The 57,042-nt window shown below is 68.3% G+C and carries 51 protein-coding genes and 3 pseudogenes (2 of these 54 only partly in view); 30 read left to right on the top strand and 24 right to left on the bottom strand.

Annotated features, from left to right (window positions below; translation table 11 throughout):
- Positions 1-244 carry the 5' portion of an IS200/IS605 family transposase gene (gene tnpA, locus OG456_RS39300; protein ID WP_266569878.1) on the bottom strand. 185 nt of this gene lie to the left of the window's left edge, so only the first 244 of its 429 coding nucleotides appear in the window; its start codon is at positions 242-244; its stop codon lies off the left edge, out of view.
- A gap of 23 nt (positions 245-267) precedes the next feature.
- On the opposite strand from tnpA (OG456_RS39300), the gene OG456_RS39295 reads away from it, so the two are divergent.
- The 6 genes from OG456_RS39295 (at position 268) to OG456_RS39270 (ending at position 8,811) form a co-directional block, all read left to right on the top strand.
- Complete coding sequence (locus tag OG456_RS39295; RefSeq protein WP_266569877.1) at positions 268-1,425, top strand: transposase; 1,158 nt, start codon at positions 268-270, stop codon at positions 1,423-1,425.
- A 433-nt stretch (positions 1,426-1,858) separates the two neighbouring features.
- On the top strand, positions 1,859-2,584 hold the full coding sequence (locus OG456_RS39290) for a nucleotidyltransferase domain-containing protein (protein ID WP_266569876.1): 726 nt from the start codon (positions 1,859-1,861) through the stop codon (positions 2,582-2,584).
- A gap of 787 nt (positions 2,585-3,371) precedes the next feature.
- Complete coding sequence (locus OG456_RS39285; RefSeq protein ID WP_266569875.1) at positions 3,372-5,123, top strand: ABC transporter ATP-binding protein; 1,752 nt, start codon at positions 3,372-3,374, stop codon at positions 5,121-5,123.
- Complete coding sequence (locus OG456_RS39280; RefSeq protein ID WP_266569874.1) at positions 5,120-6,904, top strand: ABC transporter ATP-binding protein; 1,785 nt, start codon at positions 5,120-5,122, stop codon at positions 6,902-6,904. Before OG456_RS39285 ends, OG456_RS39280 begins: the two co-directional genes overlap by 4 nt.
- A gap of 516 nt (positions 6,905-7,420) precedes the next feature.
- Positions 7,421-7,729, top strand: coding sequence for a WhiB family transcriptional regulator (locus tag OG456_RS39275; protein WP_266569873.1), 309 nt, complete (start codon positions 7,421-7,423; stop codon positions 7,727-7,729).
- 128 nt (positions 7,730-7,857) lie between these two features.
- Positions 7,858-8,811, top strand: a complete 954-nt coding sequence (locus tag OG456_RS39270) for an IS481 family transposase (RefSeq protein WP_266569872.1) — start codon at positions 7,858-7,860, stop codon at positions 8,809-8,811.
- Between the two features lie 44 nt (positions 8,812-8,855).
- On the opposite strand, the gene OG456_RS39265 is transcribed toward OG456_RS39270, so the two are convergent.
- Positions 8,856-8,993 carry a hypothetical protein gene (locus OG456_RS39265; protein WP_266569871.1) on the bottom strand — a complete coding sequence of 46 codons (138 nt, stop codon included), beginning with the start codon at positions 8,991-8,993 and terminating at the stop codon, positions 8,856-8,858.
- 564 nt (positions 8,994-9,557) lie between these two features.
- Here OG456_RS39265 and OG456_RS39260 point away from each other — a divergent pair.
- On the top strand, positions 9,558-11,135 hold the full coding sequence (locus tag OG456_RS39260; protein ID WP_266570736.1) for an amino acid permease: 1,578 nt from the start codon (positions 9,558-9,560) through the stop codon (positions 11,133-11,135).
- 33 nt (positions 11,136-11,168) lie between these two features.
- Here OG456_RS39260 and OG456_RS39255 read toward each other — a convergent pair whose 3' ends face one another.
- Positions 11,169-11,849, bottom strand: a complete 681-nt coding sequence (locus OG456_RS39255) for a TetR/AcrR family transcriptional regulator (protein WP_266569870.1) — start codon at positions 11,847-11,849, stop codon at positions 11,169-11,171.
- 155 nt (positions 11,850-12,004) lie between these two features.
- On the opposite strand from OG456_RS39255, the gene OG456_RS39250 reads away from it, so the two are divergent.
- From OG456_RS39250 to OG456_RS39230, 5 genes are all read left to right on the top strand, one after another.
- The gene (locus tag OG456_RS39250; RefSeq protein ID WP_323136435.1) at positions 12,005-12,847 is read left to right on the top strand and encodes an urea amidolyase associated protein UAAP1; all 843 of its coding nucleotides are present in this window, start codon (positions 12,005-12,007) and stop codon (positions 12,845-12,847) included.
- Positions 12,844-13,491 (top strand): urea amidolyase associated protein UAAP2, encoded by a 648-nt coding sequence (locus tag OG456_RS39245; RefSeq protein ID WP_266569869.1) that lies wholly within the window; start codon positions 12,844-12,846, stop codon positions 13,489-13,491. Before OG456_RS39250 ends, OG456_RS39245 begins: the two co-directional genes overlap by 4 nt.
- A gap of 6 nt (positions 13,492-13,497) precedes the next feature.
- Entirely contained in the window at positions 13,498-17,085 is a 3,588-nt protein-coding gene (uca, locus tag OG456_RS39240; RefSeq protein ID WP_266569868.1) for an urea carboxylase, read from the top strand.
- Complete coding sequence (gene atzF, locus OG456_RS39235; RefSeq protein ID WP_266569867.1) at positions 17,082-18,752, top strand: allophanate hydrolase; 1,671 nt, start codon at positions 17,082-17,084, stop codon at positions 18,750-18,752. Before uca ends, atzF begins: the two co-directional genes overlap by 4 nt.
- A 610-nt stretch (positions 18,753-19,362) precedes the next feature.
- On the top strand, positions 19,363-19,965 hold the full coding sequence (locus OG456_RS39230) for a lamin tail domain-containing protein (RefSeq protein ID WP_266569866.1): 603 nt from the start codon (positions 19,363-19,365) through the stop codon (positions 19,963-19,965).
- Between the two features lie 110 nt (positions 19,966-20,075).
- On the opposite strand, the gene OG456_RS39225 is transcribed toward OG456_RS39230, so the two are convergent.
- The 4 genes from OG456_RS39225 to OG456_RS39210 are packed head-to-tail and all read right to left on the bottom strand — an operon-like array spanning position 20,076 to position 24,158.
- Positions 20,076-21,539, bottom strand: a complete 1,464-nt coding sequence (locus OG456_RS39225; protein ID WP_266569865.1) for an MFS transporter — start codon at positions 21,537-21,539, stop codon at positions 20,076-20,078.
- 30 nt (positions 21,540-21,569) lie between these two features.
- A complete protein-coding gene (locus OG456_RS39220) occupies positions 21,570-22,244 on the bottom strand; it encodes a carboxymuconolactone decarboxylase family protein (protein WP_266569864.1) in 675 nt (224 codons plus the stop codon).
- A gap of 25 nt (positions 22,245-22,269) precedes the next feature.
- On the bottom strand, positions 22,270-23,103 hold the full coding sequence (locus OG456_RS39215; RefSeq protein WP_266569863.1) for an SDR family NAD(P)-dependent oxidoreductase: 834 nt from the start codon (positions 23,101-23,103) through the stop codon (positions 22,270-22,272).
- Positions 23,103-24,158 (bottom strand): 3-keto-5-aminohexanoate cleavage protein, encoded by a 1,056-nt coding sequence (locus OG456_RS39210; protein ID WP_266569862.1) that lies wholly within the window; start codon positions 24,156-24,158, stop codon positions 23,103-23,105. Before OG456_RS39210 ends, OG456_RS39215 begins: the two co-directional genes overlap by 1 nt.
- Before the next feature lie 194 nt (positions 24,159-24,352).
- Here OG456_RS39210 and OG456_RS39205 point away from each other — a divergent pair, with 194 nt between their 5' ends.
- On the top strand, positions 24,353-25,405 hold the full coding sequence (locus OG456_RS39205; RefSeq protein WP_266569861.1) for an AraC family transcriptional regulator: 1,053 nt from the start codon (positions 24,353-24,355) through the stop codon (positions 25,403-25,405).
- Between the two features lie 268 nt (positions 25,406-25,673).
- On the opposite strand, the pseudogene OG456_RS39200 reads toward OG456_RS39205, so the two are convergent.
- From OG456_RS39200 to OG456_RS39185, 4 genes and pseudogenes are all read right to left on the bottom strand, one after another.
- Positions 25,674-26,149 (bottom strand): annotated as a pseudogene (locus OG456_RS39200) (IS5 family transposase); the annotation flags it as partial.
- Positions 26,150-26,249: 100 nt separating this feature from the next.
- The gene (locus OG456_RS39195) at positions 26,250-27,152 is read right to left on the bottom strand and encodes a geranyl diphosphate 2-C-methyltransferase (protein WP_266569860.1); all 903 of its coding nucleotides are present in this window, start codon (positions 27,150-27,152) and stop codon (positions 26,250-26,252) included.
- 5 nt (positions 27,153-27,157) lie between these two features.
- Entirely contained in the window at positions 27,158-28,465 is a 1,308-nt protein-coding gene (locus tag OG456_RS39190) for a family 2 encapsulin nanocompartment cargo protein terpene cyclase (RefSeq protein ID WP_266569859.1), read from the bottom strand.
- Positions 28,466-28,569: 104 nt separating this feature from the next.
- Entirely contained in the window at positions 28,570-29,982 is a 1,413-nt protein-coding gene (locus OG456_RS39185; protein ID WP_266569858.1) for a family 2B encapsulin nanocompartment shell protein, read from the bottom strand.
- Positions 29,983-30,881: 899 nt separating this feature from the next.
- On the opposite strand from OG456_RS39185, the pseudogene OG456_RS39180 reads away from it, so the two are divergent.
- Positions 30,882-31,124: pseudogene (locus OG456_RS39180) on the top strand (hypothetical protein); the annotation flags it as partial.
- Between the two features lie 458 nt (positions 31,125-31,582).
- On the opposite strand, the gene OG456_RS39175 reads toward OG456_RS39180, so the two are convergent.
- Complete coding sequence (locus tag OG456_RS39175; RefSeq protein ID WP_266569857.1) at positions 31,583-33,196, bottom strand: FAD-binding oxidoreductase; 1,614 nt, start codon at positions 33,194-33,196, stop codon at positions 31,583-31,585.
- A 66-nt stretch (positions 33,197-33,262) separates the two neighbouring features.
- On the opposite strand from OG456_RS39175, the gene OG456_RS39170 reads away from it, so the two are divergent.
- Complete coding sequence (locus tag OG456_RS39170; protein WP_266569856.1) at positions 33,263-33,901, top strand: TetR/AcrR family transcriptional regulator; 639 nt, start codon at positions 33,263-33,265, stop codon at positions 33,899-33,901.
- Positions 33,902-34,341: 440 nt separating this feature from the next.
- On the opposite strand, the gene OG456_RS39165 is transcribed toward OG456_RS39170, so the two are convergent.
- Positions 34,342-34,590 carry a hypothetical protein gene (locus OG456_RS39165; protein WP_266569855.1) on the bottom strand — a complete coding sequence of 83 codons (249 nt, stop codon included), beginning with the start codon at positions 34,588-34,590 and terminating at the stop codon, positions 34,342-34,344.
- 160 nt (positions 34,591-34,750) lie between these two features.
- Here OG456_RS39165 and OG456_RS39160 point away from each other — a divergent pair, with 160 nt between their 5' ends.
- From OG456_RS39160 to OG456_RS50920, 6 genes are all read left to right on the top strand, one after another.
- Positions 34,751-35,092, top strand: coding sequence for a DoxX-like family protein (locus tag OG456_RS39160; RefSeq protein ID WP_266569854.1), 342 nt, complete (start codon positions 34,751-34,753; stop codon positions 35,090-35,092).
- Entirely contained in the window at positions 35,089-36,009 is a 921-nt protein-coding gene (locus OG456_RS39155; protein WP_266569853.1) for a DUF3419 family protein, read from the top strand. The genes OG456_RS39160 and OG456_RS39155 overlap by 4 nt, the downstream gene beginning before the upstream one ends.
- Positions 36,006-36,797 (top strand): DUF2071 domain-containing protein, encoded by a 792-nt coding sequence (locus OG456_RS39150; RefSeq protein ID WP_266569852.1) that lies wholly within the window; start codon positions 36,006-36,008, stop codon positions 36,795-36,797. The genes OG456_RS39155 and OG456_RS39150 overlap by 4 nt, the downstream gene beginning before the upstream one ends.
- Positions 36,794-37,537 (top strand): methyltransferase domain-containing protein, encoded by a 744-nt coding sequence (locus OG456_RS39145; protein ID WP_266569851.1) that lies wholly within the window; start codon positions 36,794-36,796, stop codon positions 37,535-37,537. Before OG456_RS39150 ends, OG456_RS39145 begins: the two co-directional genes overlap by 4 nt.
- Positions 37,538-37,539: 2 nt before the next feature.
- Entirely contained in the window at positions 37,540-37,965 is a 426-nt protein-coding gene (locus tag OG456_RS39140) for a hypothetical protein (RefSeq protein ID WP_266569850.1), read from the top strand.
- Positions 37,966-38,082: 117 nt separating this feature from the next.
- The gene (locus OG456_RS50920; RefSeq protein WP_354006144.1) at positions 38,083-38,679 is read left to right on the top strand and encodes a transposase; all 597 of its coding nucleotides are present in this window, start codon (positions 38,083-38,085) and stop codon (positions 38,677-38,679) included.
- Positions 38,680-39,109: 430 nt separating this feature from the next.
- On the opposite strand, the gene OG456_RS39135 is transcribed toward OG456_RS50920, so the two are convergent.
- Entirely contained in the window at positions 39,110-39,496 is a 387-nt protein-coding gene (locus OG456_RS39135; RefSeq protein WP_266569849.1) for a hypothetical protein, read from the bottom strand.
- 513 nt (positions 39,497-40,009) lie between these two features.
- Between OG456_RS39135 and OG456_RS39130 the strand changes: the two genes are divergently transcribed.
- Entirely contained in the window at positions 40,010-40,273 is a 264-nt protein-coding gene (locus tag OG456_RS39130) for a hypothetical protein (protein ID WP_266569848.1), read from the top strand.
- Positions 40,274-40,485: 212 nt separating this feature from the next.
- On the opposite strand, the gene OG456_RS39125 is transcribed toward OG456_RS39130, so the two are convergent.
- The gene (locus OG456_RS39125) at positions 40,486-41,259 is read right to left on the bottom strand and encodes a uracil-DNA glycosylase (protein ID WP_266569847.1); all 774 of its coding nucleotides are present in this window, start codon (positions 41,257-41,259) and stop codon (positions 40,486-40,488) included.
- Between the two features lie 314 nt (positions 41,260-41,573).
- On the opposite strand from OG456_RS39125, the gene OG456_RS39120 reads away from it, so the two are divergent.
- Entirely contained in the window at positions 41,574-41,699 is a 126-nt protein-coding gene (locus OG456_RS39120) for a hypothetical protein (RefSeq protein WP_266569846.1), read from the top strand.
- A 459-nt stretch (positions 41,700-42,158) separates the two neighbouring features.
- On the top strand, positions 42,159-42,347 hold the full coding sequence (locus OG456_RS39115) for a DUF6381 family protein (RefSeq protein WP_266569845.1): 189 nt from the start codon (positions 42,159-42,161) through the stop codon (positions 42,345-42,347).
- A 155-nt stretch (positions 42,348-42,502) separates the two neighbouring features.
- On the opposite strand, the gene OG456_RS39110 is transcribed toward OG456_RS39115, so the two are convergent.
- From OG456_RS39110 to OG456_RS39100, 3 genes are all read right to left on the bottom strand, one after another.
- Positions 42,503-43,711 carry a transposase gene (locus OG456_RS39110; RefSeq protein WP_266569844.1) on the bottom strand — a complete coding sequence of 403 codons (1,209 nt, stop codon included), beginning with the start codon at positions 43,709-43,711 and terminating at the stop codon, positions 42,503-42,505.
- Positions 43,708-44,145, bottom strand: a complete 438-nt coding sequence (gene tnpA, locus OG456_RS39105; protein ID WP_266569843.1) for an IS200/IS605 family transposase — start codon at positions 44,143-44,145, stop codon at positions 43,708-43,710. Before tnpA (OG456_RS39105) ends, OG456_RS39110 begins: the two co-directional genes overlap by 4 nt.
- Positions 44,146-44,285: 140 nt before the next feature.
- Entirely contained in the window at positions 44,286-45,707 is a 1,422-nt protein-coding gene (locus OG456_RS39100; RefSeq protein WP_323136434.1) for an NF041680 family putative transposase, read from the bottom strand.
- A 713-nt stretch (positions 45,708-46,420) separates the two neighbouring features.
- Between OG456_RS39100 and OG456_RS39095 the strand changes: the two genes are divergently transcribed.
- From OG456_RS39095 to OG456_RS39085, 3 genes are all read left to right on the top strand, one after another.
- Complete coding sequence (locus OG456_RS39095; protein WP_266569841.1) at positions 46,421-47,179, top strand: PIG-L deacetylase family protein; 759 nt, start codon at positions 46,421-46,423, stop codon at positions 47,177-47,179.
- A 563-nt stretch (positions 47,180-47,742) separates the two neighbouring features.
- Complete coding sequence (locus OG456_RS39090; RefSeq protein WP_266569840.1) at positions 47,743-47,940, top strand: hypothetical protein; 198 nt, start codon at positions 47,743-47,745, stop codon at positions 47,938-47,940.
- 539 nt (positions 47,941-48,479) lie between these two features.
- Entirely contained in the window at positions 48,480-48,656 is a 177-nt protein-coding gene (locus tag OG456_RS39085; protein WP_266569839.1) for a hypothetical protein, read from the top strand.
- A gap of 145 nt (positions 48,657-48,801) precedes the next feature.
- On the opposite strand, the gene OG456_RS39080 is transcribed toward OG456_RS39085, so the two are convergent.
- Together OG456_RS39080 and OG456_RS39075 are read right to left on the bottom strand one after the other, a co-directional pair.
- Positions 48,802-49,455: a hypothetical protein gene (locus OG456_RS39080; protein WP_266569838.1), complete on the bottom strand. Its 654-nt coding sequence runs from the start codon at positions 49,453-49,455 to the stop codon at positions 48,802-48,804.
- 228 nt (positions 49,456-49,683) lie between these two features.
- Positions 49,684-50,259, bottom strand: coding sequence for a CGNR zinc finger domain-containing protein (locus tag OG456_RS39075; protein ID WP_266569837.1), 576 nt, complete (start codon positions 50,257-50,259; stop codon positions 49,684-49,686).
- Between the two features lie 103 nt (positions 50,260-50,362).
- On the opposite strand from OG456_RS39075, the gene OG456_RS39070 reads away from it, so the two are divergent.
- Both OG456_RS39070 and OG456_RS39065 read left to right on the top strand, forming a co-directional pair.
- Positions 50,363-51,535: an epoxide hydrolase family protein gene (locus OG456_RS39070; protein ID WP_266569836.1), complete on the top strand. Its 1,173-nt coding sequence runs from the start codon at positions 50,363-50,365 to the stop codon at positions 51,533-51,535.
- Positions 51,536-51,679: 144 nt separating this feature from the next.
- Complete coding sequence (locus OG456_RS39065; protein ID WP_266569835.1) at positions 51,680-52,894, top strand: ISAs1 family transposase; 1,215 nt, start codon at positions 51,680-51,682, stop codon at positions 52,892-52,894.
- A gap of 182 nt (positions 52,895-53,076) precedes the next feature.
- Here the strand turns inward: OG456_RS39065 and OG456_RS39060 are convergent, their stop codons facing one another.
- Positions 53,077-53,649, bottom strand: a complete 573-nt coding sequence (locus OG456_RS39060; protein WP_266569834.1) for a GNAT family N-acetyltransferase — start codon at positions 53,647-53,649, stop codon at positions 53,077-53,079.
- 265 nt (positions 53,650-53,914) lie between these two features.
- Between OG456_RS39060 and OG456_RS39055 the strand changes: the two are divergent.
- Positions 53,915-54,598, top strand: a pseudogene (locus OG456_RS39055) (IS5 family transposase).
- 66 nt (positions 54,599-54,664) lie between these two features.
- On the opposite strand, the gene OG456_RS39050 reads toward OG456_RS39055, so the two are convergent.
- The 3 genes from OG456_RS39050 to OG456_RS39040 form a co-directional block, all read right to left on the bottom strand.
- Entirely contained in the window at positions 54,665-55,444 is a 780-nt protein-coding gene (locus tag OG456_RS39050) for an aminoglycoside phosphotransferase family protein (RefSeq protein ID WP_266569833.1), read from the bottom strand.
- A gap of 355 nt (positions 55,445-55,799) precedes the next feature.
- Positions 55,800-56,453, bottom strand: coding sequence for a trans-aconitate 2-methyltransferase (locus OG456_RS39045; protein ID WP_266569832.1), 654 nt, complete (start codon positions 56,451-56,453; stop codon positions 55,800-55,802).
- Positions 56,454-56,821: 368 nt separating this feature from the next.
- Positions 56,822-57,042: the 3' portion of a hypothetical protein gene (locus OG456_RS39040; RefSeq protein WP_266569831.1), read on the bottom strand. 202 nt of this gene lie beyond the right edge of the window; the window shows 221 of its 423 coding nt (coding positions 203-423); its start codon lies beyond the right edge, outside the window — the gene reads right to left on this strand; the stop codon is at positions 56,822-56,824.

Raw genomic sequence — 57,042 nt, 5'->3', positions numbered from 1 at the left:
ACACGGCCACCTTCGGTGGGTAGCGCACGAGTAGGTGTACGTGATCGCGTTCGCCGTTGAACTCGACCAGTTCGGTTTCGAAGTCGGCGCAGACGGCGCGCATGACCTCTTCGCAGCGCGTGAGGATCTCGTCTGTGAAGGGTCCGCGCCTGTACTTGGGGGTGAAGACCAAGTGGGCGTGAAGGGTATGAACGACGCTTCGGCCCCTGCGGATGTTGGGGTTTGGTTCCCATCGAGGTGACATAGATCAATGCTACGATCCGTCTTGTGAAGATCGTGACGCAGGTGAAGCTGATACCGGAGGCCGACCAGGCCGCCGCGCTGTCGGCGACCCTGCGCACCGTTAACGAGGCCGCGTGCTGGGTGTCGCGGGTGGCGTTCAAGCGCGGCATTCCGCGTGAGTACGAGCTGCGCAAGCACACCTATGCGCAGCTCAAGGAACTCGGGCTCGGCGCTCAGGCGGCACAACACGTGATCAAGAAAACGCGTGACGCCTACACCACGTTGAAGGCGAACATCCGCGCCGGGAACCTCGGCAAGACCGGCAGTAAGCGCCGGATCAAGGCCGAGTCGAAGCCGATCACGTTCCGGCCGAACGCGGCTCAGCCGTACGACGACCGGTGCCTTTCGTGGCAGTACGACGCCCAGACCGTGAGCATCTGGACGACGGCCGGTCGGCTCAAAGGTGTGCGGTTCCTGTGCTCGGCCAAGTCGCTCAAGACACTCCGCGAGTTCCGCAAGGGCGAAGCCGACCTGATCGAACGTGACGGCGTGTTCTACCTGATCGCCACGTGCGAGGTACCCGAGCCCGACGTGTACGAGCCGGACGGTTTCGTCGGCGTAGATCTCGGCATCGCCAACATCGCCACCACGTCCACCGGCTACCAGGCCGCCGGGCGCGGCCTCAACCGGTACCGCAAGCGGCAGCTAACGCTGCGGGCCAAACTCCAGAAGAAGCGAACCAAGTCCGCCAAGCGCAGGCTCAAGGAACGCTCGCGCCGCGAGCAGCGGCACGCCAAGAACACCAACCACGTCATCGCGAAGACGATTGTGACCGAGGCTGAACGCACCTCGGCCGGTATCGCCCTGGAAGAACTCACAGGCATCCGGCAGAGGGTACGGCTCCGCAAGCCGCAACGGGTCACGCTCCATTCCTGGGCCTTCTCCCAGCTCGGAGACTTCATCGTCTACAAGGCCCGGCGCGCCGGTGTGCCGCTGGTGTACGTCGATCCCGCGTACACCTCGCAGATGTGCTGCGAGTGCGGCCACACCGACAAGCGCAACCGTGTCGGTCAAGGTCTCTTCATCTGCCGGAACTGCGGGATCGTTGCCCACGCAGACCGGAACGCTTCCCACAACATCGCCGCACGCGGCGCTGCTGTGTGGACTGCGGGGCGTGAGTCACGCGTCCCTGCCACCCCATAGCGGGTGTCTGGACGGAGGAGCCAACCCAGCAGCCAGCCGGGCACTACCTCCAAGCCCGGTCCTTTAGGGCCAGGTCAAGTGACAACCCCTGAGACCCTGCTCATCCACGAAGCCAGCCAGGCAGACGAGAGCGAACGGTTATTCATGAGAGTGGATCATGGCACGCGCCACGGACATCCACGAGGTGAGCAACCCTGCCCTTCACGGTCCGCGCAATGCCCTGATCTCTCGAGGCAGCAGGCAAGTTTCAGAAAGTCTCCAACTGCGCATCCGGCCAAAGCTCTGCCAGCATCCGATAGGAAACCGCGCCATAGGCACCGCCCTTGGCCTCTCGCCGGACACCGGGAGGGATCCAAAGTCCCTGAGCTGTCCGGCACATAGAGATCAACCAAGCCCTGGATGCCGTGCACCGTGCCTGGCACGATGAGCATCCATGAGTGATCAAGAAGCTGCAATGGCCCAGGCCGGTCGGCTGGTGGAGGAATTGTTCCCGCATGCGCTCGGAGCCGTTCTTGGCGGCTCGGTCGCCCAGGGACGCGCCACGTCGGCCAGTGACCTGGACATTGGTGTCCTTCTCCCGGACTCGGCCGGAAGCGGCCGGCAGGTCATCCGCCACGAGGGGAGACTGGTGGAGTTGTTCCTCAATGCCGTAGGGGACATCTCCAGGTTCTTCGAGTGGGATCGTGCTCGTCGCCGGGCAACAGTGGTATTCGTGTACGCCCAGGGTTTGACCTTGGATGATGTTGATGGCCATGTAGCCCACACTCGCCGGCTAGCAGAGGAAGTTGTTGCTTTGGGCCCGCCTTCCTTGACGGCGGATCAGTGGCGCCATGGCCGCTACGTGCTGACGTGCTACCTAGACGACTTGATGGATACACCCGCGGCAAGCCGCCACGAGCAACTTGTCATTGCGGACCACGTGCTGCGGGAAGCGGCCGAGCTCACCACTGCCCACCATGGTGCGTGGACGGGTATCGGCAAGTGGCTACCTCGTCGACTACTTGAGGCGGACCCAGAGCTGGGCAAGGCACTGTTGGACGGGTATCAAACTGTCGCAGAACAAGCTGACGCAGCCCCTCTGGCAGCCGCTGTGAAGCAGCTCCTGGATCTGATCGGCGGACCGCTGCGAGAGGGGTACTCGAACTCCTGGCAGGCATGACAGGAGCCGTCCAAGCTTGGGTGGCGCTCCGCCTGGGCCGCTCTCGGGCATGTCAGCCGCGGGCGTGGGATCGGCCGGACAAGCCATATGCGCGATTGAACTCGTACTTGCGGCTGCCCGAACGCCAGGGGAGGCACCCGGGTTCCGGCTCCAGTGGGTCCGAGAGTCTCGGAACCCGCGCGCTTCCGCGATCGGCTGCCTGATGCTCCCCGGACGCGACCTACGAGCCCGCCTGTACGGAACGCCGCGTTGCCCTTCTCACCGTGCTGGAGCCCTTCGGTCCGCCCCTGCAGGCGGTCCCGCGCTACCGACGCCAACGATGTCGCCCGCACCTGGTACGACGCCCTCGCCGACCAGGGGGTTGAGGGCATCTCGTAGGCAGGGTTTGGTGTTTGACCGATTGACCGAAGCATTGCGGCCCCGAATATCGGCGCCCCGACCGCCCGCCCGATCAAGCTGAACGACTGCCCCTCGCGCCGGCGTCTCCCGATCCCATCTTACTGAGCTGACGAAAACCCGTGGGGGTGTGATCACGACTCAGATGCGCGTCAAAGGGGCAATGAGTTGATCTTGAAGCCGTGGGGGCGATCGAGCTCACTCGGTGCTGTTGGTGTCCTTGGCGAGGATGCGAAGACAGTGGCGACGGAGGGGCGTTCGCCTTTGTTCTTGCCCGAGGGGATGCCGAGATTGCGGGTGATCTCGGAGACGGGGCAGGATGCCGGGGCCCTGCAAGTTGGAGCGACCGGCACCCTGGAGAGGGTGTTGGATGCCCCGTAGTGTGCGGTAGATGACCGATGCATTCATTGCCCCGGGAATTCCGGATCGGCGCGGCCCTGGCTGGTATCTGTGGTGGCTGATCGCCTGTCAGCGTGGCCGGTGTGCGGCCGGGGCGGCATTGGGCAGCGCTTGGATGGTCGGTCTGACGCTGCCTCCCTTTGTGCTCTCCCGCGCGGTCGATGACGGGCTGGAGCCGGGGCATGCGGGTGAGCTGGCGGGTTGGTGTGTGGTGCTGCTGGGGGTGGGGGTGGTGAACGCCTGGCTGGCCATCATGCGGCATCGTACGATGACCCGGGTCCGGTTGGATGCCGCCTTTCGTACGGCGCAGGTCGTGGTGGCGCACGCGACGCGGCTGGGGGCCGCGCTGCCGCGACGGGTAGAGGCCGGAGAGGTGGTCACGATCGGGTTCGGTGATGCCGCGGTGATGGCGAACACGCTGACCATCACCGGTCCCGGGGTCGGCGCTGTGGTCGCCTACGCTGTCGTGGCCGTGTTCTTGCTCTCCGTCTCCTGGTTGCTCGCCGTGGTCGTGCTGCTGGGTGTGCCTCTGTTCGCGCTGTCGGTCGGGCCGTTGCTGGGCCGGTTGCAGGGGGTGCAGATGGCGTACCGGGAGCAGCAGGGTGGGCTCGCGGCCCGGTTCGGGGACATCGTCGGGGGGTTGCGTGTCCTGGGTGGTCTTGGCGGCAAGCAGGTGTACGCCGAGCGTTACCGCCGCGATTCGCAAGCGCTGCAGGCTCAGGGGTACCGGGTTGCGGCGGTGACCAGTTGGATTGGTGCCCTCGGCGTCGGCCTACCCATGCTGTTCCTTGCCGTGGTCACCTGGCTTGCTGCCCGGATGGCTGCTCAAGGGGCCATCACGGTGGGGGAGTTGGTGGCCGTCTACGGATATGTCGCGGTTCTCGTGGTGCCGGTGTCGTTCTTCGTCGAGGGCGGCTCCGATCTCAGCCGCGGACTGGTCGCCGCACGGCGTCTGCTGAGCTTCCTCGCCCTGGAGCCCTATGCGGCCGATCCTATGGCGGGCGCCGACGCACCCGGGCCGCCGTCCGTACTGCGCGATCCGGTCTCCGGCGTCGAGGTGGCGCCCGGGAAGCTGACCGCGCTGGTCAGCGCCCGGCCGTCGCAGGCCGCTGCAGTGATCGACCGCCTCGGCCGGTTCACCGACACGGCGGCGACCTGGGGCGCGGTACGGCTCGACAGCATCGCCCTTGAGCAGGTCCGCGACCGCATCCTGGTCGCGGACAGCGAGGCCGAACTGTTCGCCGGCACACTGCGCGAGGTGGTCGCGGGTCGTCGGGAACGGAGCAAGGAGGCCCTCAGCTGGGCCGTCCGCGCGGCCATGGCGGACGACATCACGCTAGGCCTGCGCGACGGGCTCGACTCGCCCGTCGATGCGCAGGGCCGCAACCTCTCCGGCGGCCAGCGGCAGCGCATCCGCTTGGTGCGGGCACTGCTGGCCGATCCTGAGGTACTGCTGGCGACCGAGCCCACCTCGGCGCTGGATGCGCACACCGAAGCGGCCGTCGCGGCCCGGCTGCGTGCCGTGCGCGAGGGTCGTACCACCGTCGTCACCAGTACCTCACCGCTCCTGCTGGACCAGGCGGATGTCGTGTACTACCTCGTCGACGGCGAGGTAGTCGCCGCCGGAAGCCACCAGGAACTCCTTCAAGGCCAGCCCGGCTACCGCAGGCTGGTCTCGCGCGGCGCGGAGGGCGAGACGGACCCGGACGGCCCTGGACAAGAGACCCGGCAGGCCGTCCGGTGACCGCCGGCTCACAGCAGGCGGCCGGGCAGCTACCCATCGCCGAGCCGTCCCATCTACGCCGTGCGGCGCTTGAGTTGATCTGCCGTGACGCACGCGCCTTCGCCGGTTTGATCGCCCTCAACGCGCTGGCAGTCGGCGCCGGTCTCGCCGGCCCGTGGCTGCTGGGCCGGATCATCGACGCGGTCAAGGCGGGCGGTGGTGCGACGGCCGTGGACCGCTTCACGCTCGCCATCGTCGGGTGCGCGGCTGTCCAGTTGGTGCTCACGCGTTACGCCCGGTTGGTGGGAGACCGTTTCGGCGAGCGGACCTCGGCGCGGGTGCGAGAGCGGTTCGTCGACCGCGTGCTCGCGCTGCCGGTATCCGTCGTGGAGCGGGCCGGAACGGGTGATGTGACCACCCGTGGCAGTACCGACGTCGCGTCTGTCGCCGTCACCCTGCGCGACATCGGGCCGGACGTGCTCATCGCCGTGGTGCAGGCGCTGTTCATCCTCGGCGCGGTCTTCGCCCTTGACCCGCTGTTCGGCGCCTGCGCGGTGGTGGGTCTGAGCGGCATCTACTTCGCCGGCCGCTGGTATCTGCGCCGGGCGCGCCGCGCTTATCTCGCTGAGGGAGCCGCCAATTCGGTGCTCGCGGAGCTCATGGCGACCACGGCCTCCGGTGCGCGCACCATCGAGGCCTTCGGACTGCAGCAGCGACGCATCTCCGCATGCCAGGCGGCGATCGAGAGGTGCCGACGCACCCGGATGCGAACACTGTTCCTGCGCAGCGTGCTCCTCCCGTCCGTGGACGTCTCCTACGTCATTCCGGTGGTCGGTGTGCTGCTCATCGGCGGCGTACTGCATGACCACGGCGCTATGAGCCTGGGTGGAGTGGTTGCCTCCGCGATGTATCTGCGGCAACTGTCTGCGCCGCTGGACACGATCTTGCAGCGTCTGGAGCAGCTGCAGAGCAGCAGCGCCTCCTTCGCCCGGGTCGAAGGGCTGGGACACGCGCCCCAGGCACCCCAGGCACCCCAGGCACCCGCGGGCACCGACTGTGCCCCCGCTGATGACCGCATCGAGTTGACCGGCGTGCGCTATGCCTACGACGGTGGTGGCGATGTGCTGCACGGCATCGACCTGAGCGTGAAGGAGGGCGAACGGCTGGCGATCGTCGGCCCTTCCGGCGCGGGCAAATCCACCCTGAGCAGATTGCTCGCGGGCATCGACGCGCCCCGCACCGGAACGGTGACGGTCGGTGGGGCCCCGATCCGCGACCTCGGCCCCGACCTGCTGCGCCGGCAGGTCGTCCTGATCACCCAGGAACACCACGTCTTCCTCGGCACGGTCCGCGACAATCTGCTGATCGCGGCACAGACCGCCACTGATACCGAACTCCACGCCGCCCTGGCGGCCGTCGGTGCCGAGTGGCCCGATGAGCTGCCGGACGGCCTGGACACCGAGCTGGGCGCTGCAGGACAGCGACTCGACGGCTCGCAGGCACAGCAACTTGCCCTGGCGCGCGTGGTGTTGGCCGATCCGCACACGCTGATACTCGACGAGGCCACCGCACTCCTCGACCCGAGCACTGCACGCCACACCGAACGCGCGCTGGCCGCCGTACTCAAAGGACGCACTGTCATCGCCATCGCGCACCGCCTGCACACCGCCCATGACGCTGACCGGATTGCCGTGATGGAAGGCGGCCGCATCACCGAACACGGCACCCACGACGACCTCGTGACCTCCGACGGCGCCTACGCCGCGCTGTGGCGGTCATGGCACGGCGAGCGGCCGTCGTAGCGCCTCGTGATTCCACGACGTAGGGCAGAGGGAGACCGTCGTGGTCGATCGTTCCAGCATCGTGGACGGTGACGACTCCGCCGTGGGGCAGCGCGGCGAGGGTTCGGGCTTGGCGGGCGAAGCGGTGACAAGTGGTGTCTCGGCGGCGGAGGCAGTCGGCGCAGACCCGAGGAGGCCACTGCCGGCGAGTGCGGCGGGGGCGCCGAGGACGGCAGCGGGAGACGGGTCACTCGGCTCGCGGATGGGGTTCCGGGCAGCGGCTCGTACTCGTTGGTCCGGCATCTCCCCGAGCGGAGCGGCCTCACTCTGTCGTCCTGTGTGAAAGGCCTGCCGCCTGAAGGGAACGTGGAGGGACACGCGCTCGTTAGCTGAGTGGTGGCTAGCTTTTCCTGCTGGTGTGGGGTGGGTTCGTAACTCGCTGTTCAACCACTGGTGATGGGGTGTGCGCCGTCGGTGTGTGCCGTACAGTCACCCGCCAACTGCGAAGAGAGACCCAGTAATCGAGGGGGCGGGGTAGTGGCAGGCAGTCAGGAGACGTGGTGGGACCGTGCGGCATGCCGGGCGACGGACCCGGAGGAGCTGTTCGTCGAGGGGGTGGCACAGTCCGGCGCCAAGCGCGTCTGCACCACGTGCCCAGTGAAGACCGAGTGTCTGGCTCACGCCTTGGACCAGCGCATCGCGCACGGTGTCTGGGGAGGAATGACGGAGCGTGAGCGCCGTGCGCTGCTGCGCCGGCGCCCGACCGTCACCTCCTGGCGCCGGCTCCTGGAGACCGCACGGCTTGAGCACGGACAGGCACACGGCAGGCGCGATCGGGTTTCCTGACCGCGCTAGGTGTTCTGTCCCGGGAGGTTGTGGACGGGTGAGGCAGGTCTCGGCTGAGGGATCTTGAACAGGTGAGGGCCTTCCGGTTCGGTGTGGATTGCGACGTCTACACCAACAGAAAGGCCCTCGTGCCCCACCGTAATGCACCCCTGACCGAGACCGGCCGCCTGCGTCTGGCCCGCTGCGTCGTGGAAGACGGCTGGTCCCTGCGCAGGGCCGCGGAACGCTTCCAGGTCTCGCCCACGACGGCTCAGCGGTGGGCTGGCCGCTATCGCGAGCTGGGCGAGGCGGGCATGACCGACCGGACCTCGCGCCCGCATCGCAGCCCGCGCCGGACTCCGACCCGTACCGAGCGGCGGATCATCAAGGTCCGCGTGCTGCGCCGGTGGGGGCCGGCCCGCATCGCCTACCTCCTCGGGCTGAACCCCGCGACCGTTCACCGGGGCCTGACCCGCTACCGTCTCGCCCGCCTGACGCACCTGGACCGTGTCACCGGCCGCGTCATACGCCGCTACGAACGCGAGAGGCCCGGCGAACTGGTGCACGTCGACATCAAGAAGCTCGGCAACATCCCCGACGGCGGAGGCCACAAGACCCTCGGACGTCAGGCAGGCCGCAAGACGCGCTCCGGCGCCGGCTACAGCTACCTCCACAACGCCGTCGACGACCACTCCCGCCTCGCCTACAGCGAAATCCTCGCCGACGAGAAGAAGGAGACCGCCGTCGGCTTCTGGCAGCGGGCCCACGCGTTCTTCGCCCAGGCCGGGATCACCGTCGAACGGGTCCTGACCGACAACGGCGCCTGCTACAAATCCCACCTCTGGCGCAACTCCCTTGCAGAACAAGGGATTTCACACAAGCGGACCCGCCCCTACCGGCCCCAGACCAACGGGAAGGTGGAGAGGTTCAACCGCACCCTCCTCGACGAATGGGCCTACGCACAGCCCTACCGGAGCGAGGCCGAGCGACGCGACGCATACCCCGCCTGGCTGCACACCTACAATCACCACCGCGGACACACCGCGCTCAAGGGCCAGCCACCCGCCACGCGCGTCCCCAACCTCACGGGTCAGTACAGCTAGGGCTCGGCGGCCGTCCGGAGCGATGCCGCGTGGCGGGCGTGTGCTCAGGTCAGCGGCAGCCCGTGGTCGGCGAGCCATGCGGTTCGCATGCGGTTCGAGGCCTGGGCCGGCCAGGCGTCCTGGACTGTCTGCGTCAGCTGCTGCCGGGTGAGTTCGTCGATGTGGCTCGCACGCAACCGCACGGACGGGTGGGCGGCCGTCGGAGTGCGATGTGGTGAAGAACGGCAGTGACGGGTCTTGAAGCAGCGCTTGTTTGTCGACCTCGGGCGGCGCCCAGAACGTGATCACGTCTGGATAGGGTTTGCCGGTCTCGGGATCGACCGCGTCCGGCCGGGGGCGGAAGAAGACGAACGACTTGCCGCCGACTTGGTACATGTTGTTGCCCCGCGGCCCGTGTTGGAGCGTGACGTGAGGCATGCCCGCGGCAAGCGGGTGCACATCCTCAACGGTCGCGTGATGCGCTTTCGCCGACATGCCACCAGCGTATGGCGGTAGCTGCTCGCCATCCGGCGTGTCCGGCAGGAGGCGCGGCTGCCGCTCTCTCCGCCTGGTGGTCACGGTGCTCGCCGGTATGCGCGCCGGGCCCCGCAGGAGCGCCGCGGAGCGCGTCGCGGTGAGGACTTCGGCCCCTGGGTGACATGGCCGGGATACGGAGCGGAAACAGAGTGGCCCTCTAATTCCTGTCGATCGACAGGAATCAGAGACCCGCTTCGCGACAGGGGATCGCCATGCCCGTGACCACTGACATGACTCCACCCGCGCCCGCCCCGCCCGGTGGCGTGAGCGACGGCAGTTCGCTCGCCGCCTTCGGATACCCCCAGGAGCTGCGGCGGCAGATGGGGCGGTACGCGTCCTTCGCCGCCGGGTTCTCCTTCATCTCCGTCCTGACGACGGTCTTCCAGTTCTTCTCTCTCGGCTTTTCCTTCGGCGGCCCGCTCTTCTTCTGGGCCTGGCCGGTCGTGCTCGCGGGGCAGCTGCTCGTCGCCGCCTGCTTCGCTGAACTCGCCGCGCGCTACCCGATCTCCGGTGCCGTCTACCAGTGGTCGACCCGGCTGAGCAGCCCGGCCTTCGGCTGGTTCACGGGCTGGATCATGGTGATCGGGCAGATGGTCGTGGTCGCCGCCGCGGCGCTCGCGCTGCAGGTCGTCATGCCTGCGATCTGGTCCGGATTCCAGGTCGTGGGCGGCGATCCCTCACCCACCACGGCGACCGGGGCGGCCAACGCCGCGGTGCTGGCCGTCGTCCTGCTGGTCCTGACCACGGTCGTGAACGTCCTCGACAACCGCGTCATGTCGGCCGTCAACCGGGTCGGAGTCACTGCCGAGATCATCGGCGCGGTCCTCATCGTCGTGCTGCTGTTCACCCATGTCGAGCGCGGCGCGGGCGTCACGCTCGAGACCGGCGGCCGCGGCGGCCCGATCGCCGCGCTGCTGGTGGGCTCGTTCACGGCGGCGTACGTCCTCATCGGCTTCGACAGCGCGGGCGAAATGAGCGAGGAGACACACCATCCGCGCCGGACCGCGCCGCGCACGATCATCAGTGCCCTTGCCGCGGCCGGTGTCCTGGGTGGCCTGCTGGTGCTCGGCGGCGTGTTCGCCGCACCGAGCCTTTCGGACGGCCGTCTCGCCACCGAGGGCCTGAGCTACGTGCTCACGAGCAGCTTGGGAGACGGAGTGGGCAAGGCGCTCCTCGCGGATGTGGCGGTGGCCATCGCCGTCGCCACGCTCGCCATCCAGACCGCCGGGACGCGGATGCTGTTCTCGATGGCGCGTGACGGTGTTCTGCCCTGCTCGTCATGGCTGGCGAAGGTCTCGCCGCGTACGGGTATGCCCTTCGGCCCGGCCCTGGTGGTCGGCGTCGCGGCGGCGGCACTCGCACTGCTCAACTTCGCTTCTCCGGAAGCGTTCCTGGCCGTCGGGACGACGTGCATCGCGATGCTGTATCTCGCGTACGCAGGGGTCACCGGTCCGATGCTGGTGCGGCGGCTGCGCGGCGACTGGGACTGGCGGAGGCCGGGCGGGACCGACGAAACCGGCCGCCCGCTGGTCTCGCTCGGCCGGTGGGGCCTGCCGGTCAACGTCCTCGCGCTCGCGTACGGCCTGTTCATGACAGTCAATCTGGCGTGGCCGCGTGCCGACGTGTACGACCCGGCGGGCGGTCACTGGTACTTCCAGTGGTTCACCGTGCTGTTCGTCGGCGCCACCGTCGCCATGGGCGCGGCCTACCGCTGGTCCCGTCGCCGTAGGGGCGCCGTTTCGGACACATTGGGCCGGGGTGGGCAGGCCGCTCGTCCCGAGGCTGAAGCCGAGGTCGTACAGGCCTGACGTCGCCGCCCGGGCCTTCGCACGGCAGGCCGCTTACGCCGCGAGGAGCTGCTGCCCCTCGCGGCGCAGCCGTGCCAGGGAGCGCTGCGGCACGCCCACGACCCGCAGCGCCGCGTCCGCCGTTGCCTCCGCCAGGGCCTGAGGCGCGCGGCCGGGGTCTGCGCGCCGGATGAGGATCACGCTCTCGGTGAGGCCGAAGACGAGGTCCGTGCGCAGCGACAGCTCCTCCGCGCCGAGTGGTGAACCCGCCTGCGTCGCCGACAGCAACTCGCCGTAGGCCGCCCTGAGTTCCGTTCGGAGCGTCTGGAAGACGCCAAAGTGCTCCGTCTGCACCTCGGGCAGCAGGTACAGCGCCCCCAGGTTGTGCGGACCGCTGCACAGGAGCATCACGTCGGAGCGGCACAGGGCCCACAGCCGCGCCTCCGGCGGAGCCTCGGTGCGGGCCACCAGCTCGCGCGCGATCTCCAGGGAGGGGCGGACCGTCCCTTCCAGGAGTGTCGCGAGGATCGCTTCCTTCCCGTCGAAGTAGTGGTAGAGGGAGGCCTGGCGCAGGCCGGCCCGCTCGGCGACAGCCCGTGTGGAGGTCGCGGTGTAGCCGCGGGTGGTGAACAGTTCGGCCGCAGCGGAGAGGACCTCGTCGCGCGGCTCCAGCCCGCTGGTGGGACGCTCCTGGGCGCGCGGGCGGCCGACTCTGCGACTGGTGGGCGGGCTCATCCCGCGATCTTCGCACAGGCCCGGAAGGCGTCTGCGGGCCCGGCTGTGAGTGAGTTTGCGGTTACCGCCCCGAAACGCACGGGCAACGGCTGCGACTCTCCCGAACTCTAATTTCTGTCGCACGACAGAAATGACGTCGAGTCGGAGGTTCAGCCGTGGCGACAGATTCAGCGACAGCGTCGGCCTATGGCGCCCGCGACCATGCGCGCGCCCAGGAGGGCACGAAGGTCGACACCATGCCCGTACTCCCCGCGAGCAGCTGGCCCACACCCCCCGAGGCCGTCGCCGCCGAGGACCTCGTTTGGGCCGAGACCGTGGCGGGCGGCAACTACACCCACAAGGTCCTCGGCCGTGGCCACGAACTGCGGCTGACCGACCTCACGGGCGACGCCTGCGCACACCTCCTGCTGTACAGCGCCGACCGCCCCTGGGAACGACTGAACACTGCCGACACCGTCAAGGTCCTCTGGAACGCCTACCTCGGTGAGGGGCACCTGCTCCTGTCCGACCAGGGCCGCGTTCTCGCCTCGATCACCGAGGACACCTCAGGGCGGCACGACGCCCTCACCGGCACCTCCACCCTCGCGCACAACACCGCGCGCTACGGCGACGGAACTCCTCAGTCGGACTCCCCGGCCGGGCGGGAGCTGTTCAAGCTCGCTGCCCTCAAGAACGGCCTCGCGGCGCGCGACATCCCGCCGTCCCTCTCCTTCTTCCAGGGCGTCCGGATCGCCGGGGACGGCAGCACCGAGTTCACCGGCTCCGCCGGCGCCGGCACGTCCGTCACCCTGCGCGCCGAACAGGACGTCACGGTCCTCGTCGCCAACGTCGCGCACCCGCTCGATCCGCGCCCCACTTACACCTGCGGACCCCTCGAAGTCCTCGCCTACCGGGCGCGGCCCACCGCCCCCGCCGACGCGCTCTGGAACGCCAACCCCGAGAGCAGCCGCGCCTTTCATAACACCGCCGACCACCTCACCGCCCGGGGGATCGCATGACCACCACCACCGGCAGCCCGTACGCCCCGGGCCGCGTCATCCACGACGAGACCGTCCCCGCCCGCGCCGCCTGGTCGGCCGTCGTGCCCAAGGGCCGGCTGCTGACCATCACCGACCTGCAGGGCAAACAGGCCGCGGACTTCCTCCTCTACGACGCGCACGACACCTCCGTGCGCTACAGCGCCCCCGACACCATCCAGGCCCAGGCCAACATCTTCCTGACCACCGGATCCGTGCTGATGTCGAACGAGCACACCTCGCTGATGACCGTCGTCGAGGACACCTGCAAGCGCCACGACACCATCGGCGGCGCCTGCTCCAAGGAGTCCAACACCCTCCGCTACGGCCACCACACCTGGTCCCAGCACGCTTGCGTGGAGAACTTCCTCGCCGAGGGCAGCAAGCACGGCCTCGGCAAACGGGACCTGGTGTCCAACATCAACTGGTACATGAACGTGCCCGTCGAGAAGGACGGCACCCTCGGCATCGTCGACGGCCTGTCCGCCCCAGGGCTGAAGGTCGTGCTGCGCGCGGAGACCGACGTCATCGCGCTGCTGTCCAACTGCCCCCAGATCAATAACCCTTGCAACGGATTCGCCCCGACCGCCCTGCAGATGACGATCACCGAGCCGGACGAGGGCTGAGCCACCATGACGTTCGACACCCTGCTGGTCGCCAACCGTGGCGAGATCGCGGCCCGCATCATCCGCACCGCCCGCACACTCGGCCTGCGCACCGTCGCGGTCTACTCCGACCCTGACCGAGGCGCCGAACACGTTCGGCTGGCCGACGAGGCCGTTCGCCTCGGCCCCGCCCCCGCCAAGGAGTCCTACCTCGACGCCGACCTGATCCTGAAGGCAGCCAAGGACACCGGCGCCGGCGCCGTCCACCCCGGCTACGGATTCCTGTCCGAGGACGCCGGCTTCGCCCGCCGCTGCGCCGACGCGGGGATCGTCTTCGTCGGCCCCACCCCCGAACAACTGGAGCTGTTCGGCGCCAAGCACACCGCGCGCGCCGCCGCCCGGACGGCGGGAGTCCCGCTCGCCCCCGGCACCGGACTGCTGCCCGACGCGCAGGCGGCCGTGGCGGCGGCGCAGGAGATCGGCTTCCCGGTGATGCTGAAAGCGACCGGAGGCGGCGGGGGCATCGGCATGCAGGCCTGCAGCGACGCCGACGACCTCGCCGACGCGTGGGAGCGGGTACAGCGCGTCGCCGCGGCCTCCTTCTCCTCCGCGGGCGTCTTCCTGGAACGCCTCGTCGAGCGCGCCCGCCACGTCGAGGTGCAGGTCTTCGGCGACGGCGAAGGACGCATCGTCACCTTCGGCGACCGCGACTGCTCACTGCAGCGCCGCAACCAGAAGGTCCTGGAGGAGGCCCCGGCCCCCGGCCTCCCGGACCACGTCCGCCGACAACTGACTGCCGCAGCACGAGACTTGTGCGCCTCGGTGAACTACCGCTCCGTCGGCACGGTCGAGTTCGTCTACGACGCCGCCCGCGAAGAGGCGTACTTCCTCGAGGTCAACACCCGCCTCCAGGTCGAGCACCCGGTCACCGAGGAGATCTACGGCGTCGACCTCGTCGCCTGGATGCTGCGCCTCGCGCAAGGCGACACCGCCGTCGTCACCGAGCCCCCCGCCCCGAACGGCCACGCCGTCGAGGCACGCCTCTACGCCGAGGACCCCTCCCGCGACCACCGCCCAAGCGGAGGCCTGCTGACCCGCGTCGCCTTCCCCGACGGTGTCCGCGTGGACACATGGGTGGAGACCGGAACCGAGGTCACCACCTCCTACGACCCGATGCTCGCCAAAGTCATCGCACACGGCGCCGACCGCGCCGAGGCGCTCGACAAGCTGGACGCGGCGCTCGCCGCCACCCGAGTCGACGGCATCGAGACCAACCTCGGCCTGGTGCGCGCCGCGCTCGCGGACGCCGACGTGCGCTCCGCGGTCCACTCCACCGCCTCGCTCGCGGCCGTCAGCGACCCGACCCCGCGTATCGAGGTGGTCGCACCCGGCACCTTGACCACGGTGCAGGACTGGCCCGGCCGTACCGGGTACTGGCAGGTCGGGGTCCCTCCGTGCGGTCCGATGGACGACCTGTCCTTCCGGCTCGGCAACACCGCGCTCGGCAACGACGAGGGCGCGCCCGGCCTCGAGTGCACCCTTCAGGGGCCCTCTCTCCGGTTCACCCACCCGACGACGATCTGCGTCACCGGCGCCCCCGCCCAGGTGACCGTCGACGGCACGGCCGTACCCCAGTGGGAGCCGGTCACCGTCGAGGCCGGCCAGACCCTCGCCGTCGCGGCGCCCCACGAGCAGGGCCTGCGCACCTACGTCCTGTTCGCCGGCGGCCTGGACGTACCCGAGCTCCTGGGCAGCGCCGCCACCTTCACCCTCGGCCGGTTCGGCGGCCACGGCGGCCGCGCCCTGCGTGCCGGGGATGTCCTGCACGGCGGGGAACAGCGTCACGAGACGTCCGTCGTCCCGCTCGACGGGCGTCCCGTCTTCGACAGCGAGTGGAGGGTCGGTGCGGTCGAAGGACCGCACGCCGCCCCCGAGTTCTTCACCGAGGACGACATCCGCGACTTCTACGCCGCCGACTGGAGGGTCCACTTCAACTCGGCGCGCACCGGTGTCCGACTGATCGGCCCCAAACCGCGCTGGGCCCGTACGGACGGCGGCGAGGCGGGCCTGCACCCGTCCAACATCCACGACACGCCGTACTCGGTCGGCGCCGTCGACTACACCGGCGACATGCCCGTTCTCCTCGGCCCCGACGGACCCTCCCTCGGCGGCTTCGTGTGCCCCGCGACGATCGCCACCGGACAGCGCTGGAAGATGGGCCAGTTCCGGCCCGGCGACACCGTCCGCTTCGTGCCCGTCACCACGGAAGCCGCCGCAGAGCTGCGGCGAAACCCGGCCGCGACCCTGCGCGCCGACCGCGAGGCCATCGTCGACGGCGGCATCCTCGTCCGTTCGGCGGAGACCGGCACCCGGCCATCGGTCACGTACCGGCGAAGCGGCGACGACAACCTCCTCATCGAGTACGGGCCGATGCAGCTCGACCTGGCGCTGCGGATGCGCGTCCACGCGCTCGCGGAGGCGCTGGCCGCCCGGCAGCTCGACGGCATCGTCGACCTGACCCCGGGCATCAGGTCCCTCCAGGTCCGGATCGACCCCGACGTGCTGCCGCAGGACAAGCTCCTCGAAGCCGTGCTGCTGCTCGAGGCCGAACTCCCCACCACCGACGAGCTGGTGGTGCCCAGCCGGATCGTGCATCTGCCGCTGTCCTGGGACGACCCGGCCACCCGCGAGGCCATCGCCCGGTACATGGCGGGCGTGCGCGACGACGCCCCGTGGTGCCCCTGGAACATCGAGTTCATCCGCCGGGTCAACGGCCTGGAGACGGTCGACGAGGTGTACCGCACGGTCTTCGACGCCGAGTACCTGGTCTTGGGCCTCGGGGACGTGTACCTCGGCGCCCCGGTCGCGACCCCGCTGGACCCGCGCCACCGCCTGGTCACCACCAAGTACAACCCGGCCCGCACCTGGACCGCGGAGAACTCCGTCGGCATCGGTGGCGCGTACTTGTGCATCTACGGCATGGAGGGCCCCGGCGGCTACCAGTTCGTCGGCCGTACCACCCAGGTGTGGTCCGGCTGGCAGCAGCGCGGCGCCTTCGAACACGGCAAGCCCTGGCTGCTGCGCTTCTTCGACCGCATCAAGTGGTACCCGGTCGAGGCGGACGAACTCCTTGAGCTGCGCGCCGACATCACGTCCGGCCGTTTCGTGCCCAGGACCGAGGAAGGAACCTTCTCGCTCGCCGAGTACCAGGGGTTCCTCGCAGAGAACGCAGCGTCGATCTCCGGCTTCCGGGCCCGCCAGGGCGAGGCGTTCCGTGCCGAGCGCGACGCCTGGGAGGCGGCGGGCGAGTTCACTCACGCCGAGGCGGCCGCCGAGGCCGTCCCACCGGCCGCCGACATCGAGGTCCCTGAGGGCGGCCACCTGATCGAGGCGGAATTCGCCGCCTCCGTCTGGCAGGTCAACGTCGAGGTCGGCGACCGGGTCGCGGCAGGACAGCACCTTCTCGCGCTCGAAGCGATGAAAATGGAGTCACGGGTCCCGGCCCCCGCCGACGGCATCGTCACGGAGATCCTGACCAAACCGGGCAGCCAGGTCGAGGCGGGCACCGCGCTCGTCGTCCTCGCGCCCCTCGGAACCACGGAGGCAGCCGCGTGATCACCGCAGTGGAACGGGTGCGGGCCGCCTACGCGCGCATCGCGCAGGTGGACCGCACCGAGGTATGGATCTGCCTGCGCCCGCAGGCAGACGCGGAGGCGGACGCCGCCGCGATCGACGCGAAGGTCGCCGCCGGTGGGCGGCTGCCGCTCGCGGGGACCGTGTTCTCGGTCAAGGGCAACATTGATGTGGCCGGGCTCGCGACCTCCGCAGGCTGCCCCTCGTACGCGTACGAGCCGGACGCCGACGCCCCAGTGGTGGCCCGCCTGAAGGCGGCGGGCGCTGTGGTCCTCGGCACCACGAACCTCGACCAGTTCGCGACCGGCCTGGTCGGCACCCGTAGCCCCTACGGCGCGGTCCGCAACGCCGTCGACCCGCAGTACGTGTCCGGAGGATCCTCGTCCGGCTCGGCGGTCTCGGTCGCACTCGGCATCGCCGACCTCGCGCTCGGCACGGACACCGCAGGATCGGGCCGGGTCCCGGCGGCCTTCAACGGCATTGTCGGCCTCAAGCCGACCATCGGCCTTGTCCCCACCGAGGGCGTCGTCCCGGCCTGCGCATCGCTCGACTGCGTGTCCGTCTTCGCCCGTACGCTCCCGGAAGCCGAGCTGGCACTGTCCTGCATGGCGGCGCCGTCCGGCCGCGACCTCCCGCCGCTCGAACAACGCGGCCCGGGCCCGTGGCGTATCGCCGTGCCCGAGCGCGGACAGCTCGGAGACCTGGACAAGGGCTGGGCCGAGGCCTTCGACGCGGCCGCCGCCCGGCTCGCCGACGCGGGCGCCGAGCTCCTGCCCGTCGACCTCGCCCCGTTCACCGAGGCGGCGGCGATGCTGTACGAAGGCGCGTTCGTCGCCGAGCGCTACACCGCCGTCGGCGCCTTCATCGACGCGCACAAGGACTCCGCCGACCTCGACCCGACCGTGGCCGGGATCATCTGCGCGGCCCGGGACATCCCGGCCCGCCGGCTCTACGCCGACCAGGCGAAGCTCGCATCCCTCCGCTCGCGGGCCCTCGCATCGCTCGGCGACGCGGACGCGCTGCTCCTGCCGACGGCACCGGGGCACCCCACCATCGCCGAGGTCGCGACCGACCCACTGGGCGCCAACGCGCGGCTCGGCAGGTTCACCAACTCGACGAACCTGTTCGACCTGGCGGCGGTCGCCGTTCCGGCCGGCGAGGTGAACGGGCTGCCGTTCGGCGTCATGCTGGTCGGCCGGGCCTTCACCGACCAACGGCTCGCGCGTATCGCCGCGGCACTCACCGCCCCGCCGCTGCGGCTCGCGGTGGTGGGTGCGCACCTTTCCGGGCAGCCGCTGAACGGGCAACTGCTCGCCCTGGGCGCCCGTCTGGTCCGCACGACCACGACCGCCCCCGCCTACCGCCTGTACGCACTCGACACGACACCACCCAAGCCCGGACTGGTCCGCACCCGGGAAGGCGGGGGAGCTATCGAGGCCGAGGTGTGGCAACTGCCCGCAGAGGGACTCGGCGCGCTCCTCGCGACGCTGCCCCGCCCGATGGCGCTCGGCAGCGTGGAACTCGCGGACGGCAGCCTCGTGCCCGGCTTCCTCTGCGAACCCGAGGCCATCGAGTCCGCGCACGACATCACGTCGTACGGAGGCTGGCGCGCGTACGTGGCCAGTGCCCGGCGAGGGGCCGGTGTCTGAACCTGCCAAGCCGTGGTGAGGGCTCGTTTCAGGGGCCGGGCCTGATCTTCCTCTCGTGACGTCGAATCGCCGACCGGCCGTGGGGCCCGCATTCATAAATGAGGGCGCTTCTCGCTACGCCGGTGCACGACAGCGCCTGCTGTGCGGCTTCCAACTTCGCGGCGCACTTCGCCCCGTGACGCGGATTGGCCACGAATCCGCCGCCGGAACCGGCGAGGAAGCTGGCTATGCCCAGGTCGATCCCGACGCTGCGCCGCACCGCGGAGCCTCGGCAGACCAGATGACGCGAGCGCCGAGCAGCAGTGAGCAGTGCTGCGCTGTTACGCACTTTTGGGTGACGAGGGTGGGGAAGCGGTCGTGACTGCGGGCGCCGACGCGTTGCGGGAGAGCGGCTGTGACGCCAATTTGGTGCATTCGGCGTGTAGATGGATGTTACATGCGAGAGTGACAGAAATGTGGCTGAACTGTAACGGCGTTCACGCCTTGCTCACATCTGGCGGCGACTGAGGGACGTTGTGGGTCCTCGGCCATCGGGCCGGGATCAGCACACAACGGACCTGCGGCGCATACGCCGGGACACAGGTCCGCAAGTTCGAAATGAGGGGCATTCATGTCCGCTTTCATGTCTGTCGCTGCCCGTCGTACGGGTGCCGCCGTTCTGGCGGCCGGCGCGCTGGTCGGGACCTTCGCGGGGTCGGCCTCCGCCGCCCCGGGGGCGCGTCCGCACCGCGAGTTCGTTGAGATCAGCGATGTGCAGTACGACGCTCCCGGTTGGGACAACCGCGGCATCCGGTCGCTGAACGGCGAATGGGTCGACGTCACCAACACCTCCCGCCACGCGGTGAACCTCGACGGGTGGACCCTGTCGGGCGAGGACGGTCACACCTACACCTTCCACCACTACCGTCTGGGGGGCCGCGCCACCGTCCGCGTGCACACGGGCTACGGCCGCGACACCTACCGTGACGTCTACCAGGACCGGCGTAACCACGTCTGGGACAACCGTTCCGACACGGCCACCCTGCGCGATGACCGCAACTGGAGGGTCGACACCTTCTCCTGGGGAAGCTACCGCGATCGTGACCGCCACGACCGTGACGGCGGCCGCGACTACCGCCACGACCGCGACTACCGTGACGGCGGCCGCGACTACCGTGACCGCGCCCGCCACGACGACGGTCACCGTGGTCACGGTCACGGTGGGCGGCGCTGACCTGATGTGAAGGGAAGCGTGGGCCGAGCCGTCCGCGCCTCCCTGCCAGTCTCTTGAGGGGTGTGCCCGCAGATCGCTGTCTGCGGGCACACCCCTCCGTCTGTGTGGAGTCACGCCCCCTCGGTGGAGGGGCGGTCGGCCGGCTGCACTCCGACCTTCACGGGCGGCGGTGAGTCCGCCCGTGCCGGTGCGGTGGCTGCTTCGGACGAGCTGACGTCCTCCAGTGTCAACTCGCGTGTCCGGATGCCGAAGAGGCCGACCACCAGGGCGAAGGCGGCTTCCAGCGCGGCGACGAGGTAGAAGACCGAGTCGGTTCCGAAAGCAAGGAGCAGGGCCGAAATGACCTGTGCCGCAACGACGTTGGCGATGCGGGCGAAGGACGTGGCCCAACCCAGTCCGGTCGAGCGGAATCGGGTGGGCAGGACCTCGCTGGCGTAGGTCGAGGTCGGAGGCACCGCCAGCTGGAAGCCGAAGGACAACAGACAGGCCAGAGCGATGGTGGTCACCGTGGAGTCCGCGAGGGTGGACAGCAGGGCCAGGACGCTCAGGCAGGCTCCGACGCCTACGAGGATGTGCTTGCGCTGCCAGCGGTCCGCGAAGGAGGTGGCGGCCAGCGGGCCGAGCACACCGGCCGTCACGATGATCGCCGTGTACAACGTGGTCTGTTCCAGGTCGTAGCCGCGCAGTGCGAGCAGCGTGGACACCCAGTAGTTGAAGCCGAAGTAGGCGACGATTCCCAGGGTCCAGATGACCGAGGTGACGGAGAACGGGCGGACGTACCCGGCCCGGATGAGCGCGAGCACGCCCGTTCCCGTGTCGGCGGCGACATGCGGGCGCGCCGGTTCGGCCTCGATCGGTGGCAGGGGCCGTCCCTGGCGGACGATCTGCTCCTCTATCGCACGCATGGTGACTTCGGCACGCTCGTGGTCGCCCACCGATTCCAGCCAGCGGGGGGACTCGGGCAGCCGGCGCAGGATGACGACGAACAAGGCGAGCGCCAGGGCCCCGACGACGTAGAGCACGCGCCATCCCCAGTCGACGCGGGGTACGACGAGGAAGCCGAGCCAGGCCATCAGTACCGGTCCGGCTCCGCCGCAGGCGACGGCCCAGGCCAGGGCGCGGCCCCGGACAGGGGCGGGCATGAGTTCGGTGAGCAGGACGACGGTGACCACGTTCATGCCCTGGAATCCGACGGCGGTCGCGAAGCGCAGGACGAGGAAGCCGGTCGGGTCGGCTACCACGGCGTTGAGCAGTGAGCACAGGGAGTACGTGACCACGCAGGCGAGCAGCACGGGTCTGCGGCCGAAGCGGTTGGCCAGCCAGCCCCCGGTACCGGCCCCGACGAGTGTGCCGATGCCGGTCGCCCCGGTGATCGACGCGACGTCGTGGACGGTGAACCCTTCGTGCTTCATCAGCGCGGGGGCGGTGAACGCGAAGGAGTACAGGTCCATGTACTCGAAGACGAGCGCTCCCGCCAGGAGGACCACGATGGTTCTGTGCCATCGAGACAGCGGGAGTCTTTCCAGGCGTGCGCCCATGAGGCCCGGGGCGCAGCCCGCGGCGGGAGCGGACATGAGGGATCTCCTTGAAGGGCAAAGTGCAGGTCAGAGGGCGCACACGTCGTCGAGGACGGGCAGTGACGCCTCGTAGGCGTCCCGGCTCTGGCGGCCGACGATCTCCAGTACGGCCCGGATCTGTTCCCGTTCTGCGCCGAGGGCGAGCGCCGCGCGGATGTGGCGGCGGGTGCCGGGTGTGTACATGTGGGTGAGGGCGGCGTCACCGGCGATGCACAGCAACTCGATCCACAGCGGCGGCAGTACACCGTCGCGCCAGATGCCCAGGCCGGTGGCCAGGAAGCCCTCCAGCCAGTCGGGGGCGGCCTCGTGGATCGCCTCCCAGTCGGGGTTGAAGTTGCCGTCGCGGCGCAGGGCGTCGCAGACCGGGGTCGGGCGAGCGGAGATCGCGGGCTCGGCGGGCATGCGGGCGTAGGCGAGCTCCTGGTTGAGGATGGGCATGCCGACGGCGAGCGCGTGGATGCCGATGACCGTGGACAACTTGACGACTGCCAGGACCTCGTCGCGGGTGGCCCCGGCCCGTAGTGCGGCACGCATGTGCCGGCGCACTCCGCGGGAGTACAGGTGGGTCACCGAGACATCGAGCTTGAGGCGTATCAGCGCGGCGAGTTTGGCGCCGAGGATCTCGTCTGGCGCGGGTGAGGCCGGCTCCGGCTCGCTGACGGCCGCAGGTGCTCCGGCGTCGGGCCGGGAAGATGTGGTCATGGTGTTCCTCCGGGGGCGGGCGCGGTCAGACGACCGAGCCTCCGTTGGGGCTGATGACCTGGCCGACCAGATAGTGGTCGCCCGCCAGGTAGGTGACGAGGGACGCGTACTCCTCAGGCGTTCCGAAGCGGCCGAGCGGGCAGTTCTGCCACAGCCGGGCACGTGCCTGTTCGCCGACGGCGTCGAGGTAGGCGTTGAACTCCGGTGTCGCGACGCCGCCGGGCGCGATCGCGTTGACGAAGATGTTCGCTCCGGCGACTTCCGCAGCGACGGACCGCGTGAAGGCGATCACGGCGCCCTTCGTGGCGCTGTAGTGCGGGCTGTGGGCACTGCGCGCCGAAAGTCCCGCGATGGACGCCACGTTGATGATCTTCCCTGTCCGGCGGGGCTCCATCATCCTGAGCGCCTCGCGCGTGCAGTAGAAAACACCGTGGACGTTGACGTCCCAGTAGCGGTGCCACTCCCGGTCGGTGATCCGGCTGGTGAACTCCAGCGAGGTCCGTGCTTCCGGCGTCGACATGTACGTGTAGTGACGGGTGCGACGCGCCTCGTCCTCGGGCTGGTTGGGCGTCCGCGCGGCGTTGTTCACCAGGATGTCCACGCTTCCGAGAACGTCGCGCACCTCAGCGAACATCTCCGCCACCGCGGCACTCGAGCTCACGTCGCGCAGCGTGCCCAGGCACGCCCCGCCCACGGCGCGCACCGCGGCGACCGTCGCCTCCAGGGCGTCCGGGGCGATGTCGCACACCGCGACCCTCGCCCCGGCCCTGGCCAGGTCAACGGCGCAGGCCCGCCCGAGGCCGGGCCCAGCGCCGGTGACCAGGGCGACCTTGCCCGAGAGGTCCGTGTGGGCGGGCATCAGCCGCGTCCGGGGACGGTGAATCCGCGCTGTCCGGGCGTCCGGGAGGGAGCCATGCCGAGCCGGGCGATCGTCTCCTCGGCCGTCCCGTACGTCTCGCCGATCTGGTAGATCCGGTGGGCCTCGGCGCCACTGGCGATGTCCCGGCCGAGCTCGTTCGACAGGCGGACGATCTGCTCGATCTGCTGGACCGTGGTGATGCGTTCGCCCTTGCGGCCCCACAGGTTGTCCTCGATACCGACGCGCACGTGCAGGCCCATGGCCAGGGCCATGGCGTTGAGCGGGAGCACCGCGCGCATGGCGCTCTCGATGGTGAGCACCGCGCCGTCCGGTGTGCGCCGGACGAACTCCATCAGGTCAGCCGGGTTGAAACCAGCGGCTCCGCCGCCGATGGCGACGTAGTTGAGGATCAGCGGCCCGCTGTAGAGACCCTTGCGGATCAGCCGCTCCACCGACTCGAGCTGGTGGACGTGGCCCAGCATGAAGTGCGGCTGAATGCCCGCGGCGCCCAGCCGCTCGAGGTGCTCCGTGTAGAACGACGGCCGGGCGTCGGAGACCATCTCGCTGTACGCCTTGACGTACTCGGGCTTCTCCAGGATCGTCCCGGCGACGTCGGACTCGTCGAGCAGCTCGACGATGTTCATCTGACTGGTGCCGATGGCGATCGTGACCTGGTCGGGCGCGGGGGACAGGTCGGCGAGCATGTGGCGGGTGTCGTAGTCCAGCCACTCGGCCGCATCCCCCTCGCTCTCCGGGGCGAACGAGATCGAACCACCGACCTGCAGGACCATGTCCGGCACTGCCTGGCGCAGCCGCGCCAGGAGCTCGTTGAACATGCTGAGCCGCTTCGACCCCTTGCCATTCGACTCGCGGACGTGCACGTGCAGCACGGTCGCCCCGGCGTTCCAGCAGTCCACCGCCTTCTGGACCTGCTCGTCCATGCTGATCGGGATGTCGTCCGAGTCACTGGGAGTCCACTGAGGCCCGTAGGGGGCGGCCTGGATCACCAGCTTTTCCTGGTTCTCGGGGTAGAGGCTGTCGTCGAGGAAGTGCATGGGAGTGCTCCTCACTACGGAGAGGCGGGGCGGTCGCCCCGGGCCGTCTGCGGCGGCGCCCGCTCACCGTAGGAGGAACCACGTCCGCCATATTGAGCATTTCGTCACTGGAATTTATCTTTACGTCACAGCTCCGTATGCGTGCCCGTGCCGCGGTCCGTACACGTATCCGACAACCCGAGTGAAGGCGGACGATGGCCAAGGCCGCGAAGGATCTCCGACAGGCATCGATCCCCGTCGGCGCACTGTCGGCGCTGCCGGCGATCATGCGCGAACTCGGCCAGGACCCATGGGAGTTGCTGGAGTCCTTCGGCATCACCCAGCAGTCGTTCAGCCGGCCGCTGCATCCACTGCCCATGACGCTGCACGGCCGCGTCCTGGAGGCGGCCGGGGCCGCCACAGGCTGCGACCACCTCGGACTGCTCCTCGGGCAGCGGGCGACCCTGGACAACGCCGGCCCCCTGCGCTTTCTGGTCCTCAACGCCCATTCGGTGCGCGACGCGATCGATGCGCTCCTGCGGTTCAGCCCCCTGTGGTACCCCGGACTCGCCGCCACGCTCACCGTCGAGGACGGCTACGCCGTGATCACCCTCGCTGTAGCCGGCGGCGCCTTCCCGGGCAGCGACCAGATCCTCACGGCCTACCTCGTCGCCAACGTGAAGATCCTCGAGATGGTCCTGGGCCGCACGTGGCGCCCGGCCTCCGTCCGCATCGCACACCACGAACCCACCCAGAGCGGCCCCTACCGGCGGTTCTTCCGCGCCACCGTCCTGTTCGACCAGCCCCGCCACGAAGTCTGGTTCCCCGAAGAGATCCTGTCACAGCAACGTGCGGGCGCCGACCTGAAGTTGGAGTCATTCCTGCGCGACCACCTGGCCGAGCTGCAGAGCCGAGGTGGGCACGACCTCGTCGCCCAGGTACGCCGCACGATCCAGAACCTTCTCGCCACCGGCACCTGCAGCGTGGAACACGTCGCACAGCTCTTCAACGTCCACCGCTACACCCTCAACCGACGCCTCGCCCGCCACGGCGTCACCTTCGAGACCCTCCTCGACGACACACGGCGCGACCTCGCGGGCCAACTGCTCAGCGCCACCGACCTCCCCATGTCGGACATCGCGGGCATGCTCGGCTACAGCAGTCAGGGCAACTTCACCCGCGCCTTCCACCGCTGGCACCACCAGACACCCAGCCGATGGCGCCGGGAGGAACTCGCCAAACAACTGCCCTCTCTTGGAAGCGAGTAGAGGCGCGTAAATCAAGTGCCGCCAGCCGTTCTCCCTGACTACAGTGAGCGTCGTTCAGGTGCGCAGGTTGCGGCTACTTCTCCTGTCAAGAGAGAAACGCGGGTTCGAATCCCGTCGCCGGCCCCGGCCGGTGTCGTCTAGCGGCCCAAGACACTACGTTGCCGCCACCGAACTTGATCTCTGAACGCTCACTGCGCGAGCCGTCCGCCACGAGGGAACGTGGCGGGCGGCTCCGTGACGTCGCCAGAGTGAGGGTGGGCATGACACCCTGAGGCACGGAGCCCCGCTCCAGGACTCGCTCGACCTGGGGGCCGTCGCCGTAGTGGCCGGGAGTCAGTACGAGGGCGAGGGGTCGACATCGTCCGTCGGCGGCCAGGTGGATTCTGGTGGTGAGCCTTCCCCTTGCGCCGACGGCGTGCTGGTGAGCCGAGCCCTCACCGCTGTTGAGCCCACCGAGACGCCCCAGTCGATCCGGCCCTGAGCGTCCTCGGCGGCCGGGACCTTCGACAGCAGCATCTCCCTTGTCCCGTCCGCAGTCCACCGACGAGGGCGTTTATGGATCGTCTCTTACGGCCCGAACCGCTCCGGCAGATCCCGCCAACGGACCCCCGTCCGCACCCGGTAGAGCGCCCCGTTGATCGAACGCCGGTGATCATTCCACCGGCCCCAGCGCGTACCACCACGCAGCAGAATCGACTCCAGTCGATCCCACTCCGCATTCGTCAGAAGCCACCGCCCGTACAACCAGCCTGCCCCCAACACCCCACTCACGTAAGGAGATCCGAGGAACAGTCCATAGGGAGGGCCCGTTCCGTCAGGGACAGGCCCTCCCGGCAGCAGGAGGTCAGACTCGGTCGGCGGCGATGAGGAGGTACTGGAAGGAGCCGTCCTTGTAGGAGTTGATGAACGCGTCCTCAATACCCGTGACCAGTGAAGACGTTGCTCGTAGCTCCCAGTAGGGCAGAGTGGCGGGGGTGAGGTCGACGACGGCCTGGGGCACCAGGCGATTGTCGGCCATGGCACGCAGGTACTCCCGGCGCGAGTGGATGTTGCACTCGAAGTGCGCGTTGATCTGGGAGACCCACCTCGAAGGCTGGCCGTACCGCGGGTTCCAGCAGCCGGTGATGGTCACGTAGCGACCGCCGACCTCCAGGATGCGGGAGTGTTCCGCGAAGAGGTCCTGCAGGTCGACGTACATGCTCGACTCGTTGTTCCATGAGGCCGCGGCCTGCCCGGTCTCGAAGGGCGTGGAGAGCATGTTGCAGACGCGGGCGCGTACGTGGTCCTGGATGCGGAGTTCGTGGGCGCGCCGGTTGGCGAAGTCGGCCTGCTTGGCCGACAGCGTGACACCTTCGACCTTGCATCCGAAGCGTTGGTGCGCCATCACCATCGACCCGCCGCGCCCGCAGCCGGCGTCCACCAGGGTGTCGTCACTCCCGATGTCGCCGAGGTGCCCCAGGAGGAAATCGGCCTGCGCCGACTCCAGCCGGTGGAGCTCGGCGATCAACTTCTTCTCGCTCTCGCTGTCTTCGGTGTCGCCGAGTGAAGAGTGGTCGACGTCCCCGATGCCGTAGTGATGGTGGTAGAGACCGTCGACATCGCCGAGACGCAGGTTCACGGGCCTGGCTTCGCCGTCCCAGTAGCGGGCGATGTCCCCCTGGTAGGGAGTCGCCGGGCCGGGGATGAGCGGAGCGGCGTCGGTGGTGGTGAGTTCGGTGCTGGTCGTGCTGGTCACAGATGAGTCCATTCTTCCTACCAGAAGTCGGGCAGGCTGTAGCGATAGGTGTTGGTCTGGTGCCAGTGGTGGTTTCCGTCGACCCAGGCGGCAACGCCTCGCAGGAAGCGCTGCACGGTCGGGACGGGGCAATCGGCGGCCAGGGCCGCGGCGTTGCTCTCGAAGTCGCGCATGAGGTCGTTGTGGACGTCGACCGACTTCAGATAGGCGTCCCGCTCGGAGAGGCCCTCACGTTCGGCGATCACGACGGGCAGGTTCAGGTGCCGGCCGGGAGCGTCGAGTTCCTTGGTGTACGAGTACAGGTCGTTCACGATGGTCGTCGCGTTTCCCGCGAGTGCGATGACCTTCTGCATGGCGCTCTGGGCATGCAGGTCCGCCGGCAGTTCGTAGCCGCCGACGGTGTCGGTGATGGTCGGGCAGGGGCGGAAGTTGTTGAACTGGCGCATCGCGAGGTACTCCCACACCTCGGGTACGTGGTCCGTCTGGGCCCAGGCTGCTTCGGCGAGGTACCCCAGGTGAAGCCGGGCCATGTCATGCCGGTATCGATCGGTCTGGGAGGCGCTGGCGGCTTGGCCGAAGTAGCCCATGGCGGAGCGGTAGGCGCGCCGAGGCGCGTCCGCATGGAGCGACTTCGCCCATGGCGCCTGGTACTCCTCCGTCGTGTACACGGGGTCGAGTGCGGTGTGTGCCAGCAGAAGGCGTTCGCCGAGGCCGACGGGCGAGCCCCCGTGGTCCTCGCAGTAGCAGTCGTCCACCGCGTTCTCGGCCACCATCAGGCGTGTGGCGATCATCAGGTGGTCGATGGTGGGTGCGTCCGGATGGCAGCCGACCATGTAGCGGCCCACGGAGAAGCCGTCGAACTGCTCCTCCCAGTCCTCGGGATACAGGGACACTTCGTCCAACGCCCAGGACTTGATTCTTTGGCTTACCTCTTCGACTCGCACCGGGTCGGGCTCAGCCACCTGGTGGTGGTAGAGGCCCGGGATCGGCCTGCCTCCTGCCGTGGCTGACGACGGTTTGGAAGGCGTCGGCAGCTGCTCCCGCGGGATCAGGCGCAGGCCCGCCGTGCCCAGGCCGTTGGGGCGCAGGGTCCGTTCCAGGTCAGGGATCGGAGTCGCCACCACAGCCGTCGGGGCGTCGGGGGGAGGCGATGCCGGCACGGAAACCGCAGGTGGTGCGGGCATGGACGGCACGCAGGGTGGGCCGCCGAGGGCAGCCTTGATATCGCAGGCACGGGCCGCGGCTTCAGTGAGGACGTGCGCCCCGAAGTGGGCAGCGGTCGCCGGCAGGCTCGACTGCGGAGGTGTCGGCTCAGGCGCGGGCATCGATGGCTCCTTCGTGGGTGGGCGGCTGTCCCGGGGCCTTTCAGGTATGCGCGACCGACCCGGACGGTCCGGGGTATCGCACCGGGCCATGCAGGCCAGACCCGCTACCGGGGCCAGCGGGCGATCTGCACGTTCTCCAGAACGCCCACCGCGTCCGGCACGAGGATGGCGGCGGAGTAGTAGGTGCTGACGAGGTAGGAGGTGATGGCCTGCTCGTTGACGCCCATGAACCGGACCGACAGACCCGGTTCGTACTCGTCAGGCAGACCCGTCTGATGAAGACCGATGACGCCCTGGTTGTCCTCGCCGGTACGCATGCAGAGGATCGAGCTGGTCTTCTCCTTCGTGATGGGGATCTTGTTGCAGGGGAGGATCGGAACCCCGCGCCAGGCCGGGACCTGCTGACCACCGAGGTCGACGTGGTCCGGATAGAGCCCGCGCGCGTTGAACTCGCGCCCGATCGCCGCGATGGTCTTCGGGTGGGCGAGGAAGAACTTCGACCCGCGGCGGCGGCAGAGGAGCTCGTCCAGGTCGTCCGGGGTCGGCGGGCCGGAGTGCGTCTGGATGCGCTGCTTGAAGTCGGCGTTGTTGAGCAGGCCGAACTCCTTGTTGTTGACGAGCTCGTGCTCCTGACGCTCGCGCAACGCCTCGATGGTCAGCCTGAGTTGCTCCTTGGTCTGGTTCATCGGCTCGTTGTAGAGGTCGGCGACCCTCGTGTGGATCCGCAGAATGGTCTGGGCGACCGAGAGTTCGTACTCGCGCGGATTCAGTTCGTAGTCGACGAACGCGCCGGGCAGCTCATGCTCGCCGGTGTGGCCGGCCGACATCGCGATCTCCGCCTCGCCGCGGTGGTTCTGCCGTTGGCGGGGGAGTGACGTGAACGCTCCGATATGGTCCCGCAGACCCGGCGCCGTGGACAGCACGGCCTCGAAGTCGGCGCGAGACAGGGTGAGCAGGGTGCCCGAGGTCGCGGCGGTGGCGGTGTGCTCCCAAGGGGCGTTCCCGTCCAGCAGGGCGTTGTCCCCGAACCGGTCGCCATCGGCCAGTACGTCCAGCGCGACCTCGTCGCCGTACTCGCCGACGGAGGTGCGGCTGATGCGGCCGTGGGCGATCAGGTGGAGATGATCCGCGGGAGCACCGCGTTCCACCAGCGTCTCGCCGGCCCGGAAGTCGCGTTGGACACAACGATCGGCGAGGGCAGTAAGCACCTCCACGTCGTCGAAGCCGCGCAGCAGGGCCAGTTCACCGAGCTCGCGCGGGATCACCCGGACGTCGGCGCCGTCCTGGACGAACTCCACGCGCCCGTCGCCGACGGTGTAGGTCAGGCGACGGTTCACCCGGTAGACCCCGCCTTTGGTCTCTACCCAGGGGAGCATTCGCAGCAGCCAGCGAGAGGTGATCTCCTGCATCTGCGGGGCGGACTTGGTGGTGGTGGCGAGGTTGCGGGCGGCCGCCGTGCCGAGGCTGGATTGCTGGGGCGACTCCGGTCGCGCTTCCTGGCTCGAGTCAACAGTCATCGGGCGATCTCTCCTTGTTCAGGGCGGTGATAGCGCGTATGTGGGCGTCATCGGACAACAGGAGGAAAGAGGGGTATATGACGGGGAATCCGTCCGGAACCAGGTGAACGCTAACGGCCGCTTAGCCCCGTGGACCATGGGAAGTTGGGGACATTAACTCGATCCGATGATCACGCCCGCGCGATGTTTGCCCGGGTACCAGCGGGTTTCAGCCCCACGCGGGCGGCGCGTCCCGGCAAGCGGCCGGTCGGATGCCAGACTGCGGGACCGGCGAGTCAAGGGGCCATAGAAGTGCCGTATACCCAGGCCGTCTTGGGCAATCAGGCAAGTCGGGGCACCCGACCGCAGTCGCCACCGTCCTCAGGTGCCACGGCCGCCACCTCGCATCACGGCATCGGATGCGCGACAGGACTCAGCCAGGGCAATGGTGCGGCTGGGTCGACGCTTCGATATGCGCAGCCGTGTGCTTCTGTCTGCTCCCCTGACGTTCTTGAGGACTCGCTGAGGTGCTCGTCCTGGAGCACGACCAGGTGCAGTTGCACACAGGGGTGCACCCCCACATCCGTGGTGCGCCGACGTCGCCTCCGGCCCTCGCGGCCGACGAGCGGGCAGAGCACCGCGAAGGCCGGACCGACCATGGCGGCCCCTGCGCGCCGGCGCCTCGGTGGCCACGGCGGCGCCGCTCACACACGTGAGCCAAGCACTCACCAGCGCGGCCGCCGCAGAAGGCCGCGGACACCAAGTCGTACACCTTGACTACCTCGTCGACCAGGCCTTGCGCCGCAAAGGGGTCTGATGCACGACCGGGTGAACTCTGAACTGGCTTGCCCTGCAGGGTGGGTAGCCGCCCTCCTGGGACCGAGTGGAACACGACGCAGGACCCAGGCACGGGGGCGGAGGACTGAACAGTGGTGCGGGCTCACCAGCATGCCGCCGGCGCGAGGAAAGGTCCGCCTGTCGGACCGCCTCAAATAGCGGCGGCCGGGGCGCGAACCAGGCAGACCCGAGACTCCGGAGACGGGCCGCCGGCTGGAGGAGGTGGCCAGATCGGCGAAGGTCTGGGACGTTCCCGCGGAGGGTTCACCACCAAAGTCCATCGTGCCGCCGACGGGCGATGCCTGCCCTTCGCTCTCGCCCTGACACCCCCGGACACTACGGTGACGGTGATGGCCGGACAAGGGCCACACACACTCCGCGTGGTGTCGCAGACGGCCTCGCAGCGAGCCACCCGATCCATGGCACCACTGCAGACGTAGACGTAGACGTAGTCGTAGACGCCGCGACTGGTGCCAGCGGATCGGTGTTCATGCCGCCGGTGCTCAAGCCGCAGGCGCTCCGAGCCATCTGTCGGTCGGTTCCTGAGGTCCGAGCGTGAGTTCTGGGCCAGGAACAGGTTGAGGCGGGCTGTTGAAGTGAGCGTCATGGCCCAGATTCCGAGGTGTTTCCAGGAGGAGGCGGTGACGTCAGTCTCTTCCTTGAGTTCACGGCGGACGCGGACGCGCACCAGGTGGAGGCGATCCTCGACTACGCGTTGCCAGGGTGCGGCGCCGGCGCGCTTGGGCCGTCGGCGGCTGAGCAGGAGCAGGGGGCCGGTGCCGGGTCAGCTGGTGCGCAGGGGGTCGATGACTGCACCGGGGTTGAGGATTCCGGACGGGTCGAGGACCGTCTTGCCGGCTTGGAGGGCTGCGGCGAAGAGGTCGGGGCGCTGGCGGTCGTACCAGGGGCGGTGGTCGCGGCCCACCGCGTGATGGTGGGTGATGGTTGCCCCGTTGCTGATCAGCGCATCGGACACTGCGGACTTGATCTCGTCCCACTGCTCTACGGTCGTGCCCCATTTCCCCGCGGCATAGATACCGAAGTAAGGGGCCGGGCCGTCGGGGTAGACGTGGGTGAAGCGGCAGGTCACGACGCCTGGGGTGCCGAGCTGGCGCATGGCGTCCTGGGCTGCGGCGTTGACAGCGGCTCGCAGGGCGTCGAACCGGTCCCACGTGCAGGCCGTCTCGAACGTCTCCACGATCATGCCCTGGGAGGCGAGGGCGTCACGCTGGTAGGGCATGCGCACGAAGGAGTTGCGCCAGGTGTCGGCAGCCCCGGTCCGAGCGGCCTGGCCGGCGGTGTCGGTGTAGCGCGGCTCCTCGGTCAGGGTGCCGCCGTGGTCTCGGCACAGTTCCAGTGCCCGTTCCATCGAAGCGTTGACGGGGTGGTCGGCGGACTCGAAGCCCAGCACCAGCACAGCCGTCGGCGCACCGGCGTTGATGAACGCCTCCGTGGGGTCCAGGAGACGGCAGTTCGCCGGGTTCAGCCCGGACTGGGACAGGGCGCGCACCGCGCGCACGCCGGCGTCGTAGTCGACGAAGCTCACCGAGGCCCCCGCACGCCACCGCGGCCGGTCCTGAAGACGCACCCACGCTTGGGTGATGACGCCGAGTGAACCCTCCGAGCCGAGGAACATCCGGTCGGGGGAGGGCCCGGCGCCCGAGCCCGGGAGCCGGCGGGACTCGATGACCCCGCTGGGAGCGATGACCCGCATTGATTCGGTGAGGTCGTCGATGTGGGTGAGGTTGGTGGCGAAATGGCCTCCCGCCCGGGTGGCCAGCCAGCCGCCGAGGGTGGAGAACTCGAAGGACTGGGGGAAGAACCGCAAGCTGTACCCCTGAGGCCGGAGCTGGTCCTCCAGGTGGGGGCCGAAGACTCCGGCTTGCACGAGCGCGGCCCGGCTGGTGCGGTCGATCTCCAGAACCTGGTCCATCGAGCTCATGTCCAGGCTGACCACGCCGGCGTAGTGGTCGCCTACCCTTGGTTCGACGCCGCCCACCACGGAGGAGCCGCCGCCGAAGGGGACGACTGCGATACCGCCGTCACTGCACCAGTCCAGGACGCGGACGACCTGGTCCTCCGAGGTCGGGCGCATCACGAGGTCGGGCACGTGGGGCAGTTGCCCCAGCAGCGCTCGCACGATGTCGCGGAATGCCTGCCCGTGACTGTGCGCAAGCCGGTTGCGCACATCGGCGGACGCGAGCGACGCCAGGCCCTGCGGCGCCTGGATGCGGCTCGGGCCCACCTCGAACGATTCGACCGGCGGGGCCTCGTGCACCGTCAGGTCAGCGCCCGGCAGCATTTCAGCGGTACGTCGGGTGATCTCCGCCCGCTCCGCACCCGTCACGGCGTCTTCGACGTTTCCCCATCCCCACCACGAACGCGTTTTGCCGCTCATTGCCGCACCACCGATCTGAACACCGGGTAAGTTACCTGGCGGTCACATTGGCATAGGATCGGGACCATGAGCAAGCAGGAGAAAGCCGCCCGCGCGGTCGGGACGAAGGGGATGCCTCGCGCGGACAGGGAGCAGCTGATCCTGGACGCGGCGGCACACGAGTTCGGTACCAAGGGGTATGCGCGCGGGTCGACCGCTGTGGTGGCGGCGCAGGCGGGGATCAGTAAGCCCATGATCTACGAGTACTTCCGGTCCAAGGACGGCCTCTACCTGACCTGCCTGGAGCATGCCGGCTCCCGCCTTGTCGAGGCAGTGGCCGTGGCGCAGAAGGGCCCCTCGGGTCTCACGCGTGCCGCTCGCACCCTGGAGGCCATCTTCCGGGCGCTGGAGTCACGCGTGCACGACTGGGCGCTTGTTTACGACACGACGCTGCCGGCCGAGGGGCCCCTTCATGCGGCCGCTGCCGTCTACCGGCAGGAGCTCAACCGCCTCGGAGCGGTCGGTGTGGTTGAGTTCCTCGACTCGTCGCAGGCGGGCGAGCCCCTCGACGCCGACTTTGCCACCCACCTGTGGTACGGGACCGTGAGCGCGGCGGTCGCCTGGTGGAGGCACCACCCCGAACAGAGCGCAGACGATATGACGGCCCGCTTCGAGCGGATCTTCGCGGTGCTGTATCCGCAGACGGCAGCGGCGGAGCGGCGCTGATCGAGACATCCGCCTGGCTGAGCCGGGGTTGAGTGCCCTATCCGGTCCTTGAGCGCGACAGTTGGCCCGCGGTGCATGCATTCCACATGGCCTCCAGGGAGGCCGCCGGCCAGTTCGGGGCTCTACGATCTGCGAGAACACTGCGGCGGCGGAAGCCGCCCAGAACGCACCGGCCATCCCGAAGGCTCTGGCCGAGTCCCGCCGTAGGGTCCCCAACTCTCCGGGAGCGGGGCTGTGACCCATCAGGCCGGATCGGCCCGTGCGATCACTTCCCATGGTGTTGTTTCCCGTCCCGTAGCTCGTTGTCGTGCACCGGCCGCAGGTCACCGAGAACCTCCTCTGGTCGGGCAGCCCGGCCCCTCCAATCAGGTACCGCTCAACCTGGCAGCTGATCGGCGCCGGCGAGTGCGGCACGCAGGAGCTCGCTAGCGGCCTCGTCGTCAGTGAAGGGCGGCACGCCGTTCTCGGCCGCCTCTGGCGCAGGAGGCGAGGAAGCCCGGCGCGGTGGCAGGGCTTCGGGCGCCGAGGGTGGGGGATGTGGCCTGTGCCGCGTGCGCGGTCAGGTCGTCGCCGCTGCCTGAGCTGCCCCCGGTCGGCCCCTCGTAGGGGTTGTACGCGCCGATCCCGGCGACCCCCACGATGTCGGCGAACACCCCGCCGATTGTCCTGGTCCTGATGGTCCGTCGCATGCAAGATCCCCCGCGCCCACGATCCGTATGGTTTTCTTGAACGCGTTCAACTTATCGGATCGGTGGGGTGCGCATGAGCTGTCCGGCCAAATCTCAAGGCCGTCATGTGGTGCAGGGGCAACGAGGATTGGGGGGTGCCGCGCGTGGGGCGGTTGCCCTGGTGTGGTTCTACGAAGGGTGGTGGTGCAAGGTCTGGCCGGGGCGGGCCGACCAGCGGGCCATTGTGGGGGATGTGCCGTTCCTTGCGGCCCGGGCGGTGACGACGGCTCTGGTGGTCATCGGGCTTGCGGAAGTGGTGCTCGGTCTCTGGGTACTGTCGGGGCGGCGAGCGCGGGCCGCCGCATTCGTGCAGACGGTGCTCGTGTCGGGGTTCAATGCGGGTGGCCTGCTGTTCAGCCGGGGGCAGATCGATGAGCCCGGGCGTCTGCTCACACAGAATCTGGCCTTCGTCGCGCTGGTCTGGCTGGTCGCGGAAACGTCTGCGAAGGCGGCGGCCCGATGAGCGCCACCCCATGGACCGGTGGCAGAATCCTCGGGGGTTTCGGGGGCCCGCGTCTGCTGTTCGGGCGGATGTACGAGGACTACGGCGTCGAGCTCGGCGTCCTGCCTGCATCGCGCTCGCGGGTGCTGTGCATCGCCTCAGCGGGCGACACCGCGGCCGCCCTGCACCGGGCCGGCCATGACGTGACGGCCGTGGACATCAACCCGGTGCAGCTCGCCTATGCCCGCGCACGCCTTGCGGGCGGCGCGAGCGTCGAAGGCGCCGCGGAGGCACTGATGCGGCTGGGGCGCGGCGCAGCCGGGACACTGCTGTTCGCGTGGCGTGAGGCCGCGCTGCGCACCTTCCTCGCTCTGGACGATCCCACCCGGCAGGTTCGGTGCTGGCGCAGGGACCTGGACGGACCCGGGTTGCGCCGCCTGATGCGATGGGCGTTGCGGCCGGGCGGGGCGCTCGCGATGGCGTTGCGTCCCTCATTCACGTCAGTGGTCCCAGCGCGCTTCGACGAAGTGTTCCGGCAGCGCCTGGAGCGGACGGTCGCCCGTCATCCCAATGTCCGCAACCCCTGGCTGTGGCGGCTGTTCGTGGGCACTGAACACCCCGGCGCAGTGCCGGTGCACGCTCCGGATGTCCGCCTCGTCCAGGGCGACGTGGTGGACGTCCTGGAGCGCTCGCCGCGCGGCGGATATGACGCCGTAACCCTGTCGAACGTGCTCGACGGTCCCGGTCCAGCCTTCGCCGGACAACTGCGCGCAGCCGTACGCCCCGGCGGCATCGTCGTCCTGCGCAGCTTCCGCGAACCGGGACCGGCCGGGGCCGGTTGGGCGGCACAGGACCGCTCCGCGCTGTGGGGCGTCGTACGCGTAGTCCGCTTGGGCGCAAACCCGGACGGCACCAACGACAGAAGGATCAATCCGTGAGAAGCCCGTCATACCTGATACAGCGTCACCCCCTACCGATACGCGCCCACTTCGCGCACTCCCTCGTCCTGACGTACGCCCTGCCTGCGGAGGTGCTGCGCCCGCTCGTGCCGCCGGTCCTCGAACTCGACACCTATCGAGCCAACGCACAGGACGTGGAGTACGGCTTCGTGGCCGCCGCCTTGGTCGATACCCGCGCCTTGCGGCCGGCCGGTCTGCCCGCCCGCCTCGGCCGCGACTTCCTGCTGACCGGCTACCGCGTCTTCACCCGCTTCCCGACCCCTGGAGGCCGCATTATGCGCGGCCTGCGCATCCTGCGCAGCGACACCGACACCCGCTTCATGCAGCTCGGCGGCAACCTGCTCACCCGCTACAACTACCGCCTGGCCCGCATACGCTCACAGGTCACGGACAGCACCTTGGAGTTCTGCGTCGACACCGCCGACGGGCACGCCGATCTGGATGTGCGCGCCGACCTGCGCAACACCCCGGCGCCGCTACCGCCGAACAGCCCGTTCACCGACGAGCGCGCCGCGCGGCGCTTCGCCGGGCCACTGCCGTACACCTTCGAGTACGAGCCGCAGACCCGCTCCGTGATCGTCATCAAGGCATTTCGCACGCGATGGGACCCGCAGCCCGTGACGGTTGACGTGCGCCGTCTCACCTTCTTCGGTCACGGCCCGCTCGCCGGAACCCGACCCGTGCTCGCCAACGCATTCCACATCGACAGCGTCGACTACGGCTGGCACTCCGGTGTGCGCCGCAGCGAGAGAGGCGGCCGGCGATGAGCGGACGACACTCAGGCGCCCGCGACGTCATCGCCTACAACTGGCCCCAGTACGCGGCGGGCCTGGCCATCGCAGCGGGCGCAGCCGCCATCGCCGGGCACCTGCCGCGCCCTTTGCGCCGCCTTGCCCGTTCCGGATCCGGCGCGGCGATCACGCTTCTCGGCACGGCCACGGCGGCCAGTTGGTACGTCTACGACCGTTCGGACCTGTACGCCTACCACTGGCTGGCGTCACTACTGCCCCGCGCCCCGTCCGCGTACGCGGTGGTGAGCTGTGGCCTCGACGAGGTGAGCGCCCCCCTCGCCGTACGCTGGCCGGCCGCACGGCAATCCGCTGTCGACCTGTACGACCCGGCACTGACCAGTGAGGGCTCCATACGCCGCGCACGGCGCCGCGTGCCGCCGCCCGCCCACGCACTGAAGGGCCGCCCTGACACGCTGCCGCTCCCCACAGCCGGGGCGGACGCCATCTTGCTGGTCTTCGCCGCACACGAACTGCGCCGGGCGCGAGAGCGGGAGAACCTGTTCGCCGAATGCGGCCGGATACTGCGCCCCGGCGGCACACTCATCCTTGCCGAACACCTCAGGGACATCGCGAACATAGCCGCGTTCGGGCCCGGCGCTTGGCACTTCCTGCCCCGCGCGGAATGGCTGCGCCTCGCCGCCCACGCCGGACTGCGCCCCACGGCCGAGCGCCGTCTTGCCCACCTGATCGCGGCATTCGCCTTCACCAAGGAATAGAGATGGCCCAACTCCTCACTCTCACCGGACAGTTGCGTCTGGTCGGCTTTGCCCTCATCGTCATGGGGCTGGTGCACACCGCGCTGCCGCGCATCCTGGGCTGGCCCGCCGATCTGCGCGCCAGCAGCCTGCTGACCCGCCAGGTCTCCTACGCCCACCTCGTCTTCATCGCCCTGACCTGCGCGCTGCTCGGCACTCTCCCGCTGGCGTTCGCCCCGGACCTCCTCACCGGCGCGCCCCTGCCGACGTTTCTGCTGTGCGCCCAGACTCTTTTCTGGGGCCTGCGCTGGATCATGGAATTCGCCTACTTCTCCCCGCGTCTGTGGCGCGGCCACCGCCTGCGCACCGGGGGACATGCCGGTCTCACCGTGCTGTGGACCTGGGTGACGGCGGTGTTCGCGACGGCGAGTCTGCACGTTCTCTGGTGAGCGGAACGTCGTCGTCACCAGGATGCACGTTTTCGAAGGTCCCGCCGGCGTTCGGGCCGCCGGGACGCGTCTTCAAATGATCTTGATTAGTGGAACACGGTCGGGTGATACGTCACCATGAACTATCTGATGGCGAGAGGGAGTTCGTCCGTGCCGTTGCTGCCTGAGTCTTTGCGTGGGCGGAAGCGGTCGGACGATCGAACCGTGCTCAACGGGATCGCGCGGAAGCTCCGGACGGGCAAGGCCTGGCGTGATGTGCCCGGGCGGCAGGGGCCGCTGTGGGTAACGCTGCACACGCGGTTTCGCTGGCGTGCCCTGGACGGCTCGTGCGGACTGACCAGCAAGATCCATCTGGCCCGCGATGTCGTCGGACGTCCGCTTGCCTACGTGGTCACCGGCGGGAAAGCCAACGACCGCACCCAGCTCACCACCGTGATGGCGGCGATCCGGATGCCTCGCATCGGTTCGGGCCGCCCCCCGGGGTCCGGCCTGCCACGTGTTGGGCGACAAGTGCTACAGCTCCAGGGGGATCCGGACCTGGCTACGGCGCCGCTGCATCAGCCACACCGTTTTCGAGCGGGCCGACCAGGTCCGCAACCGGCTCCGGGACGGCAACCGGTGCGGGCGCCCACCGGCCTTCGACATGCATCTCTACAAAGGGCGCAACGTCGTGGAACGGCGCTTCAACCGCTTTCGTGTCGGTCGGTTGCGTGAGTGCTGCTGGCACTGTCGGGGGCGGTCAGGCGCGTGAAGCTTGTGGCCGAACTCGGCTGTGAGCTGTATTCGGCTGGCTGCGACTGGCAGGTTCTCGGTGCTCATCGGGATTCCTCCGTGGATACTCCGCTCTTCAGGGTGGAGAGGAAACGGACTCGTGCGGAGCAGGGCAGCGAGCGGGGATTCGCCCTCTGGGCGGATACCCGTCCCACGCGCCGTCCGCGACTTGTATGCTCGACCCTGCCCGGCTGGCGATAACCAAGCTGGCTGGGTCTACCGCCGGGCTGGCGGGATGTCAGGTCTGTGGAGCTGGCGTAAGACTGCTGGGCGTACCAACGTCCCTCGCCGTTCATTCGGGGCAGCGGCTGTCGATGAAGCAGAAAGTTCACTCCGCGATGAAGGAATCCCTCTGCTTCAGCTGGGGGAGATGTCAAGTTGCCTGCCACACGCCGCGTCCGAGTTTGACGGCCAGGCCGAGCGACGCGGCATCGCGGAGGGCGTTGCCTGCCTCTGCGTCGTTGTAGCCGAAGGCCTTCTTGACTTCTGCGTTCGACACAGGCCGGCTGGCGTGCTGTCTCAGGAAGGTGGTGACGTCCCGGGCCCGCGGGTTCCTCGTGACTGACAACGGGATGCCCAGGGGCGTTTCGACGACGTCTTCCATTGTCTGATCGTTGGCTACGGCAGCGTGGGCGCTTGCGACTGCGGCGAGCGCGGTAGCGTCGATGAGTCGGTCTTGACGCAGGGCCCGTACGGCTTCGTCTGCGAGGCGCTCGGCTCTTTGTCTGTATGTCAGGTGGGTCAGGTCCGGCAGGTGCACGCCTGTCTCCCTCGGCTCAACTCTTGATCAGGTATACGCGAGCATTGTCGCCAGCCGGTCGGATGCAACCCACGTGCGGGTTCAACTAAACGTGAATAGACCGTCCCTGACGGAGCACCGGCGCGGCACGGGTCCACTCGGCTATATCTGCGTCTTCTGCAACCGGGGCCCCGTATGGAGATCGTCGTCAGCGTGAAGGATGCGACCCTCGAGTTTGAGCGCGATCACCTCGACTTCCTCGACAAGCACCGAGCCGCCGTGCGCCGCGACCCCGGCTGGAACACCGAACGCGCGCCTCTTCGACGGCTCCAGCCTTCGGGGTCGCGCCGGTTCCTTCGCCCGCGTCCTCAAGAGGGTTGCCACAGAAGGATGGTGGGACAATGGCCTGAAGTCCCCGCTCATCGCTCTCGGACCCGGATCTGGGAAGGTGCAGGGACATCGGATCCGCGATACGGAGACGCTGGCCGTCTTTCGGGCCGCGCTCGAACACACCGAGAAGTGAGGATACTGATCATGCTCGCAACACGAGGGCGGGTCACCGAGGGCCGGTCCGAGACCCTGGTGTGGCACAAGCCTGTCGGCGACACGGTGAATGAGTTCCAGGCCATCGCCTGCTCTGACACTGACGGCATCGTGCTCCCGGCACCGAAGCAGGATGTGCCCCTGGACCTGGACAAGCCCGGTGAACGCTGGTGCCCGGACTGTCTGGCCCTCATCACTGATCGCCTGGACGCCCTGTCCCGCCGGCTCGGCTCGCTCAACGACATCAAGAAGTGAGGGCCGCCGGCCATGGCGGTCACCTGGACCCGTCATGGGACCCAGTCGACGTCCTGGTGTTCGTCAACCAGTTCGCCGTGTCTCGGGTGGACAAGCCGGCTGTCTGTTCCGTGCAGGTCTCGGATGCCCGAATTCGAGCAGCTCACCGAACGCGGCCTCTTCCCCGGAACCGCCGGCGCCTGCTGCCATCGCCCGCAAGCCCTCGGGGCGTCCTATGTGCGGCGGCCGCCGGGGCTGGGCTCCCGTGTGGGCAGGCCGGCGGCCTGCCCGGCCGTGTGCAGGACATCGCGGAGCATCTCGGGTGTGAGTCGGCCGGTGAAGGTGTTGCGCTGGCTGACGTGGAAGCACCCGAAGAGCTCGAGGGGACCGGCCGGAGCCTGTGCGGTGTCCGGCTCCAGCGTCACTGCCTGGGGCCGGAGGGTGAGGCGTGCGCCGTGGGCGAACGCGGGTCTTGGCCGCGGCACCGTCCACCCCGCCTCGGCGAAGGCGGGCAGCGCCGCCTGCCACCCGAAGGCGCCGAGGACGATGACGGCACGAAGGGACGGTCGCAGCAGTTGCAGTTCCTGCACGAGCCATGGTCGGCAGGTGTCCCGCTCCAAGGGGGTCGGCTTGTTGGCGGGCGGGGCGCAGTGCACGGGAGAGGTCACGCGGACGCCGGACAGCTCCAGCCCGTCGTCCGCGCGCAGCGCGGTCTTCTGGGAGGCGAGCCCTACGTCATACAGCGCCTCGAAGAGCACGTCACCGGACCGGTCGCCGGTGAACATGCGCCCTGTCCGGTTGCCCCCGTGGGCGGCGGGTGCGAGCCCGACGATGAGCAGTGAGGCGTCCGCCGGTCCGAACCCGGGGACCGGGCGGCCCCAGTAGGTCTGGTCGGCGAACGCGGCCCGCTTGGTGCGGGCGACCTCCTCGCGCCAGGTCACCAGCCGCGGGCACGCCCGGCAGCCGGCGATACGCGCGTCCAGTTCCGACAGCTCCGTGCCGTGCATGCCTCAACTGTACGAGCGGTGGGGCCGGGCGCCCTCGCATCCACAACAGCTGACGAGAGACCGTATGGCTGGGATGCCAGAACGGCAATCTTCGAAGAGCGTCACGGACGGCCCCTGCGTACGGAACAGTGCTGATAGCAGGTTCCGGAACTTGACCGGATGAAGCTTCCGACTTATCTGGAACACCGCCAGAAACCGATCCCATCGACACAGCCGCCACCCCCTGCCGCGGGGCGCCCCTTCACGCACCCCTGACCAGCAGGATCCGTCTCTCCGCCTGCCTCCGACCGAGTGATCGACGCAAACTCCTCGAATTGAGCAACAGGGTCACCGAGACCTTCTACAACCGCAAACGGCTGCGTAAGCACCCGGTCTGGGGCTATCTCACCCCGCTGGAGATCCGGCTACGACACGAACAAGGACACGTCCTCGCGGCGTAAGCATCGAGTGTCCAACATCACGGGGAACTTCATCCCGGTCCTGGACGGCGGCGTGGTCGTCCTGCCACGAAGAGGCCGATCCGGTATTGGCTCAGACAGCCATCCTGTTGGATTGCCAGGGAGAGCGTGAAGCCGCACAGCTGCTCTCGCGGACGTCACGACGTTCCCGGGCTGGGACAGGCTGCGGCGCCGGCCGACGTCGGCCGTCTCGTATCCGATCCCGTGGGGCCAGTGCCGCTGGGCGCGGCTCCGCTACGCCTGGCGGTTCCTGATGCAGGCCGCTGGAGCTACTCACCGCATCTTCAGGTGTTTGGTCGGCACTGTTCGGGGCTGTGTTGTGGTTCAGTGAGGGTTTTTCGAGCTGGGTAGATAGCGGTGGGTGACCGTTCGAGATGCCGGGGGTGGTGGCGCCTGTTTCTCTGATGTGGCCCGCTCTTCCTCATCACCCAAGGAGTGATCATGAGCGCTGCAGGTGAGTCCGGTCGTGTCCAGCAGATGCGTGCTAAGGCTCAGGATCTGGAACAGGCCGCGGAACGCGCTACTGACCCGCAGGAGCGTCAGCGTCTGAAGGACAAGGCCCGCCAGCTCAAGGAGCAGAGCGAGCATGCAGGCGGTACGGGCAAGCCGGACATCGACCCGACGATGTAGTTCGGGTAGTTCGGAGCACAGACACCGGCCGGTGGCTGGCCTGCGTGGCTTTCTGGCACGCGAGAGGCCGCCGGCCGGTCACTGCTGAAAAACGGCCCGGGATCCGCTGTGACTCCTCCCCCCGGGTAAATCCGGGGGGCTTCTCCTGTCGGTGGCTATGCCACGTCGGGAAGGACCAGCCCGGCCCTGAGTGCGACGTTCCAGGCGCCCACGCGGTCGGCGTGGTCGATGTGGTGGCATGAGGTGCAGTGGAACTTTTCGCCGTCGCGGTTCTGCGCGTCCACGTGCCCGCATTCGGGGCAGGTGCGCGAGGTGTTGCGGGGGTCCACCGGGATCAATACACGAGCGGCGCTTTCAGCCTTCTGCGCGAGGATGCCCAGGAACACCCCCCAACCCGCGTCAAGAATGCTGCGGTTGAGTCCGGCCTTCGAGGCGGCGCCGTTCGCCAGGAACGCTCCGGGCATCTCGGGGTCGGGCTTCGGCTTGGGAGTGCGAACCATGTTCGCGATACTCAGCCGCTCGTGCGCGATCTGGTCGTAGTCGCCAACCAGGCAGAACGCGGCTTTGTGCGCGTGGTCCAGACGCTGACGGCGGACCTTGCGGTGCAGCTTGGCAACCTTCTCCACGGCCCGGCGGTGCTTGGCGGTGCGGGTCTCCCGCGTGCGCCGGGGGAACGCCTTGAGGGCACGCTGAGCCTCGGCGAGGGCGTCGGCGTTGCGCTTGCCGTGCCGGGGGTTTTCGACGTGCGCGCCCTGGGAGGTGGTGAAGAAGTGCGTGACACCCATGTCGATGCCGCACGCCGCGCCCGTGGCCGGCAGCGGCTCGACGGCCACCTCGTCGCAGGCGAGGACGACATACCACTGCCGACCCTCGCGCTTGATGCTGACGGTCTTGACGCGACCCTTCACGGGCCGGTGCTGGTGCACGCGGACGTGTCCAACGCCTTGCAGGCGCACGCGGGTGACGGGGTCGTGCCCGGTGGAGTCCCACCGGCAGCCGTCGCCATCCTTGGGGAACTCCACCGTGTCGAACCACATCGCACCCCGAAACCGGGGATAGCCCGGCTTCTGTCCGGCCTTCACGCGCCGGAAGAACGCTTGGAACGCCTTGTCCAGACGGCGAAGCGTGGCCTGCTGGGAGGAGAACGACCAGCGGCCCTGACGCTCCGGGTCGAACGCGCGGACCTCCTTGAGCTGCGCGGACTGCTGCCCGTACTTGATGCTGGTCTTCGAGGCGTGCCGGTAGGCGTCACGGCGTTCCTGTAAGGCGCCGTTGTAGAGCGAGCAGTGATCCCGCAGCATCTCGCCGAGCGCCTGGCGCTGGCGGACGGTGGGGCGAAGGAGGAACTTGTAGGCGCGTATCACGCCTGTCCCTCCGTCTGCTTCTTCGTCCAGGGCCGTTCCCACTGGGTGTTGATGTACTTCTCCACCGTGTCCGCGCTGACCGCGCCGACCGAGGCGACGAAGAACGACGACGACCACAGCGTGGGCATCTGCGACTTCAGGTGCACGAACTCCGAACGGAGCACGCGGGAGGTGAAGCCCTTGAACTGGTTCGCGACGTAGGACGCGGAAGCCTTCGGCTCGTGCTTGACGAACAGGTGCACGTGATCAGGCATCACCTCAAGGGCGATGATCTCCCAGCCCTTCTCTGCTGCCTTCGCCTCGATCAGCTCACGCAGCCGGCCCGCGACACGGCCACCAAGAACCCGGCGACGGTACTTCGGGCACCACACCACGTGCAGCCCCAAGTCGTACACGCCACCGGAGTACCGGCGAACCTTCCGCGTTACAGTCACCACGATCACTATACACACGGCACACATCTAGTCGTCTCAGGTCAACAGTGCAGACCCGTGCACCGAGTTGAGGTCAGAGCAGCCCTGAGAAGCGATTCCCCCCATGCCTAAACTTGAAATTAAAGGTCCCTTTGTTGCCTTTAAGGGCGAGGGGTGTCCTTTTTGTGCTGGTGTTTGCCGACGGGGTGGCGGGGCGCGGGGCTACTCGTCCGGCCTCGTGGGCGCCCTGAGCCGGGGCGGCTGGCTTTCGGCGATCTGGCGGGGGTGCCCAGGATCTTGCGGATGCGGGGATAGCCGCGGCGAACCCGGCCCGGGGTGAGTTGTTGTTGTGTCAGTGGTTTCTCCCAGGGGCGGCGTAGATCGCCGGTGAGGGTGCGAGCGAGTCGGAGTTGGGTGTAGGCGGCGAGGATCAGCCAGACCCATCGGTCGGCCTGTTCTGGGTGGCGCAGGCGGGGGCGGGTCATGCCCAGGGCCTGCTTGAAGAACCGGAAGGTGTGTTCGATGTCGAATCTTCTGAGGAAGATCCGCCACAGGCGGTCGACGTCGTGCGCGGTGGCGTCGGGGACCGAGTGCCATAGCCATAGCGGCTTGGGATCGCGGTTGCCGGGCAGGTACTCGACCGCGAGGTGGACCAGCGTTCCCTCCACGTTGGGCAGGTCACCTGGGTGATCGGCCCAACCGCCTTGGCGGCGTTCCAGTTTGGGGTGCAGGCGTCCCCAGCATCGGGCCTTCACGCGGCCGAACCGGTCGTGTACAGTAGCTGATTCCTGGACCGGGTCCGGGTGGGTGGCCGGGTCGGCGAGGCGGAAGGGCTCGCCGTGACGCGGTTGCCGGCCTTTGGTGGGTCCCTTGCGACGGCCTGGCGGGTGGTGCATGACACGGTCGGCGCGGATGCGCCCGAGCATGCGGACCGGTGCGTCACGCAAAAGCCAGGTCAGGCGCACGATGTCGTAGCCGGCGTCCAGGACGAACAACACCTCGGGGTCACCCTCGCGCCACTGCCCGGCCTCTCGCAGGCACGTGAGAAGGTCCCGGATCTGGGCGGCGGTGACCTCGGTCGCATCGTCGTCCGGGCCGAGGCGGACTGCGTCCAGCGGACCGGTCCACGAGGTCCGTCCCCCGCCCAGCGCGGCGGCGACCTGGTACGGCCACCCGGGGATGGTCTGCCGGACCCCATCGCAGCGGCACGGCCGGTGACAGTGAAGCCGGTCCGGTGAGCACTCCGCGTCCGGGCGCGGCCACGCTGTCACGTCCAGCGCGATTGAGATCTGCCCGTCCGTCCCGCGCGGCAGCGTGAGCCCGGCCAGCATCAACCGCAGCCGCGCCACATCCAGGCGGCCCTGGGCGAGCGCGTCGTACATCGCCCCGTGCCCACGCCGGTGCACCACCTCGAGCGACAGTTCCGGCAGTGACACCACCGGGCCGCCCGCGCACAGCACCGCGTCCGTCAACTCGAACAAGGCATCGGCACGGCGCGGCATCGCCGCATGTAACTCCATCCGAAAGGACGACAGTTCGGCAAGCGCCTGCCCATGAGCGACTTCGTTGACGACACTCGACACCGGCGACCTCCTGGCCCGTTGTGCGACTAGACATCACACAGCGTGAAAGGGAGGTCGTCGCCATGTCCGGAAGATTCCCATGTGGGTGAACGACTCGAACCCCAAACGATCACCGAAGGTTTAATTTCAAGCTAAAGGCACGGGTCCCCTCGCTAGATAGCTGATGGCAGTCCCCTCGGTACCAGGCCGGTCCGCGTCCGACGGCCCGCGTCGGCGGGAAGTTCAAACTCGACAAGGTTCCCCCAAGGTCCTGTCGAGCCAACGCGCAAGCAGAGCAACCGGTTCCGTCGCGCCACTGAGCACCGCCCCGGCCGAGAAGGCAGATCAAGATCCTTCTGAGACGATCAGTTATGCCGTTTGAGCAGTTCGGTGAAGAAGGCGGTGAGGGTCTGTTCGCCTTGGGACCGGGTGAGTTCCCAGCCCTCCGAAGCGGCAGATCTCGTAGCTGGCCAGGCGAAGCCGCCGATCTTTGGTGACCATCTCCGAGTACAGCCGAGGCGAGGCGGTGTAGGTGACCCGGCCTTTCCGTCGGGCTGGTTCTTGCGGCCGTAGTGCTGGACACTGTCGACTTCGATGACGATGCGCGCTGCTGGGCCGACCTGCCGGAGTGCAGCGTTCCGGCGCGAAGGGAGCCTGATCGTACGTCACGCAGGGTGGCGCGGGGAGGAAATCCATACGCTGTCGGTACAGCGCATCGGACGAGGTGGCTATTCATGCCCGTGCCCAGCCTGCTCGCGATTTTTGCTCACCCGGACGACGAGTCGTTGTCGGCAGGTGGAGTGCTCGCCCGTCATGCAGCTGGTGGCGCGCGTACCGCAGTCGTCACGGCGACCTGGGCCGCGGATACTCTGCGGGCTGCGGAGTTGGCCGAAGCACTGCGGATCCTCGACGCTGGCAAGCCGCGCATGCTCGGCTACGCCGATGCGCGTGTCCCTCAATCGGCCCCAGGCCGCGCACGATTGTGCGAGGCTCCGCTCGATGAGGCTGTGCAGAGGTTGGTGGCGCACATCCGTAAATTCCGCCCGGACATCGTGGTCACCCATGATGCCTACGGTGGGTTGCCCGGTCACCCAGATCACGTGCACACCCATCGGGTGACCATGCTCGCTGCCGAAGCGGCTGGGCTTTCGCAGCTCTACCCGGCTGCCGGGGCACCCTGGCAGCCGCGTGCCCTCTACCTGGCCACACACCCGCACTCAGCCGTGCCGGCGCTGAGAGACGTGATCGGGGCGCGCAAGGCGGTGTACAGCGTTCCGGACGAACAGGTCACCGCAACCGTCGATGTCAGCCCTTGGATAGAGCAGAAGATCACCGCGGTACTGGCGCATCGTTCCGAGGTGCAGCGGGGAGCCCTACCGGGGGTGATTGCCAGCCTGCGGCCGGATGTACGGGAACGGCTGTTCGCCACCGAGTGGTACATCCGCCACGCCCCCATCACTGCGGCATCGGCCCAGACGGAACTGACTGCCTGACCCTGCGGTCCAGGCGAGCCGGTGAAACCCGAATGGCAGGGGCTCTCAGCCTCTCGGCACCGTCCACGCCCAGCCCGACACCGATGGCATGTGGGATGTGTAATCCGCCCGCGAACGCTACGCCCACCTGGACTCCGTCCGCTGCCTGCGCCGCCCCGCTTCATGGCCCCAGGACCGCCGACGGGCTCAGCGCGGGCCCGTAACATGCTGGCCGACAACCGCCGACGGCGCCCTGCGGAGCGAGTGGACATAGTTCGCAGATTGGAGGGGCATCCACCTGCCCACTGTGTTTCTCGACGAGGAGAGCCGTTGAGACGTGCGTCGGCGGGCGTACGTACGCACACCAAGACAGCGGGCAGCATGCTCCTGATGGCGGGCCGTGCACCGCTTGGGTCCGTTCGCGACATGGCGAGGCATCCTGACCGCCGCCCATCGGGCCCAATCTTCCCGCCGCGCGGGAAGGCACAACGAACGTCTCACCCGTCCGCTCCACCGCGGGAGGCCTTATGGGCGGACAGGTGGTGCGATGGAAAACGGTGGTGCCGTCTACGAGGGAGCTGGTCATGCACGAGATGTGGGTCGGAGCGGACGCCGCGGGCGGTGGGCTGGTGTGGCACGTAGTGGCGGCCGACACAGCCACCACGCTGTGCGGACAGCGCAGGCAGAGTGAGGGTGATGCCGGACACGACTCGACCGACCGGCACTGCCTGGAGTGCATGGCAGCGCTCCAGGACGTCCTGCAAGCGTCGGCAAAGACTTGATGAGCGGCCGAAATCAGCTGCCGGACCTTCGCGGCCAGGATTCTCCGCCCCAACCCTGTTCTGTCCCCAGCAGGGCAGACGCGTGACGGCGGACGAGCGCCTCGAAGGCGTGATCGCCCCCTAAACGGCCCGTCCGGCAAGGAGCCCATCTTCCAGGCGGCGCTTCACGTCGTGAGCACGCCGAGCCTCCGGTCTCAACGGAAGCATTGCTGGCCCATCGAGGCCGTTTCGTTCGCATCACCGAGTTCTTGGTGTTCGAGCGCGCCCCCTCAGCGGCGTTCTCGATGGTTTCTGCAGGCTCAGGTTGCCTGTGTGCCGGGGGAGCTGACCGTGGGAAACATCCTGTCCGTGGCCAGAGTGGCCGTATTCGGTTCGTGGTTCACTGCGCGTCGACAGGACCGCATGTGGCTCCGCGAGCAATAGCTCGAGGCTGGGGTCGGTTGCCTTGTGCGGCGTGGGTGAGTAGAGCTTCGCGCGCAGATCGACGCACTCGCCGCGCGTTTGCGTGAACGCGACGAGGAGAAATGGGGAACTTGGCGGTGACCCGCAAGATGCTCCTTGCCCTACCGCCGGCCGCTCCGGAACAGACCGATCCGCCGCCGGTCCTGCCGGCTCACCCGGCCTACCAACAGATCCTCGATGCATTCGCCGAAGCCGTCGGACCGATGCGCGCCCGGGACCTGTGCGAGCGCCTCGATCTCGCCGTCGCGCCGTAGAACATCGAGAGCACCCGGCACAAGCTCAAGCGCCTGGTTGGTCTCGGCGTCCTCGCCGAGACCGAAGCCGGCTTGTTCGCGCAGCGCCGTCCGTAGCTGCCCTCCACCGAGTCGCCAGCCCGCCACCGGGCTCGGGTCGTGATCGCTAATGGCCCGTCGTGCGGAGCCACCGCAGCGTTGCGACGAGCTCTTCGCCGAAGTCCTCGCAAAGCGCGAGCAACTCGCGTCCCGCGGACGAGTCGAGCAGCCCATCGGAATCGGGAAAGGTCCGGAGGGCGCCGTGGCAGGCGGACTCGACAACGAAGTTGCGTGAGGCGAAGTAGCCCTCGCCGCTCGTCCGGTCTGCCAGGTTGGCGAGGTACTGGTGGTGCGCCTCCTCGGAGGGATGGGAGTAGAACGAGCCCTCGACGAGACTGTCCAGGTAGCCCGCCAGGCCGGACGACAACTCGACTACTCGTTTGGCCTCGTCCAGGCCAGCCGTGTCGAGCAGCTCGCCGAAGGACCCCAAGCCCCCGAAGATTTCCAATTGGAAGAGCTGGACCGTGTCCGGGTCGACTTCGGACTCGAAGATCGGGGCCGTGCACAGCTCGGCGAATGCCTGGCCGTAGGCGTGGTTCGACTGTTCCCCAGGAGGTTCCGTTGCCAGTCGGAACAGCGACTCCAGCACATGCGGGTCGACGCCCCAGTCCGCATCCATTTCGAACGCGAGTACCGGCGCACGCCACCGCCACAGCGCCAGAGCGGCGGCCTGACGCTGGCGAACGGGCTTCAGGTCAGCCAACCGCTCGTTCTGTGCCACGTCGGTGCGTCAACCCTTCTGATCGCCGTGCCCCCGGCCCCTTCGTCTCGGGACACTGTAGAAGCTGACGATGGGACCGCGTGATCTTTCGAGCCGTGGCCAACTCAAGTCCGCACCCGAAGCGGGCATACCGGCTCAGAACGTCGTCGTAGTGGTGCCGTTGGGGTGCACCCAACGCGACAGATGTGTCGCAGGCGTGGGGTCCACTTGGATGTGCCGAGGTAACGATTACTCCGCTGACGTGGCGTTTTTGCGCTGGTTGGCATTGAAGCGCGCTTTCTTCTGACGATTCCCGCACGTGTTCATGTCGCACCATTTGCGGGTGCGACTTTGGCTGGTGTCGAAGAAGGCGGCTTGGCAGGTTTGTGATGCGCACAAGGCCAATTTTCCGTCTCGTTCGCCCGCGATGATGCTGATGGCGTCGGCGGCGATCACGCTGAGGGCATCTTCCACGCAGGAAGCAGCGCTGAGCCGCCATCGCCGCTTGCCCTCAGGCGTCAGGATCGCTGCGGCCCGACCCTGAGCGCTGCAGTCATTGATGACTTGGACGGCAGATGCAGGGAGAGCGTCCTGGAACGCGGCCGCTGTCGCGGCGGCGTGAATCGACTCCCTCAGTTCCCGAGCGAGGTCGAGCTGGGCAGTGGTGCAGGAGTCCACGGCGAGGCCGTTCACTGCCAGCCAGTCGATGAGTCGGTGCGGCGTGGGAATGCGCTCCACGGCGTCGCCATGACGCTCCGACAGAGTCCCCGTGAAGCTGGTCGCTAGCACGCTACCGAGGCGGAAGTCAGGGAACTCAGCATGCATGGAACCACCTTAGCTGGTTGCACGGTGACAAGAAGACACGGTAGAACCGTCTTAGCCGGTTCGCGATAGATCGTAGCCGGTTCCGCGACGGCCAGGAGGTCTCATGCCCCGTCCAACCAGCGACGTGCACGCATTTGAAGCCCACGCAACTGACGCTGACCTCGACGATCTGCGCGCGCGACTGGCCGCGGCGCGGCTGCCGGAGGCCGAGACGGTCTATCGCGCCGCGCCCGACCCTCGCCGATGGGAACAGGGCGTCCCTCTGGCCGACCTCGTCGATGTCGTGAACTACTGGCGCACCGGGTACAACTGGCGGTCGTTCGAAGATCGCCTTAACCGGATCGGCCAGTTCCGGACGACCATTGATGATCTGGGAATCCACTTCCTGCACCGCCGATCCGCGCGCGCAGATGCCACTCCGTTGATCTTGACGCACGGCTGGCCAGACAGCATTGCTCGGTTCATCGATGTAGTAGACGAGCTGGCAGATCCGAAAGACGCAGACACGCCGGCGTTCCACGTCGTGGTCCCGTCGCTACCAGGCTTTGGTTACAGCGAGAAGCCGGCCACCACCGGGTGGGGAACCGAAAAGATCGCGGCCGCATGGGTGGAACTGATGGGAAGGCTCGGTTACAGCAAGTTCGCAGCCCACGGCGGCGACTGGGGAGGCAATATCACCACGGTTCTCGGCGGAAGGTTCCCGGCGCACGTTCTCGGCATCCACACAACGTTCGCGGAGGCGCCGCCCGGGTTGACAACGGACGGGCTGACGGCAGCCGAGCGCAAATGGACCGAGGAAACCCGCGATTTCTGGCGCCACCGCGCGGCGTACGCGAAGCAGCAGGCGACCCGACCGCAGACCATCGGTTACTCGCTCGTCGACTCACCGGTCGGGCTTCTTGCCTGGATCCTTGACAAGTTCGCTGAGTGGACAGATACCGAAGATAGCCCGTTCGAGACAATTTCCATGGACAGCGTTCTTGACGACGTCACCCTGTATTGGCTGACGCGGACCGGCGCATCGGCGGCCCGCATTTACTACGAGAGCCACAACTCGCTGGACCCCGAACTTCGGGTCGACGTCCCGACAGCAATCAGCATGTATCCCCGCGACGTCGAGAAGTGTCCACGCCCCTGGGCGCAGGAGCGGTACCGACAGATCGTCCGATGGAGGTCGCCCGAAATCGGGGGACATTTCCCGTCGCTGGAGGTGCCCGCGTATTTCGTCAAGGACCTGCAAGAAGGCCTCGCGGCAGTGCTGGCCGCTAATCGGTGAACGCGGCTGGGTGCCGGCACTTGAGTCAGGGCGGCTTCAAGTTCCGTGGTTGTGCTGGTTGTTGCTGTGAGGGGTGGGTAGCGGTGCAGGCGCGGGCTTCGTGATCATTAGGGTGTCTACGCCTCGTGATCATGAGAAGGTCCCGTGCCTGCTGCTGCATCCTCCCCGATCCCTGCCGTACTTGTGAAGCTGGGTCCGCTGGAACCCGGCCAGGTCGCTGATCTGCGCCCCTACTTCGACTCCATCCCCGACCCGCGCTCGCGGCGGGGCCGGTGGTACTCGCTGACGGCGATCTTGATGGTGTGTGCCTGTGCGGTCGTCTCGGGCGCCAGGAGCATCGACGAGCTCGCCGAATGGGGCGCCCGGGCCTCGGGTGGGCTGCTGGCCGCCCTCGGTGTACGCCGCCATCCACTGCGGTGGCGGCGTACACCGTCGCCGGCGACGATCGGGCGGGTGCTGATCGCCGTCGACGGCGATGCCCTGGACGCCGCGGTGGGCGCCTACCTCACCGACCGGCACCGCACCGTCGTGTCCACCGCGCACCGGCGGGCCATCGCGGTGGACGGCAAGACGCTCAAGGGCTCAGCGCGTTTGGACGTGACCCGCCGTCACCTGCTGTCGGCGGTCAGCCACACCACCGTCGTGACACTCGCGCAGGCCGAGGTCGGCGCGAAGACCAACGAAACCACGCACTTTAAGCCGCTGCTGGCACCGCTGGACCTGGCCGGCACTCTCGTCACCTTCGATGCGCTGCACTCGGTCAAGGCGAACATCACCTGGCTGGTCGAGACGAAGAAGGCCCACTACATCGCCGTGATCAAGACCAACCAGCCCACCGCCCACAGCCAGCTCGCCACGCTGCCGTGGCGTGACATCGCCGTCCAGCACACCCACTCCGAGGTCGGGCACGGCCGGCGCGAGTCCCGTTCGATCAAGACCTGCGGCATCGCGGACGAACTCGGTGGCATCGCCTTTCCGCACGCGAAGCTCACCATCCGCGTCCACCGCCGCCGCCGGCCGACCGGCAGCCGCGAGAGTCGCGAGAGCGTCTACGCCGTGACCAGCCTCGAAGCCCACCAGACCAGCCCCGCGGACCTCGCCGCCGCGATTCGCGGGCACTGGGGAGTGGAAAACTCCAGCCACCACATCAGAGACGTCACCTTCGCCGAGGACGCCTCCACCGTCCACACCGGGGCCGCACCCCGAGCCATGGCCACCTTCCGCAACCTGGCCATCGGCGTGCTGAAGACCCTCGGCGCCGAGAACATCGCCAAAACCACCCGGGCAATCCGCGACGAACCACGACGGGCACTCCCGATCCTGGGCATCATCAACAACCAGGACACCCACGGAACTTGATCAAGCCCTGCACTTGAGTAGCGCCTGTTCCGGCTCAAGGCGTTGCCCGACGGCTTCCAGACCGAGTTCATCGAGACGGCAGAACGTGGTCAGACAGGGTTGCGGCGAAGCTAGCCTCGTCCGCCAAGGCTTCCTCACTCGACCCGGACGGGGCCGCTACCAGCAACGGACTCAACATCCGCTTAGCGGGCTGGAATCGAGAGAGGCGACGGCCGCCACTCTCGCCTGATCAATCCGAATACCCACGAGTCGGATACCTCGCCGTTCACGACGCAGTCCTCCCGCAACGTCCCTTCACGCACGAATCCGATCTTCTCCAGGACCCGGGCAGATGCCAGGTTGCGCGTATCGGTCTCGGCCTGAACCCGATTCAGGTCCAGTGTCTCGAATGCCCACTTCAGCACGGCGTGCGCGGCTTCCGTCGCGTAACCGTGCCCCCACATCGCATCGGCGAGGCAGTAGCCCAACGACGCGCTGCGGTAGTCCGGGTTCCATTCGGTCAGACCGCACCAGCCGACGAAGACACCGTCCAAGGCACGGTCGATGGCCACCCGTGCCCCGGTGCCTTCGTCCGCCATCTTCCGGCACATCGCGATGAACCGATTGGCGCGGGCCCGCTCGCTCCACGGCGGGGAATCCCAATAGCGCAACACATAGCTGCTGCTGTGCAGCGCGAAGAGGGGGGCCGCGTCGGCGTCGGTGAAGGGGCGCAGTCGCAGGCGAGCGGTGTTCAGGATGGGGGTGGCCAAAGTCATGCGCACCATCTTGCGTCACCATGAGGCAGGCAGACACCGAATATCCGACCTCGGTCCGGTCCTCACGACCAAGGCACCGCCTACCAGCCGATCGTGCACGCCTTCGACCAGCTCACCGGCCGGGCATTCAGGCTCCACGAACGGCACGACGACATGGCCTGCCCGCCGGAGACCCGGACAGAGCCACTACTAGAAACGGACTTAACGACCTCTCAGCGAGGGCCGTTACTTCCAGCCCGGGGTTCCGGAGCCCGTTTGTCTGTACATGAGGAAACGTCAGTCGCGGCCGTGGATCGTGTCGGACGAACTGTGGCCGTTCGTCGAGCCGGTACTGCCCGAGCCGGGCCCGAAGCTGGTCGAGGGCCGGCCGCGGGTACCGGACCGGCAGGCGTTCTGCGGGATCCTGTTCGTCCGGCACACCGGCATCCAATGGGAGTACCTGCCCCAGGAGTTGGGCTTCGGATCAGGCACGACCTGCTGGCGGCGTCTGGCCGCCTGGAACGAGGCCGGCGTGTCGGACCAACTCCACGCGTTACTGCTGAGGGAACTGCGGTCGAAGAACCAACTGGACTGGTCACGGGCGGTGATCGAATCTCCTCCCACGTCCGGGCGGCCCGGCGGGGCCCAAAAGCGGACCCAGCCCGGTCGACCGCACACGCGGCGGCAAGCACCACGTCATCACCGACGGGCAGGGCCTCCCGCTCGCGGTGTCACTGACCGGTGGAAACCGCAATGACGTCACGCAGTTGCTGCCCCCGCTCGACAAGGCCCCGGCCATCAGCGGTCGTCGGCCGGCCACGGCATCTGGGTCGTCGAGCGGACGATCTCCTGGCTGCACGGCTTCCGCCGCCTGCGCATTCGCTGGGAAAGACGCGACGACATCCACGAGGCCTTCCTCAGCCCCGCCACCTGCCTCATCACCCACCGCCACGTCCAACGCCCTTGTTAGGAACTCTAAGCGCTGGAAGTTGATGTCTGCCACTGAACGTGACCTGAAGCAGCTTCGGGGCAGTCCTCAATCGCTCATGACGCCCAGAAGAACGTCGCGTTGTGAACGGGCCCAGCACTGCTCGGCCCGCATCTCGGCCGCGTCGCCGCGGGCGAGAAACATCGCCCACGGCTCGTCGCCCTGCCCGCCAAGACGTTCGATGCGTGCGGCCTCGCGGGACTGGAGGGCATCCAATGCATCGAGCAAGGCTTCGGGGTGTGCGCCGTAGGCGGCACACAGATGATTGAGCCGTGCACGCAGAGTGTCGGTGCCGGTGACTGAGGCTCTTCGCTGCTGGTCGAGCGCCCGCAGAGGCACGGAGTACCAGGCGAGCTGGGCCAGGTCGTCGAGGGCGTGGCCGGGCGCTGCGAAATCCCAGTCAATGAAGCCGTTCAGGCCGTTGGCGTCCCAGATGGAGTTCCACGGCCCGAGGTCCCCATGGCGGATCACCATGCCCGGCTGCCATTCCTCTTCCTGGCCCTGCCAGCGTGCTTCGGCCGGCGGCCGGAAGTCCCGGACAGCGTCGTGGTATCCGCGCAGCCAACGCCCAAGTTCGCCAATTCCGGCAGTCGACCGCAGAGCCTGCGACCAGGGCGCGTACGCGGGTTCACCATGAAGCAGCGACAGCACCTCGTCGGCACCATCGATCCCCAGCACGCGCGGGGCTCCGGTGAAGCCCACCGCCTCCAGGTGGGTCAGCAGAGCGTGCACTGCAGATGTCCACTCGCCCGCTGGCCGCCGGATCGTCTCACCGATCCGTCGGACCGTCGTCACGCTGCCCTGGTCGGTGGCGCCGTCCTCAATCACCCCGCCAGCCTAGTGCGCCTCCCGTGTTGGCCGCCGGATCCTGTCGCACGCGGTGACGGCTCCCATCGCGGCGGACATGGCTCGCCACGTTGCGAAGGCCGGTCCGGGCCGCAGCGCCCGCACGTCGCTGATCCGGGCGCTCACCACAGCCGCGCCCACCGACGTGAGCAACCAACCGCTGACGTCCACGCCGCACGGCTTCCGCAGGCTGCTCATCACCGAGGCGATCCGCACCGGGCTGCCTGCGCACATCGCCGCCGTTATTTGCGGCCACCAGGTCCTCGACACCACGATGGGATCTGCGGCGATCCACTCCGACGATGTCATTGCCCCCCCCGCCGGGCCTTCAGCGCGCTTAGCCGGGGGTGGTTGGCGGTTCAGCAATGCCGATGAAGTTCCCGGCCATGGTCCGGATACGGACTGACCACCCCAGCCCGGTGAGGTCGTCCGTGAGGGTCTGGGTATCGTGGAATACCTTCACGATGCGGTACTGGCTGCCGTCATCGAGCCGACGTAGCGACGCCGGGGCCGGCTGGTTCGCGAGGACTTCCTCGTATGCGGCTGCGGCGGGGCCGTCGTCGATGAAGATTGCTTTGCCGCCCGGTGCGAGTGCGGCGGCGACCGTGTTCCACAAGTCGGGCAATCGCGTCGGCGGGACATGGGAGAGCCAGAAGGCGAAGAACACAGTGTCGTAGCGTCGTGGCGGCTGCCAGGCGAACAGGTCGGCCTCAAGGAATTGCACGGTGGGGGATGCGGTGCGCGCACGAGCCAGGGCCAACACTTCGGCTGCCGCGTCGACAGCCGTCACCGAACGCGCCCGCGCTGCGAGCAGAGGGGTCCACTGGCCCGTTCCGCAGGCCAACTCCAGTACATCGCCGACAATCGGGAGGTCATCGACGACAGCAAGCAACCTCTGCAGGTCTTCGTACTTTGCATAAGGCCGGTCGTATTCGGCCGCGCCAGCCCTGTAGTAGGCCATCTGTTCTGCCAGGAGAGCGTCGTCATCCATATGCAGGTTCCACTCATCCGGGTTCGGTCAGAGACAAGCGCTCAGCTCGCCGGCCTGGTCGCCACAGACAGTGTTGGCCTTCACCTTTGGGCAAGGTCAAGCGTCATGAGGGCCTGGGGCGTCCTCGCCGACTGACCTCGCACCAGCAGCCGCCAGAAGGATTACGCCAGCGGATAGCGGGTGATGCCCGTTGACGTTCCTGCGGACAGCCCGGGTTCGAGAACCCGCGCTGAACGAAGCCAACACGCCGAATGCCACGTCAGTACGGCCTGAAGTGGCCCGAGTTGTCAGAGTGCGGAACGTGAGTTCTTGTCCGTTTCGTAGTTGAGGTTGGGCAAGGATCGCTGGTCATGGGCGCGAGATGGTCCTCAAGCGCCGGGGCGGGCGAACAGGCCGGGTTCGGGCTCGGCGAGGATGCCGCGGCTGACCAGGCGCTTGAGTTTCGAGCGGATGCCTTCGGTGTTCTTCGGGAGGATTGGCAGGTCGAGGGCCTGGCACAGGTCGCGGGCGCGCATCGGCCGGCCTGTGTCGGCCAGGGCGGTGAGGATCTGCTGGTAGGCGGGGTGGTCCGGGATGTCGGGGCCCTCCG

The sequence above is a fragment of the Streptomyces sp. NBC_01446 genome (assembly GCF_026340095.1).
GTDB lineage: Bacteria > Actinomycetota > Actinomycetes > Streptomycetales > Streptomycetaceae > Streptomyces > Streptomyces aureus.
This window is presented reverse-complemented; position numbering and strand designations above follow the sequence as displayed.

What these genes read in the sequence shown, in the direction of transcription:
- OG456_RS39290 (WP_266569876.1), top strand. Translation starts at nt 1,859, where the DNA reads ATGAGTGATCAAGAAGCTGCAATGGCCCAGGCCGGTCGGCTGGTGGAG.
- OG456_RS39285 (WP_266569875.1), top strand. Translation starts at nt 3,372, where the DNA reads ATGACCGATGCATTCATTGCCCCGGGAATTCCGGATCGGCGCGGCCCT.
- OG456_RS39260 (WP_266570736.1), top strand. Translation starts at nt 9,558, where the DNA reads ATGACTCCACCCGCGCCCGCCCCGCCCGGTGGCGTGAGCGACGGCAGT.
- OG456_RS39255 (WP_266569870.1), bottom strand. Translation starts at nt 11,849, where the DNA reads ATGAGCCCGCCCACCAGTCGCAGAGTCGGCCGCCCGCGCGCCCAGGAG.
- OG456_RS39245 (WP_266569869.1), top strand. Translation starts at nt 12,844, where the DNA reads ATGACCACCACCACCGGCAGCCCGTACGCCCCGGGCCGCGTCATCCAC.
- uca (WP_266569868.1), top strand. Translation starts at nt 13,498, where the DNA reads ATGACGTTCGACACCCTGCTGGTCGCCAACCGTGGCGAGATCGCGGCC.
- OG456_RS39230 (WP_266569866.1), top strand. Translation starts at nt 19,363, where the DNA reads ATGTCCGCTTTCATGTCTGTCGCTGCCCGTCGTACGGGTGCCGCCGTT.
- OG456_RS39225 (WP_266569865.1), bottom strand. Translation starts at nt 21,539, where the DNA reads ATGTCCGCTCCCGCCGCGGGCTGCGCCCCGGGCCTCATGGGCGCACGC.
- OG456_RS39220 (WP_266569864.1), bottom strand. Translation starts at nt 22,244, where the DNA reads ATGACCACATCTTCCCGGCCCGACGCCGGAGCACCTGCGGCCGTCAGC.
- OG456_RS39215 (WP_266569863.1), bottom strand. Translation starts at nt 23,103, where the DNA reads ATGCCCGCCCACACGGACCTCTCGGGCAAGGTCGCCCTGGTCACCGGC.
- OG456_RS39210 (WP_266569862.1), bottom strand. Translation starts at nt 24,158, where the DNA reads ATGCACTTCCTCGACGACAGCCTCTACCCCGAGAACCAGGAAAAGCTG.
- OG456_RS39205 (WP_266569861.1), top strand. Translation starts at nt 24,353, where the DNA reads ATGGCCAAGGCCGCGAAGGATCTCCGACAGGCATCGATCCCCGTCGGC.
- OG456_RS39195 (WP_266569860.1), bottom strand. Translation starts at nt 27,152, where the DNA reads ATGGACTCATCTGTGACCAGCACGACCAGCACCGAACTCACCACCACC.
- OG456_RS39190 (WP_266569859.1), bottom strand. Translation starts at nt 28,465, where the DNA reads ATGCCCGCGCCTGAGCCGACACCTCCGCAGTCGAGCCTGCCGGCGACC.
- OG456_RS39185 (WP_266569858.1), bottom strand. Translation starts at nt 29,982, where the DNA reads ATGACTGTTGACTCGAGCCAGGAAGCGCGACCGGAGTCGCCCCAGCAA.
- OG456_RS39175 (WP_266569857.1), bottom strand. Translation starts at nt 33,196, where the DNA reads ATGAGCGGCAAAACGCGTTCGTGGTGGGGATGGGGAAACGTCGAAGAC.
- OG456_RS39170 (WP_266569856.1), top strand. Translation starts at nt 33,263, where the DNA reads ATGAGCAAGCAGGAGAAAGCCGCCCGCGCGGTCGGGACGAAGGGGATG.
- OG456_RS39165 (WP_266569855.1), bottom strand. Translation starts at nt 34,590, where the DNA reads ATGCGACGGACCATCAGGACCAGGACAATCGGCGGGGTGTTCGCCGAC.
- OG456_RS39155 (WP_266569853.1), top strand. Translation starts at nt 35,089, where the DNA reads ATGAGCGCCACCCCATGGACCGGTGGCAGAATCCTCGGGGGTTTCGGG.
- OG456_RS39145 (WP_266569851.1), top strand. Translation starts at nt 36,794, where the DNA reads ATGAGCGGACGACACTCAGGCGCCCGCGACGTCATCGCCTACAACTGG.
- OG456_RS39140 (WP_266569850.1), top strand. Translation starts at nt 37,540, where the DNA reads ATGGCCCAACTCCTCACTCTCACCGGACAGTTGCGTCTGGTCGGCTTT.
- OG456_RS50920 (WP_354006144.1), top strand. Translation starts at nt 38,083, where the DNA reads ATGAACTATCTGATGGCGAGAGGGAGTTCGTCCGTGCCGTTGCTGCCT.
- OG456_RS39130 (WP_266569848.1), top strand. Translation starts at nt 40,010, where the DNA reads ATGCTCGCAACACGAGGGCGGGTCACCGAGGGCCGGTCCGAGACCCTG.
- OG456_RS39125 (WP_266569847.1), bottom strand. Translation starts at nt 41,259, where the DNA reads ATGCACGGCACGGAGCTGTCGGAACTGGACGCGCGTATCGCCGGCTGC.
- OG456_RS39115 (WP_266569845.1), top strand. Translation starts at nt 42,159, where the DNA reads ATGAGCGCTGCAGGTGAGTCCGGTCGTGTCCAGCAGATGCGTGCTAAG.
- OG456_RS39095 (WP_266569841.1), top strand. Translation starts at nt 46,421, where the DNA reads ATGCCCGTGCCCAGCCTGCTCGCGATTTTTGCTCACCCGGACGACGAG.
- OG456_RS39090 (WP_266569840.1), top strand. Translation starts at nt 47,743, where the DNA reads ATGCACGAGATGTGGGTCGGAGCGGACGCCGCGGGCGGTGGGCTGGTG.
- OG456_RS39075 (WP_266569837.1), bottom strand. Translation starts at nt 50,259, where the DNA reads ATGCATGCTGAGTTCCCTGACTTCCGCCTCGGTAGCGTGCTAGCGACC.
- OG456_RS39070 (WP_266569836.1), top strand. Translation starts at nt 50,363, where the DNA reads ATGCCCCGTCCAACCAGCGACGTGCACGCATTTGAAGCCCACGCAACT.
- OG456_RS39060 (WP_266569834.1), bottom strand. Translation starts at nt 53,649, where the DNA reads ATGACTTTGGCCACCCCCATCCTGAACACCGCTCGCCTGCGACTGCGC.
- OG456_RS39045 (WP_266569832.1), bottom strand. Translation starts at nt 56,453, where the DNA reads ATGGATGACGACGCTCTCCTGGCAGAACAGATGGCCTACTACAGGGCT.